The sequence below is a fragment of the Sphingomonas mucosissima genome, assembly GCF_002197665.1.
In the GTDB taxonomy this organism is placed as follows: Bacteria; Pseudomonadota; Alphaproteobacteria; order Sphingomonadales; family Sphingomonadaceae; genus Sphingomonas; species Sphingomonas mucosissima.
Genome location: NZ_NBBJ01000004.1, coordinates 169,970 through 226,058, shown reverse-complemented (window position 1 = coordinate 226,058; position 56,089 = coordinate 169,970). Strand labels below are relative to the sequence as shown.

Annotated in this window: 54 protein-coding genes (2 of these 54 cut by a window edge); 30 read left to right on the top strand and 24 right to left on the bottom strand. The window is 65.5% G+C overall.

The window, feature by feature from the left end:
- Window positions 1-149: the 3' portion of a VOC family protein gene (locus SPMU_RS12980; RefSeq protein WP_088334329.1), read on the top strand. 244 nt of this gene lie to the left of the window's left edge; the window shows 149 of its 393 coding nt (coding positions 245-393); its start codon lies beyond the left edge, outside the window; it ends in the stop codon at window positions 147-149.
- A 134-nt stretch (window positions 150-283) separates the two neighbouring features.
- Here SPMU_RS12980 and SPMU_RS12975 read toward each other — a convergent pair whose 3' ends face one another.
- Window positions 284-3,043 (bottom strand): TonB-dependent receptor, encoded by a 2,760-nt coding sequence (locus SPMU_RS12975; protein WP_088334328.1) that lies wholly within the window; start codon window positions 3,041-3,043, stop codon window positions 284-286.
- A gap of 237 nt (window positions 3,044-3,280) precedes the next feature.
- A complete protein-coding gene (gene infC / locus SPMU_RS12970; RefSeq protein ID WP_088334327.1) occupies window positions 3,281-3,814 on the bottom strand; it encodes a translation initiation factor IF-3 in 534 nt (177 codons plus the stop codon).
- Window positions 3,815-4,075: 261 nt separating this feature from the next.
- Between infC and SPMU_RS12965 the strand changes: the two genes are divergently transcribed.
- Window positions 4,076-5,491, top strand: a complete 1,416-nt coding sequence (locus tag SPMU_RS12965; protein ID WP_088334326.1) for a hypothetical protein — start codon at window positions 4,076-4,078, stop codon at window positions 5,489-5,491.
- A gap of 18 nt (window positions 5,492-5,509) precedes the next feature.
- Here SPMU_RS12965 and SPMU_RS12960 read toward each other — a convergent pair whose 3' ends face one another.
- Genes SPMU_RS12960 through SPMU_RS12950 form a run of 3 tightly spaced genes read right to left on the bottom strand, consistent with a single transcriptional unit; the run spans window position 5,510 to window position 8,146 of the window.
- Window positions 5,510-6,688, bottom strand: a complete 1,179-nt coding sequence (locus tag SPMU_RS12960; protein ID WP_088334325.1) for a glycosyltransferase — start codon at window positions 6,686-6,688, stop codon at window positions 5,510-5,512.
- 1 nt (window position 6,689) lies between these two features.
- On the bottom strand, window positions 6,690-7,211 hold the full coding sequence (locus tag SPMU_RS12955) for a DUF2141 domain-containing protein (protein ID WP_088334324.1): 522 nt from the start codon (window positions 7,209-7,211) through the stop codon (window positions 6,690-6,692).
- A complete protein-coding gene (locus SPMU_RS12950; RefSeq protein WP_088334323.1) occupies window positions 7,199-8,146 on the bottom strand; it encodes a hypothetical protein in 948 nt (315 codons plus the stop codon). The genes SPMU_RS12955 and SPMU_RS12950 overlap by 13 nt, the downstream gene beginning before the upstream one ends.
- Before the next feature lie 119 nt (window positions 8,147-8,265).
- Here SPMU_RS12950 and SPMU_RS12945 point away from each other — a divergent pair, with 119 nt between their 5' ends.
- Window positions 8,266-9,321 carry a glycosyltransferase gene (locus tag SPMU_RS12945; RefSeq protein WP_088334415.1) on the top strand — a complete coding sequence of 352 codons (1,056 nt, stop codon included), beginning with the start codon at window positions 8,266-8,268 and terminating at the stop codon, window positions 9,319-9,321.
- Here SPMU_RS12945 and maiA read toward each other — a convergent pair.
- The 6 genes from maiA to pyrE are packed head-to-tail and all read right to left on the bottom strand — an operon-like array spanning window position 9,308 to window position 13,705.
- Window positions 9,308-9,937, bottom strand: a complete 630-nt coding sequence (gene maiA / locus SPMU_RS12940) for a maleylacetoacetate isomerase (RefSeq protein ID WP_088334322.1) — start codon at window positions 9,935-9,937, stop codon at window positions 9,308-9,310. The two genes, SPMU_RS12945 and maiA, sit on opposite strands and share 14 nt — an antisense overlap.
- Window positions 9,934-11,007 carry an AI-2E family transporter gene (locus SPMU_RS12935; protein ID WP_088334321.1) on the bottom strand — a complete coding sequence of 358 codons (1,074 nt, stop codon included), beginning with the start codon at window positions 11,005-11,007 and terminating at the stop codon, window positions 9,934-9,936. Before SPMU_RS12935 ends, maiA begins: the two co-directional genes overlap by 4 nt.
- Complete coding sequence (gene lepB / locus SPMU_RS12930; RefSeq protein ID WP_088334320.1) at window positions 11,004-11,966, bottom strand: signal peptidase I; 963 nt, start codon at window positions 11,964-11,966, stop codon at window positions 11,004-11,006. The genes SPMU_RS12935 and lepB overlap by 4 nt, the downstream gene beginning before the upstream one ends.
- Complete coding sequence (gene acpS / locus SPMU_RS12925) at window positions 11,963-12,367, bottom strand: holo-ACP synthase (protein WP_088334319.1); 405 nt, start codon at window positions 12,365-12,367, stop codon at window positions 11,963-11,965. Before acpS ends, lepB begins: the two co-directional genes overlap by 4 nt.
- The gene (locus SPMU_RS12920; RefSeq protein WP_088334318.1) at window positions 12,364-13,092 is read right to left on the bottom strand and encodes a pyridoxine 5'-phosphate synthase; all 729 of its coding nucleotides are present in this window, start codon (window positions 13,090-13,092) and stop codon (window positions 12,364-12,366) included. The genes acpS and SPMU_RS12920 overlap by 4 nt, the downstream gene beginning before the upstream one ends.
- 28 nt (window positions 13,093-13,120) lie before the next feature.
- Complete coding sequence (gene pyrE, locus SPMU_RS12915) at window positions 13,121-13,705, bottom strand: orotate phosphoribosyltransferase (protein WP_088334414.1); 585 nt, start codon at window positions 13,703-13,705, stop codon at window positions 13,121-13,123.
- A 194-nt stretch (window positions 13,706-13,899) separates the two neighbouring features.
- Between pyrE and coxB the strand changes: the two genes are divergently transcribed.
- On the top strand, window positions 13,900-15,057 hold the full coding sequence (coxB, locus tag SPMU_RS12910; RefSeq protein ID WP_088334317.1) for a cytochrome c oxidase subunit II: 1,158 nt from the start codon (window positions 13,900-13,902) through the stop codon (window positions 15,055-15,057).
- Window positions 15,058-15,059: 2 nt separating this feature from the next.
- Entirely contained in the window at window positions 15,060-16,742 is a 1,683-nt protein-coding gene (ctaD, locus tag SPMU_RS12905) for a cytochrome c oxidase subunit I (protein ID WP_088334316.1), read from the top strand.
- Between the two features lie 292 nt (window positions 16,743-17,034).
- On the opposite strand, the gene SPMU_RS12900 is transcribed toward ctaD, so the two are convergent.
- On the bottom strand, window positions 17,035-17,718 hold the full coding sequence (locus SPMU_RS12900) for a DUF2490 domain-containing protein (protein ID WP_088334315.1): 684 nt from the start codon (window positions 17,716-17,718) through the stop codon (window positions 17,035-17,037).
- Window positions 17,719-17,796: 78 nt separating this feature from the next.
- On the opposite strand from SPMU_RS12900, the gene SPMU_RS12895 reads away from it, so the two are divergent.
- The 3 genes from SPMU_RS12895 to SPMU_RS12885 all read left to right on the top strand — a co-directional run bounded on the left by SPMU_RS12895 (window position 17,797) and on the right by SPMU_RS12885 (window position 21,251).
- Complete coding sequence (locus SPMU_RS12895; protein ID WP_088334314.1) at window positions 17,797-18,762, top strand: alpha/beta fold hydrolase; 966 nt, start codon at window positions 17,797-17,799, stop codon at window positions 18,760-18,762.
- Between the two features lie 163 nt (window positions 18,763-18,925).
- Window positions 18,926-20,248 carry a lipopolysaccharide biosynthesis protein gene (locus SPMU_RS12890; protein WP_088334313.1) on the top strand — a complete coding sequence of 441 codons (1,323 nt, stop codon included), beginning with the start codon at window positions 18,926-18,928 and terminating at the stop codon, window positions 20,246-20,248.
- Complete coding sequence (locus SPMU_RS12885; RefSeq protein WP_088334312.1) at window positions 20,238-21,251, top strand: glycosyltransferase family 4 protein; 1,014 nt, start codon at window positions 20,238-20,240, stop codon at window positions 21,249-21,251. Before SPMU_RS12890 ends, SPMU_RS12885 begins: the two co-directional genes overlap by 11 nt.
- Here SPMU_RS12885 and SPMU_RS12880 read toward each other — a convergent pair.
- Window positions 21,248-22,711 carry a hypothetical protein gene (locus tag SPMU_RS12880; protein ID WP_088334311.1) on the bottom strand — a complete coding sequence of 488 codons (1,464 nt, stop codon included), beginning with the start codon at window positions 22,709-22,711 and terminating at the stop codon, window positions 21,248-21,250. The two genes, SPMU_RS12885 and SPMU_RS12880, sit on opposite strands and share 4 nt — an antisense overlap.
- A 137-nt stretch (window positions 22,712-22,848) precedes the next feature.
- Here SPMU_RS12880 and SPMU_RS12875 point away from each other — a divergent pair, with 137 nt between their 5' ends.
- Genes SPMU_RS12875 through SPMU_RS12855 form a run of 5 tightly spaced genes read left to right on the top strand, consistent with a single transcriptional unit; the run spans window position 22,849 to window position 27,462 of the window.
- On the top strand, window positions 22,849-23,427 hold the full coding sequence (locus SPMU_RS12875; protein ID WP_088334310.1) for a putative colanic acid biosynthesis acetyltransferase: 579 nt from the start codon (window positions 22,849-22,851) through the stop codon (window positions 23,425-23,427).
- Window positions 23,427-24,380: a glycosyltransferase family 2 protein gene (locus tag SPMU_RS12870; RefSeq protein ID WP_088334309.1), complete on the top strand. Its 954-nt coding sequence runs from the start codon at window positions 23,427-23,429 to the stop codon at window positions 24,378-24,380. Before SPMU_RS12875 ends, SPMU_RS12870 begins: the two co-directional genes overlap by 1 nt.
- Window positions 24,377-25,546, top strand: a complete 1,170-nt coding sequence (locus SPMU_RS12865; protein ID WP_088334308.1) for a glycosyltransferase — start codon at window positions 24,377-24,379, stop codon at window positions 25,544-25,546. The genes SPMU_RS12870 and SPMU_RS12865 overlap by 4 nt, the downstream gene beginning before the upstream one ends.
- 54 nt (window positions 25,547-25,600) lie before the next feature.
- Window positions 25,601-26,035, top strand: a complete 435-nt coding sequence (locus SPMU_RS12860) for a hypothetical protein (RefSeq protein WP_140418475.1) — start codon at window positions 25,601-25,603, stop codon at window positions 26,033-26,035.
- The gene (locus tag SPMU_RS12855; RefSeq protein ID WP_088334306.1) at window positions 26,032-27,462 is read left to right on the top strand and encodes a GDSL-type esterase/lipase family protein; all 1,431 of its coding nucleotides are present in this window, start codon (window positions 26,032-26,034) and stop codon (window positions 27,460-27,462) included. Before SPMU_RS12860 ends, SPMU_RS12855 begins: the two co-directional genes overlap by 4 nt.
- Window positions 27,463-27,492: 30 nt before the next feature.
- On the opposite strand, the gene SPMU_RS12850 is transcribed toward SPMU_RS12855, so the two are convergent.
- A complete protein-coding gene (locus SPMU_RS12850) occupies window positions 27,493-28,035 on the bottom strand; it encodes a hypothetical protein (protein WP_088334305.1) in 543 nt (180 codons plus the stop codon).
- Between the two features lie 241 nt (window positions 28,036-28,276).
- On the opposite strand from SPMU_RS12850, the gene SPMU_RS12845 reads away from it, so the two are divergent.
- Window positions 28,277-31,339 carry a TonB-dependent receptor domain-containing protein gene (locus tag SPMU_RS12845; protein ID WP_088334304.1) on the top strand — a complete coding sequence of 1,021 codons (3,063 nt, stop codon included), beginning with the start codon at window positions 28,277-28,279 and terminating at the stop codon, window positions 31,337-31,339.
- 160 nt (window positions 31,340-31,499) lie between these two features.
- Here SPMU_RS12845 and SPMU_RS12840 read toward each other — a convergent pair whose 3' ends face one another.
- Entirely contained in the window at window positions 31,500-32,510 is a 1,011-nt protein-coding gene (locus SPMU_RS12840; RefSeq protein WP_088334303.1) for a hypothetical protein, read from the bottom strand.
- Between the two features lie 74 nt (window positions 32,511-32,584).
- Here SPMU_RS12840 and SPMU_RS12835 point away from each other — a divergent pair, with 74 nt between their 5' ends.
- The 3 genes from SPMU_RS12835 to SPMU_RS12830 all read left to right on the top strand — a co-directional run bounded on the left by SPMU_RS12835 (window position 32,585) and on the right by SPMU_RS12830 (window position 34,340).
- A complete protein-coding gene (locus SPMU_RS12835) occupies window positions 32,585-33,757 on the top strand; it encodes an aspartyl/asparaginyl beta-hydroxylase domain-containing protein (RefSeq protein WP_088334302.1) in 1,173 nt (390 codons plus the stop codon).
- On the top strand, window positions 33,726-34,025 hold the full coding sequence (locus SPMU_RS16725) for a hypothetical protein (RefSeq protein ID WP_140418474.1): 300 nt from the start codon (window positions 33,726-33,728) through the stop codon (window positions 34,023-34,025). The genes SPMU_RS12835 and SPMU_RS16725 overlap by 32 nt, the downstream gene beginning before the upstream one ends.
- Before the next feature lie 81 nt (window positions 34,026-34,106).
- Window positions 34,107-34,340, top strand: a complete 234-nt coding sequence (locus SPMU_RS12830) for a hypothetical protein (protein WP_088334301.1) — start codon at window positions 34,107-34,109, stop codon at window positions 34,338-34,340.
- Window positions 34,341-34,370: 30 nt separating this feature from the next.
- Here SPMU_RS12830 and SPMU_RS12825 read toward each other — a convergent pair whose 3' ends face one another.
- Entirely contained in the window at window positions 34,371-36,521 is a 2,151-nt protein-coding gene (locus tag SPMU_RS12825; RefSeq protein ID WP_088334300.1) for an AsmA family protein, read from the bottom strand.
- Between the two features lie 148 nt (window positions 36,522-36,669).
- Here SPMU_RS12825 and rpmI point away from each other — a divergent pair, with 148 nt between their 5' ends.
- From rpmI to SPMU_RS12785, 8 genes are all read left to right on the top strand, one after another.
- Window positions 36,670-36,873, top strand: coding sequence for a 50S ribosomal protein L35 (rpmI, locus tag SPMU_RS12820; RefSeq protein WP_046407959.1), 204 nt, complete (start codon window positions 36,670-36,672; stop codon window positions 36,871-36,873).
- A gap of 17 nt (window positions 36,874-36,890) precedes the next feature.
- Window positions 36,891-37,262, top strand: a complete 372-nt coding sequence (gene rplT / locus SPMU_RS12815) for a 50S ribosomal protein L20 (RefSeq protein ID WP_088334299.1) — start codon at window positions 36,891-36,893, stop codon at window positions 37,260-37,262.
- 300 nt (window positions 37,263-37,562) lie between these two features.
- Window positions 37,563-38,669: a phenylalanine--tRNA ligase subunit alpha gene (gene pheS / locus SPMU_RS12810; protein WP_088334413.1), complete on the top strand. Its 1,107-nt coding sequence runs from the start codon at window positions 37,563-37,565 to the stop codon at window positions 38,667-38,669.
- A gap of 218 nt (window positions 38,670-38,887) precedes the next feature.
- Window positions 38,888-41,254 (top strand): phenylalanine--tRNA ligase subunit beta, encoded by a 2,367-nt coding sequence (gene pheT, locus SPMU_RS12805; RefSeq protein ID WP_088334298.1) that lies wholly within the window; start codon window positions 38,888-38,890, stop codon window positions 41,252-41,254.
- 55 nt (window positions 41,255-41,309) lie between these two features.
- A complete protein-coding gene (locus SPMU_RS12800) occupies window positions 41,310-42,185 on the top strand; it encodes an aldose 1-epimerase family protein (protein ID WP_088334297.1) in 876 nt (291 codons plus the stop codon).
- Entirely contained in the window at window positions 42,182-43,066 is an 885-nt protein-coding gene (locus SPMU_RS12795; RefSeq protein ID WP_088334296.1) for an RsmD family RNA methyltransferase, read from the top strand. The genes SPMU_RS12800 and SPMU_RS12795 overlap by 4 nt, the downstream gene beginning before the upstream one ends.
- 58 nt (window positions 43,067-43,124) lie before the next feature.
- Window positions 43,125-43,520, top strand: coding sequence for a peptide-methionine (R)-S-oxide reductase MsrB (msrB, locus tag SPMU_RS12790; protein WP_088334295.1), 396 nt, complete (start codon window positions 43,125-43,127; stop codon window positions 43,518-43,520).
- Between the two features lie 92 nt (window positions 43,521-43,612).
- Entirely contained in the window at window positions 43,613-45,739 is a 2,127-nt protein-coding gene (locus SPMU_RS12785; protein WP_088334294.1) for a transglycosylase domain-containing protein, read from the top strand.
- Here SPMU_RS12785 and SPMU_RS12780 read toward each other — a convergent pair.
- The 3 genes from SPMU_RS12780 to SPMU_RS12770 are packed head-to-tail and all read right to left on the bottom strand — an operon-like array spanning window position 45,703 to window position 47,442.
- Window positions 45,703-46,389, bottom strand: a complete 687-nt coding sequence (locus SPMU_RS12780) for a M48 family metallopeptidase (RefSeq protein ID WP_088334293.1) — start codon at window positions 46,387-46,389, stop codon at window positions 45,703-45,705. The genes SPMU_RS12785 and SPMU_RS12780 overlap by 37 nt on opposite strands.
- Before the next feature lie 43 nt (window positions 46,390-46,432).
- Window positions 46,433-46,864 (bottom strand): YcgN family cysteine cluster protein, encoded by a 432-nt coding sequence (locus SPMU_RS12775; RefSeq protein WP_211275800.1) that lies wholly within the window; start codon window positions 46,862-46,864, stop codon window positions 46,433-46,435.
- The gene (locus tag SPMU_RS12770) at window positions 46,861-47,442 is read right to left on the bottom strand and encodes an SCO family protein (RefSeq protein ID WP_088334291.1); all 582 of its coding nucleotides are present in this window, start codon (window positions 47,440-47,442) and stop codon (window positions 46,861-46,863) included. Before SPMU_RS12770 ends, SPMU_RS12775 begins: the two co-directional genes overlap by 4 nt.
- A 46-nt stretch (window positions 47,443-47,488) precedes the next feature.
- Here SPMU_RS12770 and SPMU_RS12765 point away from each other — a divergent pair, with 46 nt between their 5' ends.
- Window positions 47,489-48,100 carry an ankyrin repeat domain-containing protein gene (locus tag SPMU_RS12765; protein ID WP_088334290.1) on the top strand — a complete coding sequence of 204 codons (612 nt, stop codon included), beginning with the start codon at window positions 47,489-47,491 and terminating at the stop codon, window positions 48,098-48,100.
- A 47-nt stretch (window positions 48,101-48,147) separates the two neighbouring features.
- On the opposite strand, the gene SPMU_RS17410 is transcribed toward SPMU_RS12765, so the two are convergent.
- Window positions 48,148-48,729, bottom strand: a complete 582-nt coding sequence (locus SPMU_RS17410) for a TetR/AcrR family transcriptional regulator (protein ID WP_169715723.1) — start codon at window positions 48,727-48,729, stop codon at window positions 48,148-48,150.
- 279 nt (window positions 48,730-49,008) lie between these two features.
- Between SPMU_RS17410 and SPMU_RS12755 the strand changes: the two genes are divergently transcribed.
- A complete protein-coding gene (locus SPMU_RS12755) occupies window positions 49,009-50,343 on the top strand; it encodes an MFS transporter (protein ID WP_088334288.1) in 1,335 nt (444 codons plus the stop codon).
- Window positions 50,344-50,506: 163 nt separating this feature from the next.
- A complete protein-coding gene (locus SPMU_RS12750) occupies window positions 50,507-50,827 on the top strand; it encodes a hypothetical protein (protein ID WP_088334287.1) in 321 nt (106 codons plus the stop codon).
- A gap of 62 nt (window positions 50,828-50,889) precedes the next feature.
- Here the strand turns inward: SPMU_RS12750 and SPMU_RS12745 are convergent, their stop codons facing one another.
- Entirely contained in the window at window positions 50,890-51,219 is a 330-nt protein-coding gene (locus tag SPMU_RS12745; RefSeq protein ID WP_088334286.1) for a hypothetical protein, read from the bottom strand.
- Window positions 51,220-51,425: 206 nt separating this feature from the next.
- Here SPMU_RS12745 and SPMU_RS12740 point away from each other — a divergent pair, with 206 nt between their 5' ends.
- Window positions 51,426-52,250 carry a tryptophan 2,3-dioxygenase gene (locus tag SPMU_RS12740; protein WP_088334285.1) on the top strand — a complete coding sequence of 275 codons (825 nt, stop codon included), beginning with the start codon at window positions 51,426-51,428 and terminating at the stop codon, window positions 52,248-52,250.
- Window positions 52,250-53,488: a kynureninase gene (kynU, locus tag SPMU_RS12735; protein WP_088334284.1), complete on the top strand. Its 1,239-nt coding sequence runs from the start codon at window positions 52,250-52,252 to the stop codon at window positions 53,486-53,488. The genes SPMU_RS12740 and kynU overlap by 1 nt, the downstream gene beginning before the upstream one ends.
- 48 nt (window positions 53,489-53,536) lie before the next feature.
- On the opposite strand, the gene egtD is transcribed toward kynU, so the two are convergent.
- The 3 genes from egtD to SPMU_RS12720 all read right to left on the bottom strand — a co-directional run.
- Window positions 53,537-54,514, bottom strand: coding sequence for an L-histidine N(alpha)-methyltransferase (gene egtD, locus SPMU_RS12730; RefSeq protein WP_088334283.1), 978 nt, complete (start codon window positions 54,512-54,514; stop codon window positions 53,537-53,539).
- 67 nt (window positions 54,515-54,581) lie between these two features.
- Window positions 54,582-55,835 (bottom strand): ergothioneine biosynthesis protein EgtB, encoded by a 1,254-nt coding sequence (gene egtB, locus SPMU_RS12725; protein WP_088334282.1) that lies wholly within the window; start codon window positions 55,833-55,835, stop codon window positions 54,582-54,584.
- Between the two features lie 159 nt (window positions 55,836-55,994).
- A protein-coding gene (locus SPMU_RS12720; protein ID WP_088334281.1) for a twin transmembrane helix small protein crosses the window boundary here: on the bottom strand, window positions 55,995-56,089 show its 3' end. Its footprint extends 142 nt past the window's final position; only the last 95 of its 237 coding nucleotides appear in the window; its start codon lies off the right edge, out of view; it ends in the stop codon at window positions 55,995-55,997.

Sequence of the window (56,089 nt, the reverse complement as noted above, 5' to 3'; positions counted from 1 at the left end):
GAATGATCCGCGATCTGACGGCCGCCGGCATCGCGGTCGAGACGCGCGCCGAGTGGGATTCGCCCGAGACGGGTCACTTCGCCCGCATCCATGATCCCGAGGGCAACGGGATCGAATTGTGGGAGCCTCCCGCCGGTTCCGCCGGCTGATCGCCCGCGCGCGGCTGCCGCACATCCGGCTTTCGCCGAATCGCTTGCCCCTAAACGACATCACCCCGGCTTCAGCGATCTGAAGCCGGGGTGATGCGTTCAAAAACCGGGCGCGGTCTCCCGCGCCCGTTCGATCAGAAGCGCTTACGAACGGTCACGCCGTAGGTCCGCGGCTCGCCCAGGAAGGACGAGAAGATCTGGTTCGCCGGCGACGTGCCCAGACGGAGCGTCTGGCCAAGGCTGCCCGCGCCCTGGAACGGCGCGTTGAAGGCGACCTGCTGGAAGTTGATGTCGAAGATATTCTGCACGAAGCCTTCGATCGACCAGTTCTGGTCCGGCCCGCGCAGGCCGATGCGTGCGTTGGCAACGAAGAAGCCGTCCTGCTCCTTCTCGATGAAGAGGTCGGAGCCGGTGTTATAGTCGCTCGACAGACGACCATCGGCGTAGAACAGCGCCGTCATCCCCGAGCTGCCCAGCTCCGGCGTCCAGCTGACCGAGCCCGTCGCGACATTGCGCGGCGCGTTCGACATCTGGCCACCCGGCGTCAGGAACAGCGCCGGATCGAGCGGCTCACCCGAGGCCGAGCCGACCAGGTCGCGGCGGAACTTGGTGTCGGCCAGCGTGTAGCCGAGGTTCACCGCGAAGTTGCGCGCCGGGTAGAAGCCGAGCTCGAGCTCGACGCCCTGGCTGCGAACGCCCGTGCCGACGTCGCCGGTGCAGCGGCCCGTCACTGCCGAGCCGTCCTGGTCGCCGCCGTTCAGGCTTTCCGAGCACGAACCGATGTTCTGCACGACGAAGTTGGTGCCGTTGAACGTGTTGAGCTGGAAGTTCTCGAAGTCCGAACGGAACACCGTCAGGTTCGCGGTGAAGCGACGGCTCGAATACTTCACGCCGGCTTCGTAGCTGTTCACCAGCTCCGGATCGAAGCGCAGGCGCGCGGCGCCGGCGTTCGTCGGCGGGGCAAAGGCGTTGGGCGCCAGCTCCGAACGATCGAGGTTATAGCCGCCGGCCTTATAGCCGCGCGAGTAGCTGGCGTAGAGCATCAGGTCGCGCGTCGGCTTCCAGGAAACGACGCCCGTGCCGGTGAACTCGTTCTCGCTGAAGTTGTCGCGCAGATCGAGCCCGTTGAGCGCCACCGAGGAATTGCCGGTGCAGCCCAGGGTGATGATGCCGCCGGCCAGGCTGGCCAGCGCCGCGTTGCTGAGCAGCGGGGCGAGGCCCTGCTGCAGCTGCGGGCAGACGGTGTTGGTGTTGTTGAAGTTCGCGCTGAACTTCTTTGCCTCATGCGTCCAGCGCAGGCCGCCGGTGATCGACAGCGTGTCCGTCAGCTTGAAGATGTTGTGCGTGAAGAACGCGTAGTTCTCGCTGCCCTGATAGTAACGCGCGTTCTGGTCGCCCAGGTTGTTGAGCGTGGACAGCGTACGCAGGCCACCCAGCAGCGCCGGCGCGGCCGGGCCAAAGGCGCCGGTCAGCGTGGCGGCGCCGGCTGCACTCAAGCAGCCCGGTGCCGCCGGGTTGCGCAGTGCCGCCGCGGCGTTGACGGTCGCAACGATGCGGCACGATGCGAACGCGCCATATTGCGAGCCGAACTGGAGGTTGTCGGCGATCGTCAGGTCTTCGTTCGAATAGAAGCCGCCGATCAGCCAGTTCAGCCGATCGCCGAACGCCTCGCCCTGCAGGCGGACTTCCTGCGTGAAGGTGTGGAACTGGCGGAAGGCGTTGCCGTCGTCGGCGCGGTAGCCGAGGTCGACGTTGCCGAAGTCGATGTCGCCGGCGTTGCCCGACTTATATTCGCGATAGGCGGTGATCGACGTCAGCGAGGCATTGCCGAAGTTGTAGTCGATCTGCATCGACCCGCCGTAATCCTTGGTCTCGTTCGAATAGTCGCGACCCGGCGTGAACGCAATGCGGCGGTTGTACGGATCGCCCGCGCTCGGCAGCACGCCGCCCAGGCTGCGCAGCACGTCGACGATGCGGTTCCCGGCCGGATTGACGGTGAAGTCGCCCGGTACGCCCGGCGTCGGATCGAGCTTCTCGCGCGTGTCGACATAAACAGCGCCGCAGCACTTTTCGTCGCGCCAGGTGTAATCGCCGAGCAGGCGGATCGTGAGGTCGGAGGTCGGTTCGAACAGCAGCTGACCACGAACGAACCAGCGGTTGCGGTCGTTGAAGTCGGTGTTGTTGACGACATCCTGCAGGAAGCCGTCACGCTTGTGGAACACGCCGTCGAGGCGGAACGACAGCAGGTCCTTGACGATCGGGCCGGTTACGGCACCCGCCACGCGGATGTTGTCGTAATTGCCGTAGGTGCCCTCGACATAGCCGCCGAAGTCCTGCGACGGCAGCTTGGTGTAGATGTTGATCGCACCGGCGGATGCGTTGCGGCCGGACAGCGTGCCCTGCGGGCCGCGCAGCACTTCGACACGGTCGATCTCGCCGATGTCGTTCAGGCCCGAACCGGTGCGGCTACGGTAAACGCCATCGATGAACACCGCGACCGAGCTTTCGAGGCCGGGGTTGTCGCCCACGGTGCCGATGCCGCGGATACGCGCCGACGCATTCGCTTCGCTGCCGGTGGAGGACACGAGCAGCGAGGGGGCGAGCTGGGTCAGGCCACGGATGTCGTTGGCACCCGAATTTTGCAGCGCTGCCTGGCTTACTGCGGAAACCGCGATCGGCACGTCGGCGAGGCGCTCGGCACGGCGGGTAGCGGTGACGACGATGTCGCCGGCGCCCATCTGCGGCGCGCCAAGATCAGTATCGCTGACCGGGGCATCCTGCGGCTGCTCGACCGAACCGGCGGCGGTGGGATCCTGGCTCGGCTGCTGCTGCGCGAGCGCGGGCAGGGCGGCAAAAAGAACGGCGGTGGACAATAGCGAGGCGGCGCGACGCATCGGGCTCTCCAGATTATTTTTTGAAGATTGGGTTTGGTGCGCCGCCTTTAGGGCCACAGATACAGGCGCAAAGAATTTTCTGTGTTGAAAATGTCTTTTCGAATGAAGCTGTCGCCTGGATGCCACGATGGGTCCGCAGCGGACCTGTCATTTGTGTCAGTTGACGCTACGGCAAGCACGAAAAAGGCCGCAGCTCCCGTCGGAGCGCGGCCTTTTCATCGCGAACACCGAAAAAAATTATTTCGGTGCGAGAACCATCAGCATCTGGCGGCCTTCCATACGTGGGTAGGCTTCCACCTTCGCCACTTCGGCCACCTGTTCGGCCACGCGCTGAAGCACGGCCATGCCAAGCTGGCCGTGGCTCAGCTCGCGTCCGCGAAAGCGCATGGTCACCTTCACCTTGTCGCCTTCACCGATGAACTCCGCCACCTTCTTCATCTTGGTGTCGTAGTCATGATCATCGATGTTCGGACGCATCTTGATCTCCTTGATCTCCTGCGTCTTCTGGCTCTTGCGGGCGAGGTTCGCCTTTTTCTGCGCCTCGTACTTATACTTGCCGACATCGAGGAACTTGGCCACGGGCGGATCGGCGTTGGGCGACACCTCCACCAGGTCGAGCCCGACTTCCTTGGCCTGCTCGATCGCCTGACGGGTGTACATCACGCCGAGATTCTCGCCCTCGTGATCGATCACGCGGACCTTCTGGCTCTGGATCCACTCGTTAAATCGCGGGCCGTTCATCGGCGGCGCCTGCATTGGCCGGCGCATCATGGGCGGACGGATGGTCAATTCTCCTGTTGCTTCAAACCGCCAATATATAATGTGTTTCGCTGCGGATCGAAAGACCGCAATCGGCCACTTCGGGCTAAAGTGGCGAGGACGGTCATGATCCGCGGCCCGAAATCATCGTGCGCCACCCGAATCGGCGCCTCTAGACTGCCGGTTTCGACGACTCGGCGTGCGGCATGATCGGCGCATGCGAGCGGAAGCAGGCGCTTCATGGCGGCTGGATCAACGGCTAGGCATCGGCCCATGACAGTCCGTGCCCTCGATCGATATCGGCTCATTGTCTTGCTGGAAGTGGCGGTCGCCGCACGCGCCGCGACGTTCGGCAACCCGACTGTCCATATCGACGAGGATTTCTATTTCACCGTGGCGCGCGCAATGTGGAGCGGCGCGATCCCCTATGTCGATGTATGGGACAGGAAGCCGCCCGGGCTCTTCTTGATCTATCTCCTGCCGGCGGCCTTGCCGTTCGGCTGGGGAATCCTTGCCTATCAGGCGCTGGCGCTCGCGGCCGTTACCGCAACCGCTTGGATGGTCGCCCGTCTGGCCGAGATCGGCGGCTGGGCGCGCGGCGCGACGCTCGCGGGCGTGGCCTATGTCCTGTGGCTCAATCTCGCGAGTGGGCAGGGCGGCCAGTCGCCGGTCTTCTACAATCCGCTGATGGCCGGCGCGGCGCTGCTGATCCTCGCCAACACGGCGCGCAGTGGCCGCCGGGACGCCGCCGCCATGCTGCTGGTCGGCCTGGCGCTGCAGGTGAAATATTCCGCCGTGTTCGAAGGGATGTTCTTCGGCCTGTGGATCGTGGGGCGCGACTGGCGCGCTGGTGATGCGATCGGCCGGATCGCGCTCCGGTCGGTTGGCCTCGCGCTCCTTGCGCTATCGCCCACCGCCCTTGCCGCGGCCTTCTACGCCGCGATCGGCCACCTTGGCGCTTTCACCTACGCCAATTTCCTGTCCATCGCTGAGCGCCAGATTGATCCGCCGCTCGAACGCTGGGGAAATTTCGCCAGGATCGCGGCGCTGCTGGCGCCGCTCGTGGCGATGGCCTGGGCTTCGGTGCGGCATGGGCCGGCAACGAGCGAGCGGCGCTTTTTGCTGGCGTGGCTTGGCGTCGCGGTCGCCGCAATCGTCGGCTTCGGCGGGTGGTTCGATCATTATGCCCTCCCGGCCTTTGTGCCTGGCGCGGTGTGCGCGGCCGGCTTCCTGGCGGCCAGTCGGCGCGGCAGGGTCGCGGCGCTCGGGCTGGCCGCGCTGATCGGAACAATGTTCGTCGTCACCGATCGGCTGGGCCGCGGTGGCCCGGCCGAGTTCCGCGCGCTGGTCCGTGTGATCGGCGACGGGCCAGGCTGCCTGTGGGTCTATTCCGGCACGCCAAAGATCTATGCCGCCGTCCGCCGCTGCCGCGTCACGCGCTATCTCTTTCCCAGCCATCTCCACCGCACGCGCGAGCACGGGGCGATCGGGGTGGATCAAGCGGCGGAGGTGCGCCGCATCCTGGCGGCGGCACCCGGCGTGATCGTGATGCGCCCGGTCTCCATTGGTGAGCGACCGGAAATCCGTGCCATTGTGTCCGCGGCGGTGGCGCGGGACTATGTTCTGTTGGCACGGCAACCCCTGGGGCGCGGGACGGTCGCGATATATGGCCGCAGGGGTGCGCAGTGAGGCCGCCTCCGTCCTGGCTCAGGCCGCTTCGCTCCGTTTGATGGCCAGCGCCGCTTCATAATAGGCCATCAGATCGACGCTATGTTCGCGGTCGGTCCGCACCCGCCCGGCCGCGGTGATGGCGGCGCGGCGCAGCACCGCCCGGTCGCGCGCGTGCATGCGGGCGATCGCTTCGGCGCACGCCACGGCGTCGCGCGCCTGGTACAATTCCGCGCAGGCCGGGTCGGCGACTTCGGCGCATCCCCCCGTATTCGGAACGATCAGCGGCAGTCCCGACGCAATTGCCTCCGACGCGACCAGCCCGAACGGCTCCGCCTCCGATCCGTGGATCAGCGCGTCGCAACTCGCCATGATCCGCGCCAGTCGTTCGCGATCATATACCGGGCGAAACAGGCGGATGTGCGGGCTACCGGCAATGCGCCGCTCGATCCGCTCCGTGTCAAGTCCTTGGCCCAGCAGGATAAGTCCCACCGGCAGCGTGGCGCCGGCCCGCTCAACGGCGTCGATCACCATCGGCCAGCGCTTTTCCGGATGATGGCGGCCGAGCCCCAAGAGGAGCAGCCCGCGCTCGTTCAATCCGCATTGCTGCAACAACGCCTGGCGCAGTTTTTCATCGCGCAATGCCGGTGTGAAGTGTCCGCCCTCGATGCCCAGCGGCATCGCCGCGTCGATCCTGAGCCCGCGCGCGCACAGGCGCTTCGCCAGTGCCGGCCCGTTGGTGACGACACAATCATACAAGCCCAGGAATCGGGCCATGTAGCGGGTGTACCAGCCAAAGGCGCGCTCGATCCGCTCATGGCTCGCGACCCCCTCGAACCAGCGCTGGGCGTAGGCGGCCATGTTGTCGTTGTGCATGAAAAAGGACTTGAGCGCGCGGCCCTGCCATTGGCCGACAAACCACGCGGGCCGCCATGGGGACGAGCATTCGACCACGTCGGGATCATAATGATCAAGCAGCGCGGTCACTGCATCGCGATCCCAAAACAGCCCGTAATTGCGGTCGAACGGCAGCTTGGGGGAGCGTACGAAATGCACCAGCCCCCCGCCGGGCCGCTCGTCGATCCGCTCCTCTTCGCCGGGTGCGAGCAGGATCAGTTCGTGCCCCAGATCGCTCATGATGCCGATCTTGCGATCAATATAGGTGCGGACGCCGCCTCCAGTGGGAGAATAGAATTCGTTGACGTCCACCACCCGCATGTCAGTCGTCCACCGGGCCGAAGCTGGGGATGAAGCCGCGTAGATATTGCAGGCGCACGGTGACCAGGCTCACGCCCCGCGGCACATCAACGATCGCCTGCGACAGCTTGGGCTTCGCTCGGCCGATCCGCTGGTTGGCCGGAAGGCCGGCACCATCGGTCCAGACGTTGAACTTGTTCTTGTTGTCGCGATCATGCGTGACGAACAGCGCGTAGCGCCCCGGAGCAGGTGCCTTGATGCACAGGGTGACGGGGCCGGCCGGCGGAGTAGGGACACGAACGCGATGGAAGAATTTTCCCTCGGCAATCAGATCGCGATCATCCTTCAGGAAATCATCCTCGGTGGCGGGAAACAACTCCAACTTCAGATTGCCGGTTTGGTCCTTCAGTCCCAGCACCGACACTTGGATCGCAGGCTGGTCACGCCGGACGCACGCAGCCGCGTCGCTTCCCAGCACCTGCGCCGCGCCCGGCAGCGGCGCGAGCAGGCCCGCAAGGAGCAAGGCGAGCTTTAGCGACGCCAATGCCGCAACCCGGTGAACCCGGCTCCCAATGCGAATGCCAGTACCAGAGCGAGATGCACGACCAAGGTGAGCCCGGCGACAAAGGCGATCATCTCGCTGAGCGCCTCGCCCCGGCCGATTAGAAGGATGGCGAAGCTGGCGAACAGCAGGTCCTTGTTCGGCACCAGCGGCAGGCGGGAGACGAGCAGCCGCGCCGCCGAAAGGAACACCCACATCCAAAGCGACACTTCCGGCATGGCATAGTGCCAGGCGAGCGCCAACAGCAGCGAACTGGCCGCGATACGGGCACAGTGGATCCAGAACACTTCCCAAAGCTGGCGGCGGGGCAACGAAAAGACCCGCTTGGAAAACAGGATCAGGAGCAGGCTGACGGCGAGGGTGATCACCGCCGATCCCACCACGGCATTCAGCACGCCGCGCGGCATCAGCTGATAGCCGACTGGCAGCGCAATCGCGCACAGGATGATGGTCGCGCCATTGCCGGCGATCGCGGACAGTAACGACACGTCCTTCACCGCGCCAAACGGTGCCGCCACCAGGTTCGCCCGTGCGCGGGCCCAGGCGTAGAAATATGCCTCGCCCGAATAGCCGAGCACCACATCATTGGCTATTCGCTTCTTGTGCAGCGCTCCGAAACCGGCCCAGGGAATTTGCCAGAGCCGACGGAAGATCACGAAGTCACCGGTAGGCGCCGCCAAGTAAAGGCCGGTGAAAGCAATATAGAACCACGGGGAATCAGGCGCCGCCTTGCTGAGACCTGCAACCCCCGTGTCCAGCAACTCGCGCCCAAGCATCACCAGCATGGCAAGGCTGAGCACGGCGGCCAAAATCGACGGCCAGCGTCGGCGCAGCGTTTCCGCCGGCTGCAAGGCCGCAATGTCCGGCAGGTCGGCTTCACTCACGCCCGCAGGCACGCTGTCGGCTTTTGCGCTCAAGACCTCGGGCTTCCTTTGCACGCGTCCCGCATAACATCTGACGGGCGGTGTGGGCGAATGGCGCCCGAATGTGGTTTCTTTTCGGCGGCGATCTGGGCCGTAGTTTGCATCCAAGCAAGATGACCGGCGCCCGACACATCCTCAGTTACGCCCAGACGTTGCGCGGCGGCGGCGTGGAGCGGGCCCTTCTGCGCCTTGCGGGTGAGTGGGCGAGCCTGGGCCGCCGAGTAACCCTGGTCATCGGTGACCCTTCGGGCCCGCTGCGCCGAGAGATATCGGCGGCCGTCGAGGTAATCCCGCTCGGCGCCAGTGGTTATGCCGCGATGCACGCTCTTCCTCGCCACGTGAAGGCATTGCGCCCGGACCTGCTATTCTGCGCAGGTAGTCATTACACTGGCATTGCAGCCTGGACGCGATTGCGTTTGGGCACGACGTGCCCGCCGATCGTCGCCAAGGTATCGAATGCGCTGGAACGGCCCGATCACGGGCGATTGGTGGCGGCGGCGCATGCGGCGTGGCTGCGCCAGCACCCGAGGTTCCTCGACCGGGTCGTGGCGATGTCCGAGGCGAGCGCGGAGCATGTCGCCCGTGCAATGCGGCTGTCCCGCAGCCTGATCCCCGTTATCCCCAATCCGCCTGCGCAACGGGGCGCCGAGGCATCGCTGCCAGCGTTGCCGCGCCGGTACGTTCTGGGTGTCGGGCGTCTCGTCCCGCAGAAACGTTGGGACCGCCTCATCGATGCGCTGCCGCATCTGCACCAGCGGATACCGCTCGTTATTTTAGGAGAAGGGGAATGCCGTGCTGCATTGGCCGCGCAAGCGGAAGCGGGTGGCGTGGAATTGCTGCTTCCCGGCCATGTCGCGGATCCCATCGTTGCAATGGCCGGCGCGGCCGTGCTTGCGCTGACTTCAGATTTCGAAGGGGTGCCGGGCGTCCTGGCTGAATCGCTCTCCGTCGGTACGCCCGTGGTGACGACCGATTGCGCGCCGGCCGTTGCGGAGATCGTCGCTAGCCCGTCGCTGGGCACCATCGTGCCGCGCAATGATGGCGCCGCGCTGGCGAGGGCGCTGGACCATTGGCTCGGCGACGCAGTTCGCCCTCACCCCGTTGCGCCGCGGGGTGCGGACTCGGCGTCGCGGTACCTCCAGTTGTTCGATTCGCTTATGCCGGTTTGACGCGCTCGGGCATCGCCGCCTGGACGGGCGGCAGGGCAAGGCTGGCCGCTTCAGCGGCGCAAAGCTTGGGAAAATCGTCTAGCGGAATGGCAAAGCGCCGGGCATTGGCAAGTTGCGGCACCAGGCACACATCAGCGATGTCGGGCGAGTCGCCGCCCAGGAACGGGCCGTCACCCGCCATCTGTTCCAGTGCGGACAAACCCTCCGCCACCCAGTGGCGATACCATTCGTCGCGCGCGGCCTGATTGGCGCCAAACTGCGTTTCTAGCCGTTTCAGCACGCGCAGGTTGTTCAGCGGGTGAATATCCGCGGCCACGGCCAGCGCCCGGGCGAGCTGGCCCGATCGCACGAACGGGTCCTTGTCCACCATCGGCGGATCGGGAAAGTTCGCGTCGAGCCAGTCGATGATCGCCAGGCTTTGGGTCAGCGGCCGGCCATCCACGACCAGCGTCGGCACAAAGCCTTGCGGATTGATCCGGCGATTCGCTTCGCTCGCCTGATTACCGGCGAGCAGGTTCACCGCCACGGTCTCATAGGCCACGCCCTTGAGGTTCAGGCAGATCCGGACGCGGTATGAAGCGGATGAGCGCCAATAGTCGTGCAGCACGATGTTCATGTGTGGGTCTCCTCCGCGCGCTCGTCCTCAACGGTTTCGCTACGCCGCTCCATCGCGGCCTTGATCATCGCCGTCATCGGGTCGGCAAGCGCCAAGCCAAGAATGCCGAACAGTGCGCTGGCGAGGATCTGGGCGCCAAGCGTCAGCGCCGGGGGCATGTCGACGGTGCGCTTCGCCACCATCGGGATCAGGACGTAGCCGTCGAACGTCTGCACGATCACATAGGTGCCGATCGCCCAGATGCCGGTGTCGACCCCGGCCGAAAAGCCCACCGCAATCATCAACGCCCCGGAAATGAAGGCACCGATATTGGGGATAAAGGCGAGAATACCCGTCAGGATGCCCAGGATCAGCGCCATCGGCACGCCCCCGAGCATCAGCGCAAACCAGGTGAGCACGCCTTCAGCCACCATGCCGATGATGCGACCGAACAGAAGCCGGCGAAGGGTGCTTCCCATGCGATCCATGGTGATCGCGAATTCCGGGCGCTTCTCCTCCGGGATCATCCATTGCAGGCCGCGCTCGTAGCTGCGCGGATCAATGGCGATGAAAAGGCCGATCACCAGGATCATGAACATGGTGGTGAGCGCGCCCAGCGCCGAGCCCACCCATGATGTGAGCCGTCCGACCGAGCTCATCGCTTGCCGGGCGATGCCGCTGATGTCGGAAGCGCCCGGCATCAGGCCCTGCTTTGTCAGCCAGCTGGTGAGCTGCACGGCTTGAGTCTCAAGCGTGTTGCGCAGCTGGTTGACCTGCTCGGTGACCTGCACGCCGGTAAGCACGAAGGTCGCGACCAGGAAGATCACGGTCAAAAGGCAGACAATAAGCAGCCGCCAACCCCGTCCGATCGGCAGTACACGGCCGAGCAGCCGGACCCCGCCCTCTAGCAGGGCGGCAAAGACCATGCCGGCAAAGATGATCAGCAACGGCTGAATGAGCAGCACGACCAGGCCGATCGCCGAGGCGAGGCCAAGCCATACGGCGGCGCGCTTGAATTCGCGCCGGGTGGCAGGATCGCGGACTTCGTGCGGGCTGGCCCCCTCGACCACCTTTACGCCCGCATCGCTCAACGTGTTTCCTCCGGATGTAGCGAGATGCCCGTCCGGCCGCTCCGCAGCGACCCAAACCACGTAAGTGGGTTGATGGTTGCCGATCCATCGACGGAGAAGGTGATGAACTCCGCCCGCCCGCCGATATTCTCCCACGGCACCGGCCCGCCGAGGCCCTTTTCGCTGCCGCCCAGCGCGAAGCGGCTGTCGGCCGAGCGATCGCGATTGTCACCCATCAGGAATAGATGCCGCTCAGGAATCCGGATCGGCCCGTAATAATCGCCGGGGCTCGCGCCCAGCTCCACCGTGTCGAAGCGGCGGCCGTTTGGCAGCGTTTCGGTGACGATCGGCAGGCGACAGACGGTGGCGCCATCGGCGCGGGTGATGCGGGCCTCGGGATATTGCCACGGATCGCAGGTGGCGTTCCGATCGACAGGCAGGTCCTTGTAGTGGGCGGGGCCGCGCACCACCGGCTTTCCGTTCAGGATCACCGTTCCGCCCCGCACCTCAAGGGTGTCGCCGGGCAGGCCGATGACCCGCTTGATATAATCGCTGGTCTGCCCTGGCGGCGTGACGATCACGACGTCGCCGCGCTCCGGCATCGCACCCCACAGGCGGCCCCGCCAGTCCGGCAATTGATACGACCAACTGTCCACCGGCTGATGCAGAACCGTGCCCCTGAAGATCGCCGCCGGGTTGGGTAGTGTCGGCGAGACGAACGACCAGCCATAAGCATATTTCGACACAACCAGTCGATCGCCGACCTCCAGGCCGGGCAGCATGGATTCGCTGGGAATGTAAAAGGGCTTGGCGATGAAGCTGTGAAAGCCGAGCACGGCGAGGATCAGCCAGAACAGGCCCTTCACCTCGCCCCACCAGTCGAAGCCACGGCCGCTCCGCTGTTCGGGCGCTCCGTCAGCCGGCGGCTCGCCCGTCAACGGCAATTTCTCGGCCAGATCATTCACGGTCCTGCGGTTCACTCGTCCGGGATGGCCTCGATGATCACAAAGGCCTGCGCCCAGGGATGATCGTCGGTCAATGTCAAATGGATGCGCGGGCGGTGGCCTGCGGGAATCAGGGCGTCAAGCGCCGCCTTGGCACCGCCGGAAAGCGCGAGCGTCGGGGCACCGGAGGCCGCGTTCACCACGCCGATGTCCCTCATGAAGACACCGCGGCGAAAACCTGTGCCGACCGCCTTGGAGAAGGCCTCCTTGGCCGCGAACCGTTTCGCATAGGTGCCAGCGATCGTGAACGGCCGACGTTGCGCCTTGGCCCGCTCCACATCGGTGAACACGCGGTTCTCAAACCGGGCGCCGAAGCGGCCGAGCGACGCTTGGATGCGCTCGATATTGCAAAGGTCGGAGCCGAGCCCGACGATCATCGCGCCGCATCCATCGCGGCGCGCATCCGGCGGATGCTTTCGGCCAGCCCGACGAAGATCGCCTCACCGATCAGGAAATGGCCGATGTTCAGCTCCACTACCTGCGGGATCGCCGCGATGGGCGCCACATTGTCAAAGGTGAGGCCGTGGCCGGCGTGAACCTCGATGCCGTTCTTGGCCGCGAGCGCGGCCGCATCGGCAATCCGGCGCAGTTCCTCCGTCCGCGCGGCGCCGTCGAGTTCGCAATAGCGGCCGGTGTGCAATTCCACCACCGGCGCGCCCAGCCGCATCGCGGCATCGATCTGGCGCGCGTCGGGTTCGATGAACAACGACACTCGCGTTCCGGCCTCGCGCAACGCCGAAACCATCGGCAGCAGCCGATCAAACTGCCCCGCCGCATCGATGCCGCCCTCCGTCGTGCGCTCCTCCCGCTTTTCCGGCACGATGCAGGCAGCATGCGGGCGATGGCGAAGCGCGATCCGCAGCATCTCCTCGGTCGCAGCCATTTCCAGGTTGAGCGGGACCGTCAGGGTCTCTGACAGCCGCGCAATATCATCGTCGGTGATATGGCGGCGGTCTTCGCGCAAATGGGCGGTGATCCCGTCGGCGCCGGCTTCGGCCGCGAGCTGCGCCGCGCGAACCGGATCGGGATAAATGCCGCCGCGCGCGTTCCGAACGGTGGCGACATGATCGATATTGACGCCCAGGCGCAAATGTTCGCTCATCGATCCTCCTTTCGTGCCGCCGGCCGCCTCATGTCGCCGACCGGCTGCCCGGCTTGATCGCCGGGATCGCCGCAAGGTCCGGCGGCAAGGCATCGGCCTCATAGGTGGGCACATCGAGGCGGATCAGCGGGAAGAACGGGACGCCAATATCGGCGCTGCCATTCGATCGGTCGACCAGCGCGGCGCCGGCGATCACTCGCCCGCCCGCCGCCTCGATCGCCTTGATCGCTTCGCGGGAAGAAAGTCCGGTGGTGACGACGTCTTCCATCATCAGCACTTCCTGCCCGTCCTCCAGGCGAAAGCCGCGCCGAAGCTCGAAGGTGCCGGTCGGCCGTTCAACGAACATCGCCTCCACGCCCAGCGCGCGCGCCATCTCATGCCCCGCGATCACCCCGCCCATGGCCGGGGACACAACGGCGGAGATGCGCGAGCGCACGTCCGAGGGGATTCGATCAGCCAGCGCTTCGGCCAGCCGGGCGCCGCGCCGCGGATCCATCAGCACGCGCGCGCACTGCAGGTAGCGCGACGATCGCAAGCCCGACGACAGGATGAAATGTCCCTCGAGCAGCGCGTCCGCCGCACGGAATTCTGCCAGAACCTCGTCGTTGGTCACCAAAAGCCCTTTCGTCGGCCTGCGCAAATACGAACGACGCGGCGGCCATGCAACGCACGGCCCGCGACTGGCGCAAATTAAAGCAACATGCGTGCTTGAGGCGCGCGAAACCCCTCCGTATAGGCCACAGTGTCCAAGGGGTCTGCGCAGGGGGTGTGCGGGCCTCGCACTGGAGAGGCAAGGTTACCGCACGGATGAAAAGCGTGTTCAAGGGATTGATGCTGGCCACCGGGCTCGCGCTGGCCGGGCTTGCGCCCGCCGCAGCCCAGCCGGCGGCAACAGGGGGCGGCGTCGCAAGCGCTCCGACCGAGGCGGCAGCGATCGGCAATTCGGTCAATGTCGCAGAACGGGCGCCGGAATCGGCTCCCGCGGCACCGGGGGCGGCGCAAGCCGATTCCGCACCACTGACGGCAAGTCCCGTCGTTGGTCAGCCGACGGATCGACTCATGTCGATCCAGCCGCAGGTCACGAAAAATGGCCAGCGCGCGATGGGGTTCCACAACAACATCCTGTTGCCGCTGATCGTCGTGATCTGTCTGCTCGTGCTGGCGCTGCTCGTCTACGTGGTGATCCGCTACCGTCAGGCTGCCAACCCGATCCCGTCGAAGACCAGCCACAACACCGCGATCGAGGTGGTGTGGACGCTGGCGCCGGTGCTGATCCTGGTTGCCATCGCCGTGCCGTCGATCGGCCTGCTCTCTGCCCAGTTCAAGCCGGCCCCGGCGAACGCCGTCACGCTGAAGGCAATCGGCAACCAATGGTATTGGAGCTACCAATATCCGGATCACGGTGGCCTCGAAATCACCGCGAACATGCTGAAGGAGCAGAACGAGGTTGGCGCCGGTGAGCGCTTCCGCACCGATGCAGATGGCCCCCGTCTGCTCGCCACGGACAACCGCGTTGTGCTGCCGGTCGGCGTGCCGATCCGCCTGATCACGACAGCGAACGACGTGATCCACAGCTGGGCGATCCCCGCCTTCTGGATCAAGCTGGACGCCGTTCCGGGTCGTTTGAACGAGACGAGCTTCACCATCGAGAAGCCGGGCGTGTACTACGGCCAGTGCTCCGAGCTGTGCGGTGCCCGCCACGCCTACATGCCGATCACGGTTGAGGCGGTTCCCCCGGCGCAGTTCGCTGCCTGGATCCGCTCAAAGGGTGGCTCGATGCCGGGTGCGAACACCTCCTCGTCGGCTGCTACCTTGCAGCCGGGTGCCGAGAACCCGGCCGGGGCCGGTGACGCTGCCGCCGCCGCGGAAAACATGATGGGGCCGACCGATAACGCCACCGTCGTACCTGCCACTTCCCAGCAGGGTGCCACCAATCCGGCCGGCACCGGCGATTCGGGGCGCTGATTATGACCGATACCGCTCTTCATCCGTCCGCCTTCCAGGCGCACGACGACCATGCGCACCACCATCACGATGCGGATCACAAGCCCGCGTTCTTCCAGCGCTGGTTCATGTCCACGAACCACAAGGACATCGGCACCCTCTACCTGATCTTCGCGATCTTCGCCGGCATCATCGGCGGCGCGATCTCGGGCCTGATGCGTATCGAACTGCGTGATCCGGGCATCCAATATCTGCCGACCTGGCTTGCGATGCTGCACGGCCCGGGCACGTTCGATCAGGCGCTGCACCTGTGGAACGTGATGATCACGGCTCACGGCCTCATCATGGTGTTCTTCATGGTGATGCCGGCGATGATCGGCGGTTTCGGCAACTGGTTCGTTCCGCTGATGATCGGCGCGCCGGACATGGCCTTCCCGCGCATGAACAACATCAGCTTCTGGCTGCTGGTGCCGTCCTTCCTGCTGCTGCTGGGCTCGCCGTTCTTCGGGTCGGGCGCCGGCACCGGCTGGACGGTTTATGCGCCGCTCTCCACTTATGGTGAGCCCGGGCCGTCGGTCGACATGGCGATCCTGTCGCTCCACTTGTCGGGTGCCTCGTCGATCCTTGGCGCGATCAACTTCATCACGACGATCTTCAACATGCGCGCTCCGGGCATGACGCTGCACAAGATGCCGCTGTTCGCCTGGTCGGTGCTGGTCACCGCGTTCCTGCTGCTCCTGTCGCTGCCGGTTCTCGCTGCGGCGATCACCATGCTGCTGACCGACCGTAACTTCGGCACGACCTTCTTCGATCCGGCCGGTGGCGGCGATCCGGTGCTGTATCAGCACCTGTTCTGGTTCTTCGGTCACCCCGAAGTGTACATCATGATCTTGCCGGGCTTCGGCATCATCAGCCACATCATCTCCACGTTCAGCCGCAAGCCGATCTTCGGCTATCTCGGCATGGCCTACGCCATGGTCGCGATCGGCGTGGTCGGCTTCGTCGTGTGGGCGCACCACATGTTCGCCACCGGCCTGTCCGTGAACACGAAGATGTACTTCACCGCCGCAACCATGGTGATCGCGGTGCCTACCGGCATCAAGATCTTCTCGTGGATCGCGACGATGTGGGGTGGCTCGCTCACCTTCAAGACGCCGATGACCTGGGCGATCGGCTTCATCTTCATGTTCACCGTGGGCGGCGTGACGGGCGTGGTGCTCGCCAACGGCGGCGTCGACGATTACATGCACGATACCTATTACGTGGTGGCGCACTTCCACTACGTGCTGTCGCTCGGTGCGGTGTTCGCGCTCTTCGCCGGCTTCTATTATTGGTTCCCGAAGATGTCGGGGAAGATGTACAACGAGTTCCTCGGGCAGCTGCACTTCTGGGTGTTCTTCGCCGGCGTGAACATTCTGTTCTTCCCGATGCACTTCCTGGGTCTACAGGGCATGCCGCGGCGCTACCCGGATTATCCGGATGCCTATGCCTATTGGAACCAGATCGCGACCCACGGCTATGAGATCATGGCGCTGGGCATGGTGATCTTCTTCATCAACCTGATTTGGTCGCTCGCGGCCGGCAAGAAGGCGCCGGACAATCCCTGGGGCGAGGGCGCAACGACGCTGGAGTGGACGCTGAGCTCGCCGCCGCCGTTCCACCAGTTCGAGACCCTGCCGGTGATCCAGGACGAAAAGCACCATTGATCGCCTGCCAATGATGAAGTCAGCGCCTCGCGAGGAAACTCGCGGGGCGCTTTCTTTTTGGCTGGTGATGATCGGCGATCGGCGGGGTTAGTGCGAAAGCGCTCACAGGAGCGTTCGATGCGCAACGGTACGATAGCGCCCTGTCAGTCGAAGCCAGAGCGCCGCCGGCTCTTCTTGGGTGGTGAGTGCTGAGCCACTGCTCCGCCTCGCGCGAGGTCATCCGAGCGCGTGAGCGAATGATCCGCGCCTGCCACCCGCCGACCATTAGCCAGTAGGTGCTATGTTCCCGCGCCTAGAGCCTGACGAAAAGCGTCAGCGCCGCAGCATGAACCATGGAAACGCGGCTTCCAGAAGCATCGCGGGTCTGGTTGAGGTACCCCGCTTCGATCGTCGACGTCCCCGGCAACGGGATCTCCAGCCCGACAAACGTGCGCACCTGATCGAATCCGGTCACCCCGCCCCATTCCGCCGATTTGAAGCCGACAAAGCCCTCCACCGAGCCAAGCGCCGCCACCCGCTTCACGCCCGCGGCGAGAGGATATTCGAAGCGCATCATCTGCCGCGCCCGCAGCGACATGCCGTCGCCATCGGAACGCCAGCGCTCCTCCAGCCGCGTCCGCGATTGCACCTCGAGCCGGCCGATCTTGCCGACGTTCCACGTCAGCTGCTGGAACAAGCGATCCTCCCGCAGATCCGGCCCGTTCTCCACCGGATCGATGACCCGCGCATATCCCTGGTAAAGCGTCACCGCCTTGCTCAGCTCCACGCCGACAGCGGGGCGAAGCAGCAATTGGGACAGGCGCGAGACGCCATCGCCAATCCGCGGCTGCACTTCGGCAAAGAAGACCACCGATCCCTCGATCCGGCCCATCACCGTGCCGTTCACCCACAGCGCCTCGTCATGGCTGGTCTGCGCAGCAGCCGGTGCGGCGATCGACAGACACGACAGGAAACAGAGCGGAAGAAGCCGATACATGACGCGGCCTCTAGCCCGATGGGTGGTGACCCGTCATGTTTCGTTCGCGCGCAGCAACAAAATGTAGGAGACGAAGCGATGCCCGAGTTCCGGATGATCGATACGGGCCCCGTCCGCATCCGCACCGCGGTGGAAGGAACCGGTCCGCTGGTCCTGATGATCCATGGCTTCCCGGAAAGCTGGTATTCTTGGCGGCATCAGCTCGGCCCTGTCGCTGCTGCCGGCTTTACCGCGGCGGCGATCGACGTGCGCGGCTATGGCGGATCGGACAAGCCGAAGCTGGTCGAGGATTATGCGATGGAGCACCTCGTCGCGGATATCGTCGCCGTGGCCGATGCGCTTCAGCCTGGGCAGCCCGCAATCCTCGTCGGCCATGACTGGGGGGCGCCGCAGGTCTGGAACTCCGCGCTGACCCGCCCCGACCGGTTCCGCGCCGTCGCGGCCTTGTCCGTTCCCTATACCGGCGTCCCGACGCGCCCGTTCACCGAAACGTTCCGGCATGCCTTCACCAACAAAGGGCGCTTCTTTTACCAGGAATGGTTCCAGGAAGTCGGCCCGGCCGAAGAAGAAGCCGAACGCAACGTGCGCGATTTCCTGCGCAAATTCTATTATGCGATCTCGGGCGATGCGCCGCCCGGCACCTGGCCGACCAAAGCCGCTGGCGCCACGCTGCTGGAGGACATGATCGATCCCGATCCATTCCCGGCGTGGCTGAGCGCCGAGGACCTCGACTGTTATGTCGCGGAGTTCGAGGCGTCGGGCTTCCTCGGTCCGATCAGCCGCTATCGCAATCACGAGCGCGATTTCGCGTGGCTGCAATCCTTCCGTGACCAGCGCATCGAGCAGCCCGCTTTGTTCATCGGTGGGACGAAGGATCCTGCGACCACCGGCTTTGGCGCGCTCCCCGATCCGATCGGTGTCATGCGCCCGCATGTTCCGCTGGTGGAGGGCCATTTGCTCGACGGTTGCGGCCATTGGACGCAGCAGGAGAGGCCGGAGGAGGTCAACGAGCGGCTGATCGCGTGGCTGAAGCGGCTGGACTGAGTCTTCACCAACAGGAGCCACAGTAGACTCCCGCCATCGGCATGCGTTTCGTCGGTTCCCCGGTCCCGTGCCGTTGTTCCAAAGACTTGCCCGCACAATGCAGCTTGCTCCGCCGATCCAAAGGTCGCAGCTAGCGGCAGGGGTATTAGGGGGAGCGAACGGCATGGCGACCGGGCGGGGACTGATGGGCCGGTCGCTTGATCGCGGCATAACGCTGCGTCTCGGGCGCACCCTGTCGGCGCAGGCCTATGGACAGGTCGTCACGGTCGCCGTGCAGATCGCATTGGTGCCGCTGCTGCTCCACGCCTGGGGCACGCGAACCTATGGTGCATGGCTGCTGCTGTCGGCCGTGCCATTCTACCTGACGTTCAGTGACTTCGGCTTCACCTATGTGGCCAAGAACGCGATGGTGATGGCTGTCTCGGCGCACCGGCGGGATGAGGCCCTGCGCATCTTCCACAGCATCTTTGCGCTGTTATGCGTTGCCGCACCGCTGCTGCTGCTGGGCAGTGGGGCCGTCATCTTCCTCGCCGATGTGCCGCGCTGGCTCGGGCTCGATGCGATTCCCCGCGCCGTGGCGCGCACCGTCTTGCTGCTCCTGGTGACGAACGTCCTTCTATACCAATTCTTTCTCCTGGTCTGCGCCGGGATCCGATCCGAGAACCGGCCCGCCAGCGAGGCAATGTGGGCGGCTAGCGCCAGGCTGCTCGAGGGCATTGCCGTTGCCGGCACCGCCTTGGCCGGAGGCGGCCTGGTCGCCGCCGCCGCCGCGATCGTGGCGGCGCGGCTGCTTTCGCTCCTTGCCGCTTATCGCTGGCTGCGGGGGGTATCGCACTGGCTGCGGCTGGGAATGAGCCATGCGGATCGCGCGACCTTGGCGGCGCTCTGGCGACCGGCGCTCGCCTATATGCTCTTGCCCATGGCGCAAGCGATGCTGATCCAGGCGCCCGTCCTGATCGTTGGCGGGGTGATGGGCGCGGTGGCGACCGTGATCTTCTCGACCACGCGCACGGTAGCGCGGGCCGGCATGGCGGCGATCAACATGATCAACAACAGCGTGACGAGCGAATATGCCGCGCTCGCCGGCAGCGGCGATCATCAGCAAGCCGCGCGGCTCCTGCGGGTGCAGGCTGGCGCGACCCTGATCCTCACAGGCCTATACGCGCTGGCCGTGCTCCTCGCCACGCCAGTGGTGTTGCCGCTGTTGACCCACGGCGCGGTTCAGCCGGCTTATCCGTTCCTCCCGTTGCTCGTCGGTGCGGTGGCGGCGGAGATGCTTTGGTCGGCCCTGTTCACGCCCGTGGCGGCGGTGAACAGGCATGGGCGGATCACGATGATCTTCCTGGTCGTGTCCGCCGTGACGCTTGCTGCCGCTGGCCCGCTTACCCAGGGGTTCGGGCTCAGCGGAATCGCTGCCGCATTGCTGGTGGCGCACGCCGCGATGATCCCGGCGATCATCGTCACGGGGCGTCATCGTGCGCGATAACGCCCTCTATCCGGCCATCCTGTTCATCGGGCTTTCCGCAAAAGGGCATGGCGGCATCCAGCGGTTCAATCGTCGCGTAATCGATTCGCTGGCAATTCTCGGCAGGCGCACGGCAGTGGCCATGCGGGCGGATGATCCGCGCGCCCGATTCGCCGCGACGACATTGGCCGCGCTGGTGCGAGCCGAGGTGGTCCTGATCGGGCATATCAACCTGCTGCCGCTGGCGCTGCTGATCCGTCTGGTGCGGCCCCGTGTGCGCGTCGTCCTCTTCGCCCATGGGATCGAAGTATGGGGTGATTCGGCCTACCGCCCTGCGCGTCGATGGGAGCGCGCCTTGCTCCGTCTGGCCGTGAACCGGGTGGCCGTTGTCAGCCGATTTTCGATGAAGAGAATGGCCGCCGCATTCGGCTTGGACGAAGCCAAGTTCGTCCTCTTCCCCAATGCTGTCGACCTGCTCGAACCGCCCGCGCAAGAGTCGGGAGATCTGATCCTAGCCGTCGCGCGTCTGGGTGCGGGCGAGCGCGAGAAGCATGTCGACAAGCTCGTTCGCGCCTTGCCGTTCTTGTCCGGCGCCCGGCTGATGGTCATCGGTGATGGCCCGTTGCGACAAGAGTTGCGCGATCTTGCCGCGAGTCTCGGCGTGGGGGAGCGGGTGGAGCTGCCGGGCGCGGTGGACGAAGCGGCGCTGGCGCGCGCTTATGCCCAGGCGCGTGTATTCGCGCTGCCGTCCTCCAAGGAGGGGTTTGGCATCGTCTATCTGGAGGCATGGGCGCGCGGGCTGCCGGTGATCGGATCGCGCTTTGGCGGGGCCGGGGAGGTGATCACCGACGGTGTGGACGGATTCACGGTCGATCCGGAGGACGGGCGCGCCCTCGTCGCGGCATTTGGCCAGCTTCTGCGCGATCCCGCGCTGGCAAGCCGTATGGGCGCGACTGGTCGCCGGAAAGTCGAGGAGCTCTACTCAGGCGCTGCCTTCACGCGGAATCTGGCTGCGCTGCTCTAGAGCGGCATGCCGTTGATCGGGATTACCCGCACGGGTCGGGGGCGCCGCACGCTGCCGATCAGCAGCAGCGCAGTCGCCACCAGCAGAAGGAAAGGAAAGCTGCGACAAAAGAAGGAGAGCGTCGTGCTGACCTCCTTCTCCGCGAGGAACGTGGTGGCGCTGAGTAGGAACGCGCCCCACACATTTCCCGCCAGCCGCCCGCCCAGGAGATCCAGCGCCAGAAACGACAGGCTGGTTGCGAGCATCGGCAGCAGCAGCACGCCAGCCAGGCCAAAGGCCGCAAGGCTGCTTGCGATCAGCCCCACGACGGGCCGGGCAATCGAGCCGTTCGTCCGAAAGCCATAATGCCAGGCGATCCGATCCGGCGCATTGGCCAGGGTCTTGTCGATCAGGAATCCCGGCAGCAGCGTCTCCGCCGGATCGCGCCACAGGTCCGCGCCGCCCATCGTCCCATATTCATCGAGGCCGCGGGCGACCAGGTCGATCGGCTGGATCATGGTGAAGCGCTCGGTGTTCCAGGCGAGCGGGAAGATATAGCTGTCGCGCCACGCCAATTGGTGCCCCGTGGCGATGCGATCGGCTTCTGCCGTAAGGCGAACGGGATCAAAGCCCGCATCGCGCATCACCTGCCATGTGGCACCGATCCGGGCGGTGCTGCGCACGTCGGCCATGGTGCGAACGATCTGGACCGCAGGCATCACCAGCGCCAGCAAGAATGCGGCGCTCACCACGGCGGGAATGACCCAGCGCAGGCGAACGCGCGCCCCATGCACCAGGAAGACGAGCGCGATCACGAACAGGCAGTCGAACAACGTCCGCTTCGTATTGTCGGCCAATGTGAGCGCCAGGACGATCAGCATCATGATGCCCAGAACGAGACGATGACGCCGTTCGCGCGGGTGCCCCGCGACAAGCGCCGCCTGCATGGCCGTGCCAAGCGGCAGTAGAGGGTAGAAGGTGCCGAAACCGCCAAAACCGCCAGGCTCGAACCCGCCCTGCACGGCAATCGGGCGAAACTGGGTTTGTAGAAACAGGAACACGGCCCCCGCCAAGAACGTCGGCACGGCGAAACGGACGAGATTGGGCGCGTGGCTCGTCATCGCGCGCAACTGTTCCGCCGCGCGCGAAGATCCGCGAACGGCATGGCTCAAGACGTAGCCGAGGGTGATCGAGCAGAAGCCGAGGAGCAGATAACCCGCGGAAAGATCCGGTACGTCCAGATTGGTGTGAACCGGCTGCCCCGCCAGTGTCTTCACCAACAATGCGCCCGAGCCGAAATAAACCGTCATGATCGCGTAAAGCGCGTCCGACACGCGCCAATTGTGGCGGGTGAGCGGAACCAGGGCGGCGGCGGCGATGAATAGAAGAACGCTCAGAACCCAGAGGCTGGCACCAAGAAACAGCTGCGCACAGGCCAGAAGCACCAAGGCGAGCAGATAGGGCCAGCCAAGCGATCCCATCGGCGAACGCGCCCCCCCCCCGTTTTTCCCCAGTCCCGACGTACCGGCACAATGGCTGCCCGTCGATACACTGCGTTGCGGGGCTGTCGCGGATCGCCTAGCCTTGTGATCGGGGGAGAAAACAATGTCAGCGTGCGATGTTGCAGCCGCTTGATGGGCGGGCCACCCGCGCGTGGGAGGGCGGGCCGAGCTTTGCGCTCAGTAATCGACTGTATCGCCTGGTGTGGGGCGTCACCTGGCTGCTCCTCGCGCGCTGGACCCCGCCCCAGCTGCGCGGATGGCGTCGCTTGCTGCTGCGGCTGTTCGGCGCACGGGTGGCGCGAACCGCGAATGTGTATGGCAGCGTCCGGGTCTGGTCTCCGGCCAACCTCGTCATCGGGGATCACGCCGCGATCGGGCCCGGCGCGCTCCTTTATTCCATGGGGCGCATCACGATTGGGCCGCATGCAATCATCTCGCAGCGCGCGCATCTGTGCGCCGGCACCCATGATATCGAGGACGCGGCGTTCCAGCTTCACGCCCGGCCGATCACCATCGGTGCCCGCGCGTGGGTTGCCGCGGAGGCGTTCGTGGGCCCTGGGGTAAGCCTGGGCGAGGGCGCCGTGCTGGGCGCCCGCGGCTGCGCCATGCGCGATCTTGCGCCCTGGACGGTCTATGGTGGCAACCCGGCGGCGATCCTGCGCGAACGCCGCATTCGCTTCGATGAGGCGGCGTGATGCGCGGCGCCCCGCTGCCAGAAGCGTCGCAACCAGCGGAGAAGCCGGACCTCACGGCTGTGATCCTCACCTTCAACGAAGCGCATCACATCAGCCGCGCCATCGCCAGCGTGCGGGACGTCGCGCGCGAAGTGCTGGTGGTCGATAGCTTTTCCACCGATAACACCGTCGCCATGGCCGAGGCAGCCGGCGCGCGGATATTGCAACGTTCCTTCACCAGCCACGCCGCCCAGCTGCAATGGGCGCTCGACCACGGCGGCATCACCACCGGCTGGACGCTGCGGCTTGATGCCGATGAACTGATTGAGCCGGATCTGGCGCGTGCGATTGCGCAGACTTTGCCGAGGCTGGACGCGGACGTCACCGGGATCACCCTGAACCGCAAGCATATCTTCATGGGCCGCTGGATCCGTCACGGCGGGCGCTACCCGCTCTGGCTGCTGCGCCTTTGGCGAACCGGTGCCGGCCGGGTGGAGCAGCGGTGGATGGACGAGCATGTCGTCGTGGATCGTGGCAGGACGATCAGGCTTGTTGGCGGCTTCGCCGATGCCAATGGCGGCGACCTGACCTTCTTCACCGCCAAGCACAACGGCTATGCCACGCGGGAAGCGATCGAGGTGCTCGCCGCACGCCATGCGCTATTCAATGCAACGCCCGCCGCGCTGACGGGCCAGGCAAGACGCAAGCGGATCATCAAGACCAGGATTTACGATCACCTGCCGCTATGGGCAGGCCCGGCCGGCTACTTCCTGTACCGATACGTCTGCCAACGCGGCTTTCTCGATGGGCGGGCGGGCCTGATCTACCATCTGCTCCAGGGCTTCTGGTACCGCTTCCTCGTCGCCGCCAAGGTCGCCGAGTGGGAGGGTGAGCTGGCGGCCTGCCGATCACGCGAAGAGCGTCTGGCGCGCCTCGCCGCGCTTAGCGGTTTGCCGATCGCGCCGCCGGCATGACTCGCATTCTTCGCATCATCACGAGCGCTGACCCGCGCACCGGTGGCCCGATCGAGGGCGCCCGCAGGGTAGGGGAGATCTGGGCCAACCAGGGGCATCGGCAGGACATGCTGACCCTTGATCCGCCAGGCGAGCGGCACCTTGCCGACTATCCAGGTACGATCACCGCGCTTGGGCCGCCGCGCGGGCTGGGGCCACTGGATCGGTATCGCTACGCGCGCGAGATGATCCCATGGCTGCGGGCTCACGCGGGCAACTATGACGCGGTGATCGTCTCCGGCCTGTGGCGTTACGCGGCGCGCGGGGCCGCGCAGGCATTGGCAGGCAAGGCGCCTCCCTATTTCGTGTTTCCGCACGGCATGCTCGATCCCTGGTTTCGCCGTGCGGCGCCGCTCAAGCATGTCGCCAAGCAGGCGAGCTGGTGGTGGGCGGAGGGGCCGTTGCTGGCCGGCGCGCGCGCCGTGCTCTTCACCAGCGAGGAGGAGCGCCGGCGGGCCGAAGGCGCATTCCGGCCATATCGGCTCCGCAGTGCGGTGGTGAATTACGGCACCGCCGACCTGAGGAGCGACGGCGGCGACATCGAGGCGTTTCGCCAAGCCGTGCCGGCGCTGGGCGACCGCCCGTTCCTGCTGTTCCTCGGCAGGATACACCCGAAGAAAGGCTGCGACTTGCTGGTCCAGGCCTTTGCCGCGGTGGCGGCTCGCGACCCGTCGCTTGATCTGGTGATCGCCGGCCCCGACGACGTGGGTCTGGTCGCCGGTCTGCGCAGCGCCGCGCAGCGTGCCGGCTTAGCGGCCCGCATCCATTTCCCCGGCATGCTCACCGGCACTTCGAAATCGGGCGCGCTGCGCGCCGCCAGCGCCTTTGTGCTGCCGTCACACCAAGAAAATTTCGGGATCGCCGTGGCGGAGGCGCTAGCCGCAGGCACGCCGGTGCTCATCAGCGATCAGGTCGCGATCTGGCGCGAGGTGGCGGCAGATGGCGCTGGCCTGGTCGCGCCCGACACACTGCTCGGGACGATCGATCTGCTGACGCGCTTCCTCGATTGCGACCCCGAGCAGCGGCTCGCCATGCGCCGCGCCGCGCGCGCCTGTTTCACCGCCCGCTTCCACATCGATCGCGCAGCCGACAGCCTGCGCCTGCTGATCGAGCGCGAGATCGCCTGACCGGGCTGTCCTACATCCTGCCGCCCCTGTAGAACATACAAGGAACAAACAGGAGTGACGATAGTGGCGGAAGTGGAAGTACCAGCGGGATATGTGCCGCAATATGCGATGGCGTTCGGGGCGGTGGACGCGCCGGCGGTGGCGGTTCACGACGATAATCCCTTGCCGGTCCGCGCTGTGCGGAAACCGGCGGCATCGATCCCGCTTACCGGAACATTGGCGGCCAGCGGCTTGGCCGGCCCCTTCGTTCCCGAACTCGAGCGGTCGATCCGGCTCACGCTGACGGGCGACTGGTCGGGCACGGTAGAGCTGCTCCGCTCGGCGGATGGCGCTGCGACCGCCCTTCCATTGACGGCGGGCGGCGCGCGCTGGGGCCGGTTCACCGCGAACGCCAATGAAGTCGTGGCAGATGAAGGCGAGGCGGGCGCACGCTATTACCTCTCGGCAACGCTGTTTGGTGGCACGCTGGCCTATCGGGTGGCGCAATGAGCGGCGCGGATCTTCTGGCGCGCGGCATGGCCGCACGCACCCGTGACGCCATTGCTGCCATCGGGCGGCACGATCGCCTGCTACGCGCGGCTGAAGCCGCTGCCGGCCGAAACCCTGTCGTCCGTCGCCCTTGGCTTGCCGCGCCGGCTTATGCGCCTGGCACTGCTTATGTTGTCGGGCAGGTGGTGGCACATGGCGGCAGTTGGTACATGTGCGGCCTTGCGGGCACGGCACCGGCGACCGGCAGCGGGCCGACCACAACGGCCAGCGGGCAATATGTCGCCGATGGCAGTAGTTCGCTTTACTGGACGTTCCTCGGCGGCGTCCGGGCTGCCGACCCGGCGGATGGCGCGCCGGTGGTCACCACCGCCACAAGCAACCCTGCGCTTGGTGCGACCTGGGCGCCGATCACCCATCCCGGCGCCTATGCCGTGCGCGGCGGCGCCGCATCACCGCTGCGCACCAATTTCTGGTCACTGGCGAGCTTCGAAGCGAAGGCAGGCATGCCGATGTGCGCGGGCGCGTCCGTTTCGTTCGCCTGCGATGGCGACAAGGTGGCGCTATTCATTCCCGCCGGCTCGGCGCAGGTCCGGGTGATCGTCGATGGTCGTTATCTGATGCCGGGTAGCCACGTGGCAGGAGGGCAGGACCACTGGCTGGTGATCGACTGGTCGGCAAGCACCGGCCGCCGTTTGCGCCATTACGAGCTCGAAACCGGGAAAAGCGCGTCCTATTTCGGCGGCGTTCAAACAAGCGCGTCCGCGATCGTGAGCGCAGCTGGCGGCGGCGCCCCCCGCATGGTCGTGATCGGTGATAGCTACAACGCCGGCTCGAGCTACGGCCCCTGGCTTGCGGGCGGATCGATCGCACAGCTGCTCGCCAAACGGCTCGGCTGGCGCGACTGCTGGAACCTCTCGGTCGGGGGAACCGGCTATTGCAATCCCTCGGCATCGGGGTTCGTGACGTACGGGCAGCGCGTGCCGCACGCGCTGTCGCTCTCTCCCGACGTGATGCTGCTGATGGGCTCGACCAATGACGTCAGCTATGCGCCCGCCGCGGTGCAGGCCGCCACACTGGCGGCGCTCCGCACCATTCGCGCCGGTACGCCGGCGCCGGTGGTCGTGGTGGGCGTGCCGTCGATCAACCTGGCGGGCGCCGGGGCGACCGAGGCGGCCATTGCCGCAGCGGTGGCGCAGCATGGCGATCCGCTCACCTTCTTTGTGCCGATCTGTGGCGCGGCGCCGCCCTGGGTGCTGGGCGGCTGGAACAATGCCGCCGGCGTGCCCGCGGGAAGCGCGAACGCCGGCTTCTACGTCGCGGCTGATAACGTCCACCCGCCGGAAATCGGCTTCGACTATTACGCGCAGCGGATCGAGCAGGCGATCCGCTCCGCCGTGTTGCCAACCCTCTCGGCAGCACCGAACTAGGCGAGCGCGCGTGCGCTCGCCTAGTTCGGGTCAGCGCACGCGCATGCCGCGCACGCTGCGGCCACCGACGTTGATGAAGTAATTGCCGATCGCGCCCTTACGGATGCGGATCTTGTCGCCCGCCTTTGGCGGAAAGGTCATCGACTCGGTGGTCTGCCACACGGCATCGTCTTCGCCAGTGAGCCGGATCTCGACCCGCCCGTTCTGCACCTGGCGCGCCGAAGCCACGGTGGTGTTGATCTCGGTGAACTCCTGTTTCTTCGCTTCCTCATCGCCCTCGTTGAACAGCCCCAAGCGCGGAAGCTGAAAGCCGAACAGCGAGCGCCGGGTACGCTGCACGTCCTCCCTGTCCAGGATGCGGACCTCCTTCGACTGAACAGCTTGCTCCAGCGCCGCCGCTGCCTTGTCGAAGCACGCAAGCCGCTGATCGGCCACCGTGATCGCCCGGCATTGCGAGAAGGACTGAAGCACTCGGCTGCCCGCGCGGTCCTGCGCCTGCGCACTGGCAGCGCCGGCCGCGCCCATCATCGCCACCGCGGCGGTGCTCGCCGCCAATCGCCGCAACTGCGCCATTTATTGTCTCCCTAAACCAGCCCCAGCGATAGAGAGTGTCGCGAACGCGAACAAGGCAGACAGGAAAGTGTTGCCTTCCTGTTACACTCCCGCCGCAATGTTGCAGTTGCGTGGGGTGGAGATTGCAGGCTGGTGAATTGCTGATTAGCCCAATGCAATATGTGGGTCGGTCTCGGGTCGATCGCACATTAGGGCAAGCCGATAAACCGGGGTCAACCGGGGCATCAAAAGGGAAACACACATGCGCACAACTTTTCGCTCGCGCTTGTTGACGACGACGCTGTTCGTCGGCGCCGTCATGGCCGCCGGCTCGGCGTCCGCTCAGCAGGTCGACTCGACCGTCACCCCGGGTGCACCCGCACCGGGCGTCGTCACCCAGGAAGGTGCTGACACGTCCGAAACGTCGACCGGCGACATCGTCGTCACCGGTACGCTGATCAAGAACCCGAACCTCGTTCAGGCGACCCCGGTGAAGGTCGTCGGCGCCGACGAAATTGACTTGCGTCAGTCGAACACGGCCGAAGGCCTGCTGCGCGAACTGCCGGGCATCACCCCGTCGATTGGTTCGGCTGTGAACAACGGCAACGGCGGTGCGTCGTTCGCCAACCTCCGCAACCTTGGTTCGAACCGCAACGTTGTCCTGCTCGACGGCGTTCGCCTGGTGCCGGCCGAACTGAACGGCCGCTTCGACCTTAACAACATCCCGCTCGCGCTCGTTGACCGCGTCGACGTGCTGACCGGTGGTGCTTCGACCACCTACGGCGCGGACGCGGTTTCGGGCGTGATCAACTTCATCACCCGCCGTGACTTCGCCGGCCTGGAAGCCAATGCCTCGCAGCAGATCAGCGAGCGCGGCGATGCCAACGTCTTCCGCGTCGACCTGACGATCGGTGCGAACTTCGATGATGGCCGCGGCAATGCCGTGTTCAGCATCGGCTACCAGGAAGCAGACCCTCTCTATCAGGGCGATCGCGACTTTGGTGTTCTCGCGCTCAGCTCCGCAACCGGCGGCGGCGGCGGTTCGGGCACGGCGGTTCCGTCGCGCTTCTCGCTGCCAGGTCAGGGCACGCGTCAGGTCAATGCAACCGGTACCGCTTTTGTCCCCGGGAATGCGTTCACGGCGTTCAACTTCAACCCGTTCAACGTTTATCAGACGCCGTTTGAGCGCTTCAACATCTACGGTGCCGCAAATTATCAAGTCAGCGACGACGTTGAAGTCTACACACGTGGCATCTTCTCGAAGAACACCGTTGAGACCATCATCGCACCGTCAGGCTCCTTTGGCTTCGCCGTTGGTATTCCACTCAACAACCCGTTCCTGACCGACGGTCTGCGCAACACGTTCTGCGGCGCGAACAACATCTCGGCGGCGGATTGCGCTGCCGCTGCGAATCCCGCGCTCACGCCGGGCGCCGCTGGGTACCGGACGGTCACCAGTGCGCTGTTCCGTCGTGCGACTGAGGTGGGGCCCCGCGTCAGCGAATATACGACCCAGTTCTTCGATTATCGTCTTGGTGCCCGCGGTGCGATCACGGAAACGATCGACTGGGATGTCTTCGGTTCGTACGGCGAATCCGAAAACCTGCAGGCTATCCAGGGCTACACCCTGAATACCCGCGTCCGTGACAGCTTCCTGGCGAATAACGTTAGCAGCTGCTTCGCAGGCACGGCCGCTGGCTGCGTCCCGATCAACTGGTTCGGCCCGGAAAACAACGCGACATGGACTCCTGCCGCGATTGACTTCCTCAACGAGACCTCAACGGTTCTCACCCGCACCACGCTCGCGCAGGCTCGCGGCACGATCAGCGGTGACTTTGGCGTATCGAGCCCGATCTCCGAAAACCCGATTTCGTTCGCTGTTGGCGGCGAGTACCGGAAGTATGGTGCCTCGCGGCGCTCCGACACGCTCGCTTCCGGTGGCGACCTGGGCGGCGCAGGTGGCCCGCAGCCGAACGTCGACGGCAGCTATGACGTATACGAAGCCATCGGCGAACTGATCGTTCCGCTGATCCAGAACCGTCCGTTCTTCCAGGATCTGACGGTTGAGGGTGGCATCCGCTATTCCAGCTACACGATCGATGCAGCCGGCGATCCGGGCTTCAACACCACCACCTGGAAGGTGGCCGGTAGCTGGACACCGGTGAACGGGCTGAAGTTCCGCGGTAACTATGCACGCGCGGTGCGCGCCCCGAACATTGCCGAGTTGTTCTCGCCGGTGGTCACGGGCCTCACCAATCTGCAGGACGATCCCTGCGCGACCTTCAACGACAATGGCGCACGTATCCGTCCGAACCCGACCGGCAACCTGCGGGCAGTCTGTCTTGCACAGGGCGCTACTGCCGCGACCATTGACTCGATCGCGCAGCCGATTTCGGGTCAGGCCAACTCCACCGGCGGCGGCAACCTGTTGCTTCAGCCGGAAGTGGGCACGAGCTGGATCGCCGGTGTCGTCTTCCAGCCGACCTTCGTGCCGCGTCTGTCGATCTCTGTCGACTACTTCAACATCAAGGTTAAAGGCGCGATCACGCAGCCCACGCCGGGCGACGCGATCACTTCTTGCTTTGGTGCGAATGCAGGCAGCCCGCCTGCGGGTGCGGCCACTGACCCGAACTGCACGGTGATCCGTCGTGATCCGCTCACCGGCGGTCTGAACGGTGATCCGAACACCACGCCTGGTCTGTTCCTGACGCAGTCGAACCTCGGCATGCTGAAGACTAGTGGCGTCGACGTCACGGCGAACTATGCGCACGACATTGGCTTTGCGAAGCTCAGCCTCGCGGGCACGCTGACGTGGACCGACGAATCAAAGTTCCAAGCCGTGCCCGGCAGCTACGTCCGCGATTGCGTCGGCTACTATTCGGCGAACTGCGGTCAGCCGATTCCTGAGTGGCAGTGGACGGTGCGCGGCACCGCGACGATCGAGGGCGTGGACGTGTCGCTGCTGTGGCGCCACATCGGAGGCACCCGGTATGAAGGCGCGGCCGACGACTTCGCCGCTCGTGGCTTCACCACCGCGTCACGTGCCATCTTCCAAGGTACGCTGCCGGCAACGGCAGGCGTGCTGGCGGGTGAGCAGGTCAACTTCAACCGCGTCGGCGCGAAGGACTATTTCGACCTGACCAGCCGCATCAACGTGTCGGAGAACCTGACGTTCACCGTTGGTATCCAGAACCTGTTCGACATCGAGCCGCCGCTGGTCGGTGGTGAGGCTGGTTCGACCACGTTCAACAGCGGTAATACCTTCCCGTCGACCTACGACACGATCGGTCGCCGTTACGTGATGGCCGCGAAGATCCGCTTCTAAGCGCGCGCTTCACAACCAGAGAAAAGGGCGGGCTTTGTGCCCGCCCTTTTTTTGTTCGCGGCATACCGGCAGCGGCTTTGTTGACGCGTTCAATAACGGTGCGCAGGCGCTCGCCGCCTTTGATCATTATTCCGCGTAGCCGTGGCGCGCGCGCATCCCGTCAGGGCAGCAGCGGCGCCTTCAGCACCATGTCGACGTTCGCGCGCTCCGCGATCACTGCGGCCCAGGCCACCACCTTTTCGATCTCGTCGCCGTGCGCCGCAAACGCGGCCGCTTGCTCGCTTGCTCGATCGGCTGGAGAAAACGGCGTGCCTGATTTGCTGTGACGCGTCATGGCGAGATGCTCGTCAGCGACCGTCGCGGCTAGGCCGAACCATGCTCCCGCCGCGCCGATGGCGCCCGCCGGATCTGCCATCAGCTGCTCGGAATCCATCGTTCGAACCCGATCGGGGAAGTGCTCCACCAGCAGCGCGAACTGCCGGTGCTGGGCAAGCCAGCCCACGGCGGCGACTTGCAGATCGCTCATCCGGAAAAAGTCGTTCGGCTCGAAGCCAAGATCCACGAGCCCGTCGCGCAGCAGCCCTTCGAGCAGCTCGCGCACCCACAATCGGCACCAGAGCCCCTTGCGCGCGACCGAGGCCAGAAAGGTGCCGAGCGGTGCGTGGAGCAGCACGGCCCGCGCATTCGGGCGCAGCGCCAGCATTGGCCGCTGCAGCCCGCACAGGATGTTCGATGGCTTGACGATCACGCTTTCGCCCGGCCCCCAGCGCCGCGCCAGGAGCGTCATTGAATGATCCAGCAGGCGCGCGAGGTCGGCGCCCTGGCGCTCTCCCCGCCGACGGATACCGGTTACATCGTTGAGGAGCACCGGCTCTGAAAGCCCCATGGCCGCCCCCGGCAGATCCAGCGCACGCACCAGCAGGGTGGAGGCGCAAAAGGCGGAATGGAAGATGAAGTGAAGCGGTGCGCCATGCGTCGCCGCCGCTGCAATGCCTGCTTCCCGATCCAGCACCTGGCTCGGCTGCTCGCCCACCAGCTCGTCGGTGAGGAACGGCCCGTCCTGATGCATGGCCCGCGGCACGAAGCGATACAGCAGCTGATCGCGTCCGGGCTCGTAGCGGTGCGCCAGCCACTGCGGATCGGCCGGGTCGAAAGTGTTGCCGGAATACATGAGTTGGTCTTAGCCGCTATTCGCGGGTGCGGCATAGTCTTCCCAATGTTCGGGTCGCGTCATAGGAAGATGTCATGTCGCTGACCTCTCAAGAAGCTAATGCCCGTGGTCTTGCCGCGCTGCGTGACGGTGATCTCGCGCTGGCGCAGCAATGGTTCGCAGAGGCGGTGGCGCTCGATCCGGCGGCGGGCAGCCTATGGCGCAATCTTGCGCATGCGCGCCGGCTGGCCGGCGACGCGGCGGGCGAGCGCGCGGCGCTCGAAGGCGCACTGGGTGTTGATGCGCGCGATCTGCCCGCGCTGGTGCGGCTAGCCCAATGGTTCGAGCGCGCGGGCGATCGGCGCGAGGCGATGCTGCGCTGGTCCGGCGTGATCCAGCTTGGGGAGCAGGTCACCAATCCAAGCGAGGAGCTGAGCCACCTGCTCGCGCACGCGCGTGATTATTGCGCGGTCCAGGGGGCGGCGCTGGCCACGCCGATCCGCCAGGCGCTGGAGCCGCGTTACGACGCGTTCGGGCAGGCCAGCCGCCGGCGCGCGCAGGCGTTCATCGAACACTCGCTTGGCAACCGCCGCATCTATCCCAATGTTTGCGCGGGACTTCATTATCCGTTCCTTCCCGCCGACGAGTTCTTTGATGATCATCACTTCACGTGGTTTGATCAATTGGCGGCCGAGACTGCGGCAATACGCGGCGAGCTGGAGGCGCTGATCGCCGATCCGGGTGAAGAGCTGATCCCTTATGTCCGCATGGAAAAGGGCGTGTCGGGCAGCCAGTGGGATCCGCTCAACCACAATCTCGATTGGGGCGCGTGCTTCCTGTGGGAATATGGCCGACCCAATACGCCGGTGCTGGAGCGATGCCCCAGGACTGCCGCGGCCTTGGCGCGATTGCCTGGTGCGCGCATTCCGGGGCGGGCGCCAAGCGCGTTCTTCTCCATGCTGAAGCCGCATACGCGCATCCCGCCGCATACCGGCGTCACGAACACGCGCGCGATCGTGCATCTGCCGCTGATCGTGCCGCCGGGCTGCGGTTTCCGCGTCGGCGGGGAAAGGCGCGAATGGATTCTTGGCAAGCCCTTCGCCTTTGACGATACCATCGAGCATGAAGCATGGAATGACAGCGATCAGTTACGCGCCGTGCTCATTTTCGACGTGTGGAATCCGCATCTATCCAGCGAAGAACAGTCTATTGTCGCTGAATATTGCGGCATGGTAGATGATCTATCCGGTTCTCCTCAACAGGGGTGAACATAACGGACCGAATGGGGGACGAGAAATGTCGGGAATTTCTGTTGCGCTGGCTATCTTGCTTCAAACGTCGGCAGCGCCGACTCCTGCTGCCGCATCGACGGGTAATGATGGGTTGATCTGCCGCCGGATCGAAGTGACGGGTTACGTCGCGCGCAGGGAAAAGGTCTGCAAGACGAAGCTCGAATGGCGCAATGCTGACGAAAACGGCAATAGCCGTGCGCGCGCCATCGTGGATTTCAGCACGGGGCGCCCCACCGGTCAGTAACGATTGTTCGTCGGCGAGTCGGGCGCGGCCAGAAAGATGGCGCTCGCCCGTGCTCCGGCAGCCGAATAGGGGTACGCGCATTTGATCCCGTTCTCGGGGCTGACGCTCCAAGTGGCGGCGGCGGCGGCGGGCGCATCGCCGCTCCCCGCTGCCGAGCGGATTTGCCGCAAGATCGAGATTACGGGCTCGTTGGTGCGCAAGGAGCGCGTCTGCAAGACAAAGGCGGAATGGCGCCGGGTGGAAGAACAGGGCAATCGTCAGGGCCGTGCCATCCTAGAGCAGAGCGCCGGCCGCCCCTTGGTCGACATCATGTAGTTCGTGACATGATGTAATCGGCCGCCTGGATCAAAAAATCCCCAGGAACTTCTTGCGCTGTTCCTTGCCGGGCTTGTCCTTGCCCTTTTCGTCCTTCGCCGTCGTGCCGCTGCCCACGTCGTCGCGCTTCTCGCCCTTGCTGGTGCGTTGCGCCGCGGCGCTGGCGCCCGACAGCACCGGGCCGCAGGCCGCCGACTTCGCATCACCAATGTCCACGAACGCCAGGATGCCGGCCACCGGCGTCGCCGCCACGGCAAGCCCGAGGCCAATGCCGGCACGGCCGATCAGCTGCGGGCTGATCACGTCGATCGACGGCGCGGCGAAATGGCCGCCGACGCCGACCGGCGACTGGCCGGAGAATAGGCTGAACTTCTTGGCGTCGGCGCGGATCGCGAGGTCGAGCGCCTCCGTGCGGAAGCTGAAGCCGCCGCGCCCCAGGATCACGTTCTTCTTCGTGTCGATAAGGATCGGGTCAGCCGCCGCGATGCCGCCGCGCACCGAGAAGGCGACGAGGCCGCAGTTGATTTCGACCGGCTTCTTGAGCTTGCCAGCGAACATCTTCTGCACAAAGGTGCCGATATCGAGCTCGGCGAGCTGAACGTTGCGCGTCCACAGCGTGCCCTGCGGCATGATGAAGGCGATCCGCCCGCTCGACGTCGCCAGCGAATCGGCAATCGAATCGCCGCGACCGCTCAGCTGCACACGCCCCTTGATCGTGCCCGTCGTGCCCGAGTCCTCGACGCCCCACCCCGCGAAGAGTCGCCCCATCGGCGTTGGCGCGAGGCGAAGGTCGTATTTGACTGCGCTCGGCCGCTGTCGCGTGTCGAAGACGATATCGGTGGAGACATTGCCGCGCGCCATGGCGAAGCTGAACGGTGAAAGCGCCAGGCGGCCGCGATCGAGATCGAGCGTCAGCTCCATGTTCGAGATCGGCACGCGGCGCGACTTCACCTGATCCACCGTCCAGACGAGATCGGCGTCAAAGGTGCGCATCCGCTCCACGGGCAGGTCGTCGTCGGGCAGGAGCCGCTGTGGTCCCCGGCCCGTCGCCGCCGCCGCGGCCACCGCACCCTGCTTTTCCACGATGTCGGGATTGTAGCCGACCAGCACGGAGGCATCGACGATATCGAGGCTGCGCGTACGGATCGCCGAATCGAGGTGCAGCCGCTCCCCGTTGGTAACGGTCAGCCGCCCCGCAACGTCGCTTTCGCCCACGGTGCCGGCGATGTTGGTGAAGCGATAGACCTCGCCATCCTTCACCATCCGGCCCTTCAGCGCATAGCGCCGCGTCTCAGGCAGCACGACGCCGATGATGCCCAGCAGTTCGGACAAGTCACGGCCGCGCGCCCGCGTCTGCAACGGCACCTTCTCGATCTCGGCGAGCGAGGGAAGGGTGCCCGACACGTCGACCACATTGTTCGCCGCCCAGGCGCGCGCCGTCAGCTTGTTCTCGCCGCGGTTCACCGTCGCGTCGGGCGACAGCAATTGCGCGGCGACCCGGAACGGCGTGTCGCGGATGCGGCCAGTGCCGGCGACGCGCACCGACTTCCCGATCTGCGCATCTTGCGACCGGATATCCTCGATCCCGAGGTCTGCGAGCAGCCGCATGCGGGGATCGAGATAGCGCACCGTCGTGCCCCGCACCGTCGCGACATCGATGCGCGGAAACTCCAGCGGCTTGCCGCCCTTCTTCTCGCTGAACGTCCAGGTGTTGGTGCTGTGTTCGGCGTTCCATTCGAGGTCCGCGGCGCCGTTCTGCAGATCGAGCCAATAGAGCCGCCGCTTGCCGAACAGCAGTGACAAGGGGGCGAAGCGGGTGTCGATCCGGTCGGCGCGGAACAGATACGGGCGCGTCGCCCAGGCCGGGTTCGCGATGGTGAAGCGCTCGGCATAGAATTTGATGCGGAGCGGCGCGAAATAGAGCTGGAAGTCGCCGCCGACGCGCACCTCGCGGTTGGTCATCCGGCCGACGATCGATTCGAACGGCCCCTTCAGGAACCGTCCCTTGGTGATGAACAGCACCAGCCAGATCAGCGCCGGCACCGCAAGGATGGCGATGATCGTGTTGCGGATGAACCGCCGCCGCCGCGCCTGTGCGGAATCGGGCGCTGATTGCGGCGCCGGGTCCGGTGCCCGGGTGGCGGCCGCGGGCTGATCGTTACGCTCACTCGCCTGGTCCATCCCGGCGAATCGTTCGGCCGGCGTATTGGTTGCATTTGCCGCCGCCCGCCGCTATGCGCCCCGCTTCTTCCAAGCGAGGTGTAAAGAATCGCCCGGCCATCAGGGCTGCCGCGGCGGTTCCAGTCTCGCTCGAACTGAAAGGACCAAAATGCCCAAGCTCAAGACCAAGAGCGGCGTCAAGAAGCGCTTCAAGCTCACCGCTTCCGGCCTGCTCAAGCACGGCGTTGCCGGCAAGCGCCACCGCCTCATCAGCCACAACAGCAAGTACATCCGCCAGAACCGCGGCACCAAGGTGCTGTCGAAGGCCGACACCGCCACGGTGAAGGCCTGGGCGCCGTACGGCCTGCGTTGAGCGAGAGGAACTAGCACATGGCACGCATCAAGCGGGGCGTAACCACACGCGCCAAGCACAAGAACATTCTGGAACAGGCCAAGGGTTACCGCGGTCGCCGGAAGAACACGATCCGCGTCGCGCGGCAGGCGGTCGAAAAGGCCGGCCAGTATGCGTATCGCGACCGCAAGGTGAAGAAGCGCACCTTCCGCGGCCTGTGGATCCAGCGCATCAACGCCGGCGTCCGCGCCGAGGGCCTGACGTACAGCCAGTTCATGCACGGCCTGAAGCTCGCCAACATCGACCTGGACCGCAAGGTCCTCGCCGACATCGCGATGCACGAAGGCGAAGCGTTTACCGCGCTGATCGCTCAGGTGAAGAACGCGCTGCCGGCCGCAGCGACCGCCTGATCTAGCACAAGCTAGATCAGGATTTCGCCAGGCCGGGCAGCGGAGCCGCGACGCGGTTCCGTCTGACGGGCTGGCGAGTTCGAACCTGAAGCGACACAAAAGGCGTGGGTGGCAACACCCGCGCCTTTTGCGTGTCCGGCGAAACCGCCGTCTTCGCCGCGCAACCGTCATGCCGGGCTTGTCCCGGCATCCAGGGTGCCGCAGGAGCGAAAAGCGTGGGATGCGCAGCACGGTGAATCCCGGAACAAGCCCGGGACGACGAAGACTGGTCGGGTGCAAATGACGACGGAACGGGAAAGCATGACCGAGACTGACGACCTGAAGATTCACCTCCTCACCGCGATCGAGGCCGCGGCGGGGCTGGAGGCGCTGGAAACGGTGCGTGTGGAGGCGCTAGGCAAGCAGGGCTGCGTCACCGCGCTGCTGAAATCCATGGGTGGACTCAGCCCCGAGGAGCGCCAGGTCCAGGGCCCGGCGATCCACGGCCTGCGTGAGGCCGTCACCAATGCCATCGCCAGCCGCAAGGCCGCGCTCGAAGCCGCGGCGCTCGAGGCGAAGCTCGCCGCCGAGCGGATCGACATGACGCTGCCGGTCGATGCGCCGCTCGCGGGCACGATCCACCCGGTCAGCCAGGTGATGGACGAACTGGCGGAAATCTTCGCCGATCTCGGCTTTGCGGTCGCCACCGGCCCGGAGATGGAGACCGACTGGCACAATTTCACCGCGCTCAACATTCCGGAAACGCATCCGGCGCGCGCGATGCATGATACGTTTTACCTCGCCGGCGATCACGTGCCCGAGGATCGCGAGCGGCCCCGCCTGCTGCGCACGCACACGTCGCCGGTGCAAATTCGCACCATGCTGGCGAACAAGCCGCCGATCCGCATCATCGCACCCGGCCGCACCTATCGCAGCGACAGCGACGCCACGCACACGCCGATGTTCCACCAGGTCGAAGGGCTGGTGATCGACAAGGGCATCACGATGGGCCACCTCAAGTGGACCCTCGAAACGTTCCTCAAGGCCTTCTTCGAGCGCGACGACATCGTGCTGCGTTTGCGCCCCAGCTACTTCCCCTTCACCGAACCCTCGGCGGAGGTCGACGTCGGCTACACGCTGCAAAAGGGCAAGCGCGTGATCGGCGGCGGCGGTGACGTGCCCAACGGCGGCTGGATGGAAGTGCTGGGCAGCGGCATGGTCCACCCCAAGGTGATCGCCGCCTGCGGGCTCGATCCAGACGAATGGCAGGGCTTCGCCTTTGGGTGCGGCATCGATCGCCTCGCCATGCTGAAATACGGCATGGACGATCTGCGCGCCTTCTTCGACGGCGATATCCGCTGGCTCAAGCACTATGGCTTCTCCGCCCTCGACGTCCCGACCTTGTCGGGCGGCGTCGGCACGGCGTGATCGGCACGCTGAGGCTTGAACCGCGACGGCGCCTTACTTCACCACGTCATCCCGGACTTGATCCGGGATCCATGGTTCCGCGCACACCGACCTCGATGCGTTCGCGGCGCGATGGACCCCGGATCAAGTCCGGGGTGACGGCGTGACCTTGGCGACCACACGACCTACGATAGCTCACAAGACCCCCACTTCGGCCGGGGCGACGGATTGAGAAACCCATGAAATTCACCCTTTCCTGGCTCAAGGAACACCTCGCGACCGACGCGTCGCTCGACGACATTCTCGTCGGCCTCACCCGCATCGGGCTCGAGGTCGAGGGGGTCGAGAACCCCGGCGAGAAGCTCGCCGCCTTCCGCATCGCCAAGGTGCTGACGGCCGAGCGCCACCCGCAGGCTGACAAACTCCAGGTGCTGTCGGTCGATGCCGGCGCCGATGTGAACGGAGGGGGCCCGCTGCAGGTCGTCTGCGGCGCGCCCAACGCCCGTGCGGGCCTCGTCGGCGTGTTCGGCATGCCCGGCGCGACCGTCCCGGCCAACGGCATGGTGCTGAAGGTCGCGGCGATCCGCGGCGTCGAATCGAACGGCATGATGTGCTCGACCCGCGAGCTGGAGCTGGGCGACGATCATGACGGCATCATCGAACTGCCCGTCGATGCGCCGGTCGGCGCCACCTATGCCGAATGGGCGGGCCTCAACGATCCCGTCATCGACGTGTCGATCACCCCCAATCGGCAGGATTGCATGGGCGTGCGCGGCATCGCCCGCGATCTCGCCGCCGCGGGCCTTGGCACGCTGAAGCCGCTGACGGTGGAGCCGGTTGCGGGCGAAGGCCCCGGCCCCGACGTGCGCACCGACGACCCCGCCGGCTGCCCGGCTTTCTTCGCGCAGGGCGTGAACGGCGTCAGCAACGGCGCGGCGCCCGAATGGCTCGCCAAGCGTCTGCGCGCGATCGGTCAGAAGCCGATTTCGGCGCTGGTCGACATCACCAATTACATCACCGTCGATCTCGGCCGCCCGCTGCACGTCTATGACAAGGCGAAGCTGTCGGGCGGCCTCGTCGCGCGCAAGGCGAAGGCGGGTGAAACGGTCCTTGCGCTCAACGGCAAGACCTACACGCTCGATGAGACGATGACGGTCATCGCCGATGACGCCCATGTCCACGACATCGGCGGCATCATGGGCGGCGAGGAATCTGGCGTATCCGACACGACCAACGACGTCGTCATCGAATGCGCCTATTTCGATCCCGAGCATATCGCCCGCACCGGCCAGAAGCTGATGCTGACGAGCGATGCGCGCCAGCGGTTCGAACGCGGCGTCGATCCGGCGTTTCTCGACGATGGCCTCGCGATTGCAACGCGCCTCGTGCTCGACCTGTGCGGTGGTCAGCCGACCGGAATCACCCGCGCCGGTGAGCCGCCGCTGGGCACGCGCAGCTATGCCTATGATCCGGCCCGCGCCGAAACGCTCGGCGGCCTCGCCGTCGCGCCGGAGCGGCAGCGCGCGATCCTCCTGTCGCTCGGCTTCACCGTCAGCGACGATTGGCAGGTGATCCCGCCGACGTGGCGCCGCGATATCGACGGCACTGCCGATCTGGTCGAGGAAGTGATCCGCATCGAGGGGATCGACAATATCCCCTCGGTTCCGCTGCCGCGCGCGCCGGGTGTCGCCACGCCCACCGCCACGCCGGAGCAGAAGCTGGAACGCCGCGTCCGCCGCGCCGCCGCCGCGCGCGGCCTCGACGAAGCGGTGACGTGGAGCTTCATCTCGGAAGGCGAGGCCGCGCCGTTCGGTGGCGGTGCCTTCACGCTCGCCAATCCGATCAGCGAGGACCTGAAGGTCATGCGCCCGTCGCTGCTGCCGGGGCTGCTCTCCGCCGCCGCGCGCAACGTGCGGCGCGGTGCCGGCACGATCCGCCTGTTCGAGATCGGCCGCCGCTATCTCGCCGACAAGGAGCGCCCGACGCTCAGCCTCGTCCTCGCCGGTGAGCGCCGTGTGCGCGGCTGGCAGTCGGGCAAGGCGCAAGGCTTCGACGCGTTTGACGCCAAGGCAGAGGCGCTGGCACTGCTCGCCGCCGCCGGCGCGCCGGTCGATAACCTGCAGGTGTTCGGGGAAGCGGGCGAGGCTTGGCATCCCGGTCAGTCGGGCACGCTGCGGCTGGGGCCAAAGACGGTGCTCGCCGCCTTCGGCATCCTCCACCCCAATGTCACCCGCGCGTTCGATCTCAACGCCGGCGTCGCTGCGGTGGAGCTGTACCTCGATGCGATTCCCGCCAAACGTTCCGCCGTTTTCATGCGCCCGGCCTATACGCCGCCCGCGCTCCAGGCCGTCCGCCGCGACTTCGCCTTCCTGGTGCCCGACGGCGTTGCCGCCGACGCGCTGGCGCGCGCGGTGAAGGGCGCGGACAAGGCCGCGATCGTCTCAGCCCGCGTGTTCGACGTCTTCACCAAGGACGGCGAAACCTCGATGGCGGTCGAGGTCGTGCTCCAACCGGGCGACAAGGCGTTCGTCGAAGCCGAGTTGAAGGCGATCGCCGACAAGGTCGTCGCCGCCGCCGGCAAGCTGGGCGCGACGCTCCGGGGGTAACGCAAACTCGTCGTCCCCGCGTGCGCGGGGATCACGGAATGGCTTAGGATCGAGCATGACCGACTGGATCACCATCGCGAACGATCACCTCACGGCGGCGATCAACCCGCTCGGCGCGGAGCTCTCCTCGCTGAAGGACGCCGCCGGCCGCGAGTTGATGACCGATGCCGACCCTGCCTTCTGGACCGGCCGCGCGCCCTTGCTCTTCCCGGTCGTCGGCAAGCCAGCGGGCGAAGTGATCCGCATCCACGGCCGGGAGTATCCGATGAAGCAGCACGGCTTCGCCCGCCGCCTGCCGTTCACGCTGATCGACCACGGCCCCACGCACGCCACCTTCCGATTGCAGGACAGCGATGCAACGCGCGTCCATTATCCCTTCGCGTTCACGCTCGACGCGACCTTCCGGTTGGACGGCGCGACGCTCAAAACCGAAATCGAGATCACCAATCCGAATGTAAACGAAATGCCTGCGAGTTTCGGTTTTCATCCCGCTTTCGCTTGGCCGCTGCCCGGCGGCGCAAAAAGAGGCCAGCACAATATCACATTCGGCCAAGATGAGCCGGATGGCATCCGACCCATCGCCGATGACGGAACGATCAAGGCCGGTTCGCTCCCGTCCCCATTGGACGGCCGCACGCTTCACCTCGCCGACGAACTATTCGCGCACGACGCCCTGGTGTGGGACAATGTCCGCTCGTCCAGCGTCACGTACGGCGCCCCCGGTGGTCCCCATCTGCAAATCGACTTCCCCGACACCCCGATGCTCGGCATCTGGACCAAGCCCGGCGCCCGCTACATCTGCGTCGAGCCGTGGCACGGTATCGCCGATCCGGAGGGCTATGCCGATGAATTTGCAGACAAACCCGGCGTCTTCCTGGTCCCGCCCGGCGGTTCCAAGTCCATCAACATGGCGGTAACGCTCCTCCCATGAAACTCGACACGCTTATTGGTGAACCCTGGGGCGACTATGGCCTCGTCGATTGCGGCCATGGTCGCAAGCTGGAGCGCTACGGCGACTATCGGTTCATTCGCCCCGAGCCGCAGGCGCTCTGGGCGCCGGCCGATAACGATTGGAAATCGCACGGAGAATTTATCCCCGGCAGCGATGAGGATGGCGGCGGCCAGTGGCATTACAGCCGCCCGGTGCCGCGCGATGGCTGGCCGCTCGCCTGGGGCGTCGGCCCTGGCGCCGTGCGCTTCACCGCGCAGAACACGCCCTTCCGCCACCTCGGCTTCTTCCCCGACATGGCGCCGGTCTGGTCCTGGCTGCGCGAGCGGCTGGACGGGGTTCCCGAGCCTGAGGCGTTGAATTTGTTCGGTTATACCGGCGTCGGCACGCTCGCGCTGTCGGCGGCGGGGTCCAAGATGGTCCATGTCGACGCGTCCAAGAAGTCAGTCGAGGCGGCACGCGCCAACGCCCGCCTCTCGGCCATGGCCGACCGCCCGATCCGCTGGATCGTCGAGGATGCGGCCAAGTTCGTCGCGCGAGAGGTGCGCCGCGGCCGCCGCTATGACGCGATCCTGCTCGATCCACCCAAATACGGCCGCGGCCCGGATGGCGAGATCTGGCGGCTGGAGGAGCATCTCCCCGGCCTGATCGCCGATTGCCGCCAGCTGCTCGACGGCAATTCCCGCGCGCTGTTCCTCACCGTCTACGCCGTGCGCATGTCCGCGCTCGCGATTGGGGAGATGCTGCGCCAGGCGTTCGCCGACCTGCCCGGCACCGTGGAATGCGGCGAGCTTGGCGTGCGCGAGGAAGCGCGCGGCCTCGTGCTTCCCACCGCCATCTGGGCGCGCTGGTCCAACGACTGACTTGCGCTGCCTTCTCCGCGAACCCAGATGCAGGGCCAATCACGGAGATCAGTCGCCCATGGATCAGTTGAATCTGTCGGAAGCCGAGTGGAAAGAACGGCTTACGCCCGAACAATATCATGTGCTGCGCGAGGCGGGCACCGAACGGGCGTTCGCCGGCAAGTACAATGATTACAAGGCGGACGGCATCTATCATTGCGCCGCCTGCGCGCTGGAATTGTTCGACAGCGCCGACAAGTACGACTCCGGCTCGGGCTGGCCCAGCTTCACCCAGCCGCTCTCGCCCGAGGTCGTGACGGATCACCGAGACATCAGCCACGGCATGGTGCGGACCGAATCGCGCTGCGGCCGGTGTGACAGCCATCTCGGCCACGTCTTCCCCGATGGTCCGCCGCCGACTGGCCTGCGTTATTGCATGAACTCGGTCAGCCTGGACTTTCAGCCACGCGGCTGAGCGATCGCACGCGCCGTTCCGTCCGTGGTCGGCGCGGCGCATCGTCCATCTTGTTAAGCCCCGCCTAAGCTTCTATCCCACAAGGCGCTTCGATGGCCCGCGCCCCTGCTCCCCGTTCGCCCTGGCGCCGTCGCCTGTCGATCACGATCAAGGTGATGATCGCGCTCGCGGTGCTGGCGCTTGGTGCGCTTGTGACCGCGGTTTACATCGCGCGTGCGCAGCTGCCCTCGTTCGAGGAGCTGAAATCCTCCCCCAATGGCCAGATGATCCGGGTGCACGCCGCGGATGGCACGGTGCTGGTTTCCATCGGCCCGAGCTATGGCGAATGGCTGCCGTTTGACCGCATCCCCCGCGTGATGCGGGACGCCACCGTCGCCGTGGAGGACAAGCGCTTCTACACTCATATCGGCGTCGATCCGATCGGGGTTGCCCGCTCGGTCAAGGTCCGCCTTGATCGTGGACGCTGGGTGCAGGGCGGATCCACCATCACGCAGCAGCTCGCGCGTAACGTCTTCCTCAACAATCAGAAGAAGTTCGGTCGCAAGTTCCGCGAGTGGATCCTGGCGCTCGCGATGGAGCGCAAGTTCAGCAAGGCCGAGGTTCTCGAGCTGTACCTCAACAAGGTCTATTACGGCGGCGGCGCCTATGGGATCGACGCCGCATCACGCAAGTTCTTCGGCCACGGCGCCAATCGCTTGTCGCTGAGCGAGGCGGCGATCATTGCCGGGCTGGTTAAGGCGCCATCCAATTATTCGCCCACGGCCGATGCGCAGGCCGCGGTTGATCGGGCGCAGGTCGTGCTGCGTGTCATGGCCGAGAACGGTGACATCAGCCCCGGAGAAGCGCAGACGGCCGATCCCAACGCGGTCAAGCTCGCGCCCGAGCCCAAGCAGAACAGCGTGCGCTATTTCACCGACTGGGCGTTGCCGCAGCTCGAATTGTTGATCGACGAAACGGAGCGCCCGCTCGAAGTCTGGACGACGCTGGACCTCGATATGCAGCGGGCGGCCGATGCCGCCGTTCGGGCGAATTCGCCGGCCGGGGCACAGGGCGCGCTGGTCGCGCTCGATCGCGACGGCGCCGTGCGCGCCATGGTCGGCGGCAAGGATTATGTCTCGTCGATCTATAACCGTGCCACGCAGGCGCAGCGCCAGCCCGGCTCCGCGTTCAAGCTGTTCGTCTACCTGGCGGCTCTGGAAGCGGGGATGACGCCGGAGTCGACGGTGGTCGACGAGCCGGTCACGATCGGTGGCTGGAGCCCACGCAACAGCTCGCGGCGCTATTCGGGTCAGGTCACCCTCCGCACGGCATTTGCCTATTCGCTCAACACGGTGGCGGCGAAGTTGGGGCAGCAGGTTGGCTTCACCACCGTTGCGGACATGGCGCGCCGTTTTGGGATCACGTCCCCGGTCAACACGCAGCCCTCAATGGTGCTTGGCACGTCAGACGTCCGGTTGATCGACATGACGCGCGCCTTTGCCAGCGTGGCGAACAAGGGCGTGGCGATAACGCCCTATGGCATCACCAAGGTCACGGCGAACAATGAAGTGATCTACCAGCAGGAGGTGGATCGCAGCCGTGTGCTCGTCGCACCCTATGTGGCGGCGCAGATGACGGATCTGCTGCAGACGGCCGTGAACACCGGCACTGGCCGCGCAGCCCAGATCGGCCGTCCGGTGGCGGGCAAGACCGGTACCACTTCGTCATCCAAGGACGGCTGGTTCCTTGGCTTCTCTTCCGGCCTCACCACGGGCGTCTGGATGGGGCGTGATGATGCCAAGCCGATCGGTGGCCTGCAGGGCGGTGCTGCGCCTGCACGTGCGTTTGCCCAGTTCATGGCAAAGGCGGTGGCAAAGCGGCCCATCGAGCAGTTCGAGACCGAAGTGACCCTCCCGGAATGGCAGCTCGAACCGGACGAGGAGAGTTATTTCGGCGAACCCGACAACAGTGTGTTCCTGGATGAGACCGGCGCGCCTGTGGCGGTCGATGGGGTGCCGGTCCCCGAAGAGAGTTATGGCCGGGGCATCGAACGGCCGTCGCCCCGCGCCGAGCGGCCGGTTCCAGAAGGGTATGACGAGGAGGCAGCGCCTGCGCCGCCGCCGGCACAGCGGCTTGATCAGGATTGGATCGACCGTGTTACCGGGCGGGACGCGGCTCGCGAGCCTCGCCGCGACAGACGACCTCAGCCCCCGCTAGTGGATGAACGGCCGTACCAGTGAAGTTGGGCGCCGTGGGTGCGCAGCCATTGGCGATGTGGGGTCGGATCACTGCCGTATAGCGTTGCAACCAGCGCGTGAAAGGCGGGGGAGTGGTTCATGTGGATGCGATGCGCCACCTCGTGCGCTACAGTCGCCTTGCGCACCTCAGTCGGCGCGAGCACCAGGCGCCAGCTGTAGCGAATGGCGCCCGCACTGCTGCAACTTCCCCAGCGACTGCGAGGGTCACCAATCGTCACTCGGTCTACACGGACGCCCGCCCGGGCCGCGTAGAAGCTGGTATCCGTCTCCAGCAGGCGGAGCGCCTCGCGCCGCAACCAAGCTTCCACCCGACGCGGCACCGTGGATGGCGGACCAGAAATTGCCAGCCGATCGCCCACGCGTTGCACGATGCGCGATGCGCCTTCGTGCCAATCGATCAACAATGAGTCATCACCAAACGGAATCCGCACGCCCGGCGCGAACGGGTGTGCATTCGGCAGCGCGGCGCGTTGTGCGGCCATCCATTCCTGATGCTCCGCCGCCCAGGCGAGTGCCTTGGTGCCGGAGGCGCGCTTTGGAACCGTCAGCCGGAACCGGCCGCTGGCAGGATCGAACGCCAGCTTGATCCGCCGGGCGGTTGGGTGGCGAACAATCTCAACGTCTTCGATCACGAGCGGCCGGGCATTGAGCGTGGCTGTGTGACGCGTCTGGCGGTCACAACCGCCGGTCGGTCATGTGATATTCCAGTTCGCCCGCATCGTCCTCACTGATCGTCCACCCTCGCACCGATTCGCCAGCCCAGTGGACAGCATCGCGATCGCCGGAATTCAGATAATGCCACTCGGGGAGCGGCTCATTGTTCAGCCTCAGCCGGTATGCGCAGGTGCTTGGCAGCCACTTAATCGCATCGACGTTGCGCATCGACAGGCGCACGCATTCGGAAACATAGGCGTGCCGGTGCCGATAATTGGAACACTGGCCGCTGCGCCGGTCTAGCAATCGACAGGCGACGTTTGTCGCGAAGAGCTCGCCCGTTTCCTCGTCTTCCAATTTGTGGAGGCAGCATTTGCCGCAGCCGTCGCAAAGGGCCTCCCACTGTCCGCGGTCCAGCTTGTCGAGCGGCGTGTCTTCCCAAAAGCGCGTCATTTCGCCCAGCGCTTGATTTCGTCAGCGATCGCCTGGGGTGTCCCGTCCTGCGGCAGCAGGGCGAGCGGCTTGCCGTCGGGCGACATCAAATAGGCCTGGCGACTGTGATCCATCATATATCCGTCCGCTGTGCCCTTTCCCCGTTGATAAAAGATCGCGAACTCCTTGGCCACCTTGGAGATTTCTTCTGACGTCCCAGTCAGGCCAATCATGCGCGGGTGAAAGGCCGAGACGAACTGCTTCAGAACGGGCGAGGTGTCACGCTCGGGGTCGATGGTGATGAACACCGGTACGACGCGTTTCGCGAGCGCCGGGGCGCTCCGTTCGAGGAGCTTCAGCCCTGCCGCCAGGTTCTGGACGTCCACGGGGCAGACATCGGGGCAGAATGTGTAGCCGAAATACATGATACGGTACCGGCCAGCGAGCGCTGAGTCGGACAGGCGCTTTCCGTCCTGATCAGTCAAGGCAAAGGAGCCGCCGATCCTTGCCCCCTCAAGCGGTGGAGCCGCGGGAGACTGGTCTGGCGAGCAAGCAAGAAGGGCGAGTGGCGCGAGCCAGGCAAAAGCACGGACGTTCATGGCACCGGCAGCCTTGATCTGTTAGATCGAGCGCTGCAACCACCAGATGGATCGTTTGCCTGTGAAGACGCTTCGCCGCCTGTTCGCCCCTTTACTTATCCTTGTGGCGCTGCCCGCCGCTGCGCAGCAGCAGTCGCAGGGTTACAAATTCCTCGAAGCTGTTCGTAAATCGAGCGGCGATGAAGTCGTGAAGATGCTGGATCAGCCGGGGCAGCGCATCGTCAATGCCCGCGACATTACGACCGGCGAAGGTGCGCTGCACATCGTCGTGAAGCGCGGCGACGCGACCTATCTGCGCTTCCTGCTGGCGCGTGGCGCAGATCCCAACATGCGCGACGGCCGCGGCGACACGCCGCTGTTGCTGGCGGTGCAATATGGTCAGAACGCGCTGGTCGACATTCTGGCGGCGGCGAAGGCCAACCCGAACCTTGGCAATGGCGGCGGCGAGACGCCGCTGATCCGCGCGGTGCAAAAGCGGGACCTTCCGCTCGTGCGTAGCCTCTTGGCAGTCGGCGCGAACCCCGATCAGACCGACAATGTCGCCGGTATGTCCGCCAGGGACTATGCGAGGGCTGACACGCGTACCCCAGCGATTGCCAAGCTGATCGACGAAAAGCCGAAGCAAGCGGTTCGCGCCGTAGCGGGACCGCGACTGTAAAGCTGTACCGTAGTCGCAGAGCGTGGTCGGTTGGAGCGCACTAGCGATTAGCGCGGGCGCAAGCCGTCAAACAGCAAGCGGAATGCGGCGCTGACCTGCTCTGCCACTTCGTCCTCGCTCAGGAATGGCAGCATCACCGCGCTGGCCATGCGGGCCGTGAAAACGATGTCGCGCGGGGTGACGGACCCGGCGATCTCGCCGCGCTGCTGCGCCGCGCGGACAGCGGGTTCCAAGATCCCCTGAAGCCTGTGGCTTAGCGCTTCCAGCCCTGCTCGGTTTGCTTCATCCAGTTGAAGATCCGCAGCGATCCGGGCGAAAATCGATGATGCAACTGCTGCGCCCCGCACGAAATCCGTTAGAATATTCACCAGCGGTCGACTGGGGTCGATGCTCTGGTCCAGCCGGTCTGCTTCGCGCGAAAGGATCGCCAACACGAGCGCGTCGCGATCCTTGAAATTCCGGTAAAGCGTGCCGCGCCCCACGCCTGCGCGCTCAGCAATCGTATCGAGCGGGACGCGATAGCCCTCGGCGGTGAAGCACAGGAGAGCAGAGGTGATCAGCGCCTCGCGTCGTTCTTGCGCATCGCGCCGCGGCGCGCGGCGGCGGCTCGGTGGCTCAACCCTCTCCATATCCCGCATTATAGGCGATTTGCCGGAAGTGTCCCCCACCGGTCGGCCGCGATGATACATTTGCCGGGGTGCCGGTGGTCCAGGGTTGGTCGGGTTCGGCCGCGAACGTTACCACTGCGCCAGCATATCGGCCTCATCTGTTCAACCCTTCCCAGAACCGCATGATTGAGGCGAGCGGAGGCGAAGACGGCAGGCGCTGGGCAAGGCGCGGCCGGCGATCTAAGTCGGCGGCAGGTCGCGTAGTGTGACGGCATTGCGGCGCGCTGGAGGGGAAGAGAGTTGCAACACGAAGACCGGGCCGACCTGTCCCATCTGCGCAAGGTGGTCGGTGCATCGATGGCCGGCACCATCGTCGAATGGTATGAGTTCTTTCTTTACGGCACGGCCGCAACGCTGGTTTTCGGCAAGCTGTTCTTTCCCCAATCGGGCAACGATCTCGACGGCATCATCGCGGCCTTTGCCACGTACGCGGTGGGCTTTATCGCGCGGCCGCTCGGCGGCGTGGTGTTCGGCCACATCGGGGATCGGATCGGGCGCAAGTCGCTGCTGCAATTCAGCCTGGTGCTGATCGGCGCGTCGACGTTCCTCATGGGCTGCCTACCCGGCTTTGGCACCATCGGCTATTGGGCGCCGGCCCTGCTGGTGACGTTGCGGTTCATCCAGGGCTTTGCGCTTGGCGGCGAATGGGGTGGCGCGGTGCTGCTGGTGACGGAGCATAGCCCCAATCGCAGCCGCGCCTTCTGGGGCAGCTTTCCGCAGGCGGGCGTGCCGCTCGGCAACGTGCTGGCGACGATCGTGCTGCTTCTGCTTTCCACCTTTCTGTCGGAGGAAGCATTCCTGGCGTGGGGATGGCGCGTCGCCTTCTGGCTGTCGGTCATCATCATCGCGATCGGCTATTACATCCGCACGCAAGTGAGCGACTCGCCGCTTTTCCATGCCGCTCGCAAGGACGTGGAGCGCGGCGCCGATACCGGCCATGGTGTCGTGGAGGTATTCCGCAGGTATCCGCGAGCCGTGTTCAACGCCATGGCACTCCGCTTCGGCGAGAACATCCTGTATTACATGGTGGTCACCTTCTCGATCACCTATTTGGCTCATCGCGGCATTGCGACCAGCCGAATCCTCGGGCTGCTGTTCCTCGGCCATTTGCTCCATGTCCTCGTGATTCCGATCGTCGGCGCCGCGGCGGACAAGTTCGGACGCCGCCCGGTCTATTTGTTGGGGGCGGCACTCGCCATCGGATGGCCCTTCGCGGCATTTCCGATGTTCGACACCGGCGACACCGTCACGATGCTGGCGGCGATCATGGCCGGGCTGGTGGTGCACGGCATCATGTACGCACCGCAGCCGGCGATCATGGCAGAGATGTTCCCGACGCGGATGCGCTATTCCGGGGTTTCACTCGGCTATCAGGTGACGGCAATCGTCGCCGGTTCCTGGGCGCCCCTTATCGGCGCTGCCATGCTGCGGGCGTATGACGATTGGATGCCGCTCGCCATTTATGTGAGCGCCAGCGCTGCCATCAGCCTGATCGCGGCGATGTTCATGCGGGAAAGCAGGGGATTGTCGCTGAGCGCGCTCGATGCCGAGGATCGTCGTCGTATGACCCGTTGAAGATCGCGTTTTCCGCCTTCCGCCTTTCTTGGTGGTGGAAGTCAGCGCAGAGTAAACACGCAATTGATCCGGGCTCTCGCCGCTCAGGACCCGATGCGATGGAACCAGATGATGCAGATCCCCGTTTAATCGATCCTCCGAAAGAAGTAATTGGAGGAGGCGTATGAAGATCATCATTGCTCTGGCCGCGGCCAGTATTCCGCTTGTTGCTGCGGCGCCGGCCTATGCCGGTGACAAGCCTTTCCGCGGCGCTGTTTATGACGACAGCAATTCACATTATCTGGATTACAAGACCGACCTGAGCGAAGCGCGGCGCGAGCTACGCAAGGATCTTGCACGTGCCGACGATCCGGCGGATCGCGTAGACGCATGGGCCGAGTATCGCCGCGAAGTCGCCGATGCGCGACATGACTTTGCGAAAGAGATGGCCGAGCGCGGCGTGATCATCAATCGCCGGCCGAGCGTGAGGGTGGAGCCGGAATAAGGCGTCCTGAACGGCGCGTTCCCGGCGCGCATTGATAGGCGCGCCGGGCGCCGGGCGCTCTTTCAGACCTGCTTCGTCGTGACGACCGGTGGGTTTTCGCGAAGGCGGCGCAGGCGAAGACCGACGAACAATACGGTCGGCCAGAACAGCGTGTTCACCGTGTCAGCGATCGTATCCGGCCACCGCCAGGATCCATGATTGTACCGGTCGACACATTCGTTGATCACCTGAAGAACCACGACACAGGCAAGTGGCACGGGCGTGGCCAGCGACCGGCGCGTGATCAGCCGCGCCAGCATGAGCACGGCCATGCCCCCATGAATATGCGCGATGGTGTCGCTGCCGCTTTCGAACATGCTCGCAACAGCGCTCTTCAATCCGACATAATCCATGACTCATGCTTAGCGGTTGCAGCATACGACTGTCATCAGCCGCGTCATCCTCGCCCCGCAGCCTAAGAAGGGCGTTCCCTCGCCGGCAATCGTGGGTGCACAATAAACGCAGTATGGCCGGGGAGGCGGAGAAATAGGACGGCGGAGAATGGCTTGGTCAACGAACGGGCTGCGCCTGCGCGGCCAATCGCGCTAGGAACAGTGTCATGGAAAAACGCTCTGATCCTTCCGCCGAGACCCAGGCCAGCGAGTTGACCTATGCCGGCTATCTTCGGCTGGAAGCGCTTCTCGCGTGCCAGACGCCGCTGTCCGAGACGCATGACGAGATGCTGTTCATCGTCATCCACCAGGCCTCCGAATTGTGGATGAAATTGTGCCTGCATGAACTGACGGCGGCGCGCACCGCGATTGCCGAGGATCGGCTCGATACCGCGTTCAAGATGATGGCGCGCGTGGCGCGGGTGCAGCAGCAATTGATCGGCAGCTGGGAAATATTGGCGACGATCACGCCGGCCGATTATTCCGCGATGCGCGGCAAGCTCGGCTCAAGCTCCGGCTTCCAGTCGCACCAATATCGCGCGATGGAATTCCTGATGGGGAACAAGAACGCGGCCATGGTCCGCGTGTTCGCCGATGCGCCGCCTCTGCAAGCCATGCTGCAGGACGCGCTGGAACAGCCAAGCATTTATGACGAGGCGCTCCGGGCGCTCGCGCGCGCCGGATTGCCCGTTCCGGAGGAACAGCTGACGCGCGACGTTACGAAGCCGTATGAAGCATCGCCCGGGGTGGAGGCGTGCTGGCGCGAGATCTACGCATCGCCCGAGCGTTACTGGAACCTCTATGAGCTGGCCGAGAAGCTGGTTGACCTCGAATACCGCTTTCAGCTGTGGCGGTTCGGGCATCTGAAGACGGTGGAGCGGGTGATCGGCTTCAAGCGGGGCACTGGCGGTACCGCGGGCGTGCCGTACCTGGCGCGCGTGATCGACCAAGTGTTCTTTCCCGAATTGCTGACCGTGAGGGCCGTGCTGTGATGAACTGGCCCGATCTCGCCACCGTCCAGGCGATGGACATGGCCGATCCGCTGCGTGCCTGCCGCGCGCGCTTCACGCTGCCGGAGGGGTTGATCTACCTCGACGGCAATTCGCTGGGCGCGCTGCCGAGAGATGCGCCGGCGCGGGTTGCGGCGGCGGTCGAGGAACAGTGGGGCTCGGACCTGATCGCGAGCTGGAACAAGCATGGCTGGATCGAGGCGCCGGCGCGGCTGGGCGCCCGCATCGCGCCGCTGATCGGCGCCGGCGAAGACGAGGTGATCGTAGCCGATTCCACCTCCGCCAATCTGTTCAAGCTGATCACTGCTGCGTGCCTGGCGCAGCCGGGGCGCACGACGATCCTGACCGAGCCGGGCAATTTCCCGACCGACCTGTATATCGCGCAGGGCGTCGCGGAAGTGTTGCCGGGGCGGCGGGTACGAACGGTTCCGGCGGGTGAGATGGCGGCGGCGATCGACGGCAACACGGCGGTCGTGGTGCTTACCCATGTTCACTACAAGACCGGCGCGAAGCTCGACATGGCCAGCCTTACGGCGGCAGCGCATGCGGCGGGCGCGCTGATCCTGTGGGATCTGAGCCATAGCGCTGGCGGCGTGGAGGTCGACCTCGGCGGCTGTGACGCGGATCTGGCGGTTGGCTGCGGCTACAAATATCTGAACGGGGGGCCGGGCGCGCCGGCATTCCTCTATGTCGCGCGGCGCTGGCAAGAACGGCTCCGCTCGCCGCTGACCGGATGGATGGGGCATAAAACGCCGTTCGACTTTGGCGACGATTATGCCCCGGCAGAGGGCATGAAGCGCTTCCTGTGCGGTACGCCGCCGATCCTCGGCATGGCCGCGCTCGACGCGGGGCTGGATAGTTTCGCCGGGGTTACCATGGCGGAGGTGACGGCCAAGAGCCGCTCGCTGAGCGAGTTGCTGATTGCCGGCATCGAGCAGCGGTGCGGCGAGGCTCGCTTTACCCTGGTCACGCCGCGCGATCCGGCGGCGCGCGGCAGCCACGTCAGCGTGGCGCATGAACATGCCTGGGAGATCTGCCAGGCGCTGATCGCGCACGGGGTGGTCGGCGATTTCCGCGCGCCCAATGTCCTGCGGCTCGGGCTGACGCCGCTGTACACGTCTCATGAGGATGTTTGGCGTGCCGTGGAGATCATCGCGGCGGTGATGGAGGCTGGAGCCTGGCGTGACCCGGCCTATGCGGCGCGCGCGGCGGTGACGTGACCCGCGCCTGCGCCGGACCAACCGGCGCAGGGATAGGAGAGGCGCCGTTTAGGGGGCGAAGCGTTCCGGCTGCGCTTCTGCAAGGATGACGGCGAACAGGCCGTCGGGGTCGGTCCATTCGGTCAACGGCGTCCAGCCGCCAGCGCGCAACAGGATGCGGGCATCGCGCGGGCCATATTTGTGGCTGTTTTCGGTGTGGATGGTCTCGCCGGCGGGGATCGAGAAGGGGCGGCCTTCGACCTCGAACGAGACATCGCGCGTTGCCTCCAGGTGCATCTCGATCCGCGCGCGATCGTCGTTCCAGATCGCGCGGTGGCGAAAGGCGTCGAGCGGGATGGTGCCGTCCAGCTCGCGATTGATGCGGGCGAGGAGATTGCAGTTGAACGCTGCCGTCACGCCCGCCGCATCGTCATAGGCGCGGACCAGCACGGCTTCGTCCTTGATCCGATCCATGCCGATCAGCAGGCGCGCGCCCTCGCCCAGCGAACCGCGCATCGCGCGCAGCAGATCCACCGCGGCGCGCGGGATCAGATTGCCGATCGTCGAGCCGGGGAAGAAACCGAGCTTGGGCGCGTTCGCAATGGTGCGCGGCAGATCGACCAGCCGCGTGAAATCCGCTTCGAACGGGAGCACGAGAAGGCCGGGATAGCGATCCGAGACGATGCGCGAGGATTCGCGCAGCATGTCGCCGGAAATGTCGATCGGCACATAGGCGCTGGGCTGCACGGCATCGAGCACCAGCGGCGTCTTGGTCGACGAGCCGGAGCCGAACTCCACCACGGCGGCGCCTGCGGGGATGTGACCAGCAAGCTCGGGCGCGATCCGCTGGAGAAGCGCGGTCTCGGTGCGCGTCGGATAATATTCAGGCAGCCGGGTGATTTCCTCGAACAGGTCCGAGCCGCGCCGGTCGTAGAACCAGCGGGCGGGCATCGCGCGCGGGCGAAGCGCCAGGCCATTCAGCACATCCGCACGGAACTGCGGGTCGGCGAGGGAGGCCTGGCCGTCCTCCATTTCCTGCTTCAGCATGGGCGTCCTTCCTGTTCGTGCCGTCGTTCGTCGCCGAGCATTTGCCCTTGCGCCGTGCGGGGTGGTGTCAGCGATCGCGGGCCAGCCGCACGCCGGTGAATTGCCAGCGCTGATGGGGGTAGAAGAAGTTGCGGTAGGAGGCGCGCGCATGGCCCCGCGGCGTCGCGCAGGATCCCCCGCGCAGCACGAACTGGCCGCTCATGAACTTGCCGTTATACTCGCCGACGGCGCCATCGGCCGCCGCAAAGCCGGGGTACGGGCGATAGGCGCTGCCGGTCCATTCCCACACGTCGCCGAAGAACGCCGGGCTGCCCTCCGCTGGCCGCGGCTCAACCGCGCTGGCGGCATCAAGCTGATTGCCGCCGCGCGGATCGTAGGCGGCAGCTGCCGCTTCCCATTCCGCCTCGGTGGGAAGGCGCGCGCCGGCCCAGCTGGCATAGGCATCCGCCTCATAGAAGCTGACATGCGTCACCGGCGCGGCAGGATCGATCGGCCGGCGGCCGTCCAGCCCGAAGCGGGTCCAGACGCCGTCGCGGTCTTCCCAATAGAGCGGGGCATGAATTCCCTCACGTTGCAGCCACGCCCAGCCATCGGCCAGCCAGCAGCGCGGCTCGCGATAGCCGCCGTCGGCAATGAATTGCTGCCATTCGCCATTGGTAACGGTGCGGTCGGCGAGAGAATGCGGCGAGAGCAACGTGCGATGGCGTGGCCCCTCGCAATCGAACGCGAAACCGCGACCGTCATGGCCAATCTCGACCACGCCTTCGTCATGGTCGATCCAGCCGATAGCGTCGGGCACTGCCACGGGGATCTTCGGGGCAGGCGACCACAAGGCCGGCTCAAGCGGATTTTCGGAGAACAGGTGGAGCACGTCGGTCAGCAGCAATTCCTGATGCTGCTGCTCATGATGACAGCCAAGCTCCACCAAGCCGCGCGCTGCATTGTCAAGCGACGGCAAGGCTGCGATCAGCGCGGCATCCACGGCCCCGCGATACGCCTTCACGTCGGCCAAGGTCGGGCGGGTCACCATGCCGCGTCGGCCGCGCGCGTGGCGGCGTCCCTCGGCCTCATAATAGCTGTTGAAGAGGAACGGGAAGCGCGGATCGTGCAGCCGATAGCCGGGCACGTGATCGCGCAGAATAAAGGTCTCGAAGAACCAGGTGGTATGCGCCAGGTGCCATTTGGCAGGGGAGGCATCGTCCATCGACTGGACGGTGGCGTCGGCGTCGCTCAACGGCGCGGCAAGTGCTTCGCTCAGCGATCGGACCTGACCAAAGCGAGTGGCGAGATCATCGGGCAAGGCGGCTTCGCGCGGCTGCATCTACTGTCGTAGCCTTCCATCATGATCGCCGCGGCGCAAGCGCGCACGGGCAAGGACGGCACGCGGAGTTTGCCCCGTCGACCATCCGTTAACCTCGATCAAGGTTTAACCAACGGTCAGCCTTTTGGTTCATCAAAGCGGCGCGCGCGCCGCCGACGATCAGGTGCGCCCGGCGGAGAACAGCAGCACGACGACGATGATGACGGCCAGCGCCTGGAACAGGATCCGCTGCTGCATCATCTTGTTCGACTTGA

Bases quoted from the DNA above. Each gene is read 5' to 3' on its own strand.
- SPMU_RS12975 (WP_088334328.1), bottom strand. From the start codon at position 3,043: ATGCGTCGCGCCGCCTCGCTATTGTCCACCGCCGTTCTTTTTGCCGCC.
- infC (WP_088334327.1), bottom strand. From the start codon at position 3,814: ATGATGCGCCGGCCAATGCAGGCGCCGCCGATGAACGGCCCGCGATTT.
- SPMU_RS12965 (WP_088334326.1), top strand. From the start codon at position 4,076: ATGACAGTCCGTGCCCTCGATCGATATCGGCTCATTGTCTTGCTGGAA.
- SPMU_RS12960 (WP_088334325.1), bottom strand. From the start codon at position 6,688: ATGCGGGTGGTGGACGTCAACGAATTCTATTCTCCCACTGGAGGCGGC.
- SPMU_RS12945 (WP_088334415.1), top strand. From the start codon at position 8,266: ATGACCGGCGCCCGACACATCCTCAGTTACGCCCAGACGTTGCGCGGC.
- maiA (WP_088334322.1), bottom strand. From the start codon at position 9,937: ATGAACATCGTGCTGCACGACTATTGGCGCTCATCCGCTTCATACCGC.
- acpS (WP_088334319.1), bottom strand. From the start codon at position 12,367: ATGATCGTCGGGCTCGGCTCCGACCTTTGCAATATCGAGCGCATCCAA.
- SPMU_RS12920 (WP_088334318.1), bottom strand. From the start codon at position 13,092: ATGAGCGAACATTTGCGCCTGGGCGTCAATATCGATCATGTCGCCACC.
- coxB (WP_088334317.1), top strand. From the start codon at position 13,900: ATGAAAAGCGTGTTCAAGGGATTGATGCTGGCCACCGGGCTCGCGCTG.
- ctaD (WP_088334316.1), top strand. From the start codon at position 15,060: ATGACCGATACCGCTCTTCATCCGTCCGCCTTCCAGGCGCACGACGAC.
- SPMU_RS12900 (WP_088334315.1), bottom strand. From the start codon at position 17,718: ATGTATCGGCTTCTTCCGCTCTGTTTCCTGTCGTGTCTGTCGATCGCC.
- SPMU_RS12895 (WP_088334314.1), top strand. From the start codon at position 17,797: ATGCCCGAGTTCCGGATGATCGATACGGGCCCCGTCCGCATCCGCACC.
- SPMU_RS12890 (WP_088334313.1), top strand. From the start codon at position 18,926: ATGGCGACCGGGCGGGGACTGATGGGCCGGTCGCTTGATCGCGGCATA.
- SPMU_RS12880 (WP_088334311.1), bottom strand. From the start codon at position 22,711: ATGGGATCGCTTGGCTGGCCCTATCTGCTCGCCTTGGTGCTTCTGGCC.
- SPMU_RS12875 (WP_088334310.1), top strand. From the start codon at position 22,849: ATGTTGCAGCCGCTTGATGGGCGGGCCACCCGCGCGTGGGAGGGCGGG.
- SPMU_RS12870 (WP_088334309.1), top strand. From the start codon at position 23,427: ATGCGCGGCGCCCCGCTGCCAGAAGCGTCGCAACCAGCGGAGAAGCCG.
- SPMU_RS12865 (WP_088334308.1), top strand. From the start codon at position 24,377: ATGACTCGCATTCTTCGCATCATCACGAGCGCTGACCCGCGCACCGGT.
- SPMU_RS12855 (WP_088334306.1), top strand. From the start codon at position 26,032: ATGAGCGGCGCGGATCTTCTGGCGCGCGGCATGGCCGCACGCACCCGT.
- SPMU_RS12850 (WP_088334305.1), bottom strand. From the start codon at position 28,035: ATGGCGCAGTTGCGGCGATTGGCGGCGAGCACCGCCGCGGTGGCGATG.
- SPMU_RS12845 (WP_088334304.1), top strand. From the start codon at position 28,277: ATGCGCACAACTTTTCGCTCGCGCTTGTTGACGACGACGCTGTTCGTC.
- SPMU_RS12840 (WP_088334303.1), bottom strand. From the start codon at position 32,510: ATGTATTCCGGCAACACTTTCGACCCGGCCGATCCGCAGTGGCTGGCG.
- SPMU_RS12835 (WP_088334302.1), top strand. From the start codon at position 32,585: ATGTCGCTGACCTCTCAAGAAGCTAATGCCCGTGGTCTTGCCGCGCTG.
- SPMU_RS16725 (WP_140418474.1), top strand. From the start codon at position 33,726: ATGATCTATCCGGTTCTCCTCAACAGGGGTGAACATAACGGACCGAAT.
- SPMU_RS12825 (WP_088334300.1), bottom strand. From the start codon at position 36,521: ATGGACCAGGCGAGTGAGCGTAACGATCAGCCCGCGGCCGCCACCCGG.
- rpmI (WP_046407959.1), top strand. From the start codon at position 36,670: ATGCCCAAGCTCAAGACCAAGAGCGGCGTCAAGAAGCGCTTCAAGCTC.
- rplT (WP_088334299.1), top strand. From the start codon at position 36,891: ATGGCACGCATCAAGCGGGGCGTAACCACACGCGCCAAGCACAAGAAC.
- pheS (WP_088334413.1), top strand. From the start codon at position 37,563: ATGACCGAGACTGACGACCTGAAGATTCACCTCCTCACCGCGATCGAG.
- pheT (WP_088334298.1), top strand. From the start codon at position 38,888: ATGAAATTCACCCTTTCCTGGCTCAAGGAACACCTCGCGACCGACGCG.
- SPMU_RS12800 (WP_088334297.1), top strand. From the start codon at position 41,310: ATGACCGACTGGATCACCATCGCGAACGATCACCTCACGGCGGCGATC.
- SPMU_RS12795 (WP_088334296.1), top strand. From the start codon at position 42,182: ATGAAACTCGACACGCTTATTGGTGAACCCTGGGGCGACTATGGCCTC.
- msrB (WP_088334295.1), top strand. From the start codon at position 43,125: ATGGATCAGTTGAATCTGTCGGAAGCCGAGTGGAAAGAACGGCTTACG.
- SPMU_RS12785 (WP_088334294.1), top strand. From the start codon at position 43,613: ATGGCCCGCGCCCCTGCTCCCCGTTCGCCCTGGCGCCGTCGCCTGTCG.
- SPMU_RS12775 (WP_211275800.1), bottom strand. From the start codon at position 46,864: ATGACGCGCTTTTGGGAAGACACGCCGCTCGACAAGCTGGACCGCGGA.
- SPMU_RS12770 (WP_088334291.1), bottom strand. From the start codon at position 47,442: ATGAACGTCCGTGCTTTTGCCTGGCTCGCGCCACTCGCCCTTCTTGCT.
- SPMU_RS12765 (WP_088334290.1), top strand. From the start codon at position 47,489: ATGGATCGTTTGCCTGTGAAGACGCTTCGCCGCCTGTTCGCCCCTTTA.
- SPMU_RS17410 (WP_169715723.1), bottom strand. From the start codon at position 48,729: ATGGAGAGGGTTGAGCCACCGAGCCGCCGCCGCGCGCCGCGGCGCGAT.
- SPMU_RS12750 (WP_088334287.1), top strand. From the start codon at position 50,507: ATGAAGATCATCATTGCTCTGGCCGCGGCCAGTATTCCGCTTGTTGCT.
- SPMU_RS12745 (WP_088334286.1), bottom strand. From the start codon at position 51,219: ATGGATTATGTCGGATTGAAGAGCGCTGTTGCGAGCATGTTCGAAAGC.
- SPMU_RS12740 (WP_088334285.1), top strand. From the start codon at position 51,426: ATGGAAAAACGCTCTGATCCTTCCGCCGAGACCCAGGCCAGCGAGTTG.
- kynU (WP_088334284.1), top strand. From the start codon at position 52,250: ATGAACTGGCCCGATCTCGCCACCGTCCAGGCGATGGACATGGCCGAT.
- egtD (WP_088334283.1), bottom strand. From the start codon at position 54,514: ATGCTGAAGCAGGAAATGGAGGACGGCCAGGCCTCCCTCGCCGACCCG.
- egtB (WP_088334282.1), bottom strand. From the start codon at position 55,835: ATGCAGCCGCGCGAAGCCGCCTTGCCCGATGATCTCGCCACTCGCTTT.